Here is a 48405-nt window from a genome sequence, read left to right as displayed (position 1 = left end):
GGAACGCAAGAGTTTGTTGACAACTACAAAAGCGCACTTGCCGAGTTACAAGGGCTTATACTTCCTAAATCAAAAACTGGTAAGCTAGTCGAAGGTTCATTCGCATGGCTCCTTAAACAGTATTTTAATAGCTCCAATTGGCATAACCTTGCTAAAGCCACAAAGAAACAAAGAGAATACACTCTTATGAAAGTGTGCGATACTATAGGTCACATTTCATACCAAGCAATCGAAAAGAAACATATCATAGCCGGTGTTGAACGGCGCAAAGAAACACCAGCAATGGCTAGAGACTTTCTACAATCCCTAAATGGGCTTTTTAAATGGGCAATTGAACACGGACTTTTGGAAAGCAACCCTACTTTAGGTATCACAAGACCTCCTCTTAAAAATAAAGAGGGCTTTCCCGTTTGGACAGAAGAAGATGTTGAAAAATATTACCAACGCTGGTCACATGGTACCCATGAACGTGTTTGGATTGATGTTCTTTTATATACGGGTCTGCGTCGTGGTGATGCGGTCCGCATTGGCTGGAAAGACGTCAAAGATAATATCATTCACATCAAAACAGAAAAGAGCCAATTTAAAACAGATGTCTTTCTACCTATTTTACCGGAATTAGCCAAAACGCTTGAAGTTGGTCCTATTGGAGAAGAAACATTCATTTGTGGTAAACGCGGGAAAAAAATACCCAAAAAAAGCTTCGGAATTACATTTTATAATGCTTGTACCCAAGCAGGTATCAAAAAATCAGCGCATGGCTTAAGAAAATTAGCAGCAACACGCGCAGCTAACTCTGGTGCAACAGTATCACAATTGAAAGCACTCTTTGGCTGGACAAATGACAGTATGGCATCTCTTTATACCAAGAGCGCAGATCGCAAAAAACTCTCCCTTGAATCGATACAAAAGCTCCAAAAAAGTTAGGGATAGAGATAAAAAAACATAATAGAATCAATAAGCACCTAATCCCTTACTACAAATATAACTTTTTGATTTAATTATTATTTGTTACCGTTGCTAGAAATAACAATACATCAAGGGGTATAATTTGTTAATAGGCTTGGTGTTATGTCAAAATATCAGCGATGAGATTGCTTTTTGGTTGTTTTAGAAATGAAATAATGAGCTCAAATATTGATGAATGAAACGGAAAGTTTAAATTGAAAATATTAATTCCAGATGACTATCAAAAAGCCACCCTAACATTACAGTCTATTACAAAATTAATGAAATCGCATGAAGTGCTGGTTATAAATAATTTAGCTAAAGAATGTAATTTAGAAGATAAGCTCAAAGAGATAGATATTCTTATCTTAATTAGAGAGCGGACTATAGTTGATAGAAATCTTCTCCTGAAACTGCCAAATTTAAAATTAATCTGCCAAACAGGCCCTATAGGTTCACATATTGATATAGAAGCTTGTAGAGACTTAGGAATTGAAATATTAGACGGTGGTGGAGATCCAACTTCTGCTGCTGAATTTGCCTGGCTCTTAATTATGTCTGCGCGTAGAAAACTCTATAAATCTGTGTCTGATATGAAAAAAGGACGCTGGCAAACAACATTTGGCAACCAAATGAAAGGGGCTACTCTTGGAATATTCGGGTTTGGGCGTATTGGCAAAATGGTTGCTCAATATGCTCAAGCTTTTGGCATGTCCATTTTAGTTTATGGGAGCGAGCGTTCAACGCAAGAAGCAAAAAATTTAGGTTATCATTTTACGCATTCAAAAGATGAATTTTTTACACGTCCTGACATTATATCCGTACATTTACGTTTAAGCGATAAAACAAGAGAAATCATAAAATTAGATGATCTATTGAGCATGAAACCACATGCTATTTTTGTTAACACAGCGCGTTCAGCTTTGGTTGAAAAAGGGGCGATAGAAAAAATACTAAGTTTGGAAAATTCAACTTACTTTGCACTGGATGTTTATGACAGCGAGCCAGTATATGGGAGAAAATTATTGCAATCAGATAGAGTTCTTTGCACGCCACATCTGGGCTATGTGACTGAAGAAAGCTTTGAGAATTATATTGAAAAAGCTTGCCAAAATATAGCTTCTTTTATGAAGAGCGCTTAATGCCGGCTGAGCCAATGTTTGTAAAATTTATCTTATATCGCTAGCGTATCAAATTTGCACGACACATAATAGCTTATTTCCTTAAATTAAGCATATTCCTTAGTTTTCATATTAATACCAATAGTATGAACAGATTTTTATGTAATCAGCATAAAATACACAATTTATTATTGCAATCATTAAAAAAGGCTACTTCATTGGAATACACTTTAATTGGAGGGGGGCGGAGTGAGCAATAATAAATTTATAGGAAAAAATTATTATAGATGGATTATATTGCTTGTTGCCACGATCGCTCAAGCATCAGCCTGCTTCTTTGTTCAAGGGATTGGTCCTTTAGCTGAATTTTTTAAGAAGGATTTCTCGCTTAGTGACTCTCAAATAGGTTTGCTGTCTTCAGCAGCGCAATTCCTACCTATTATTGGCTTACTTGTAGCTGACGAATTACTAGACAAGTTTAACGAGCGCTATATTGTTGGAGTTGGCGCGGTCGGCGTTTCTGTCGTTCTTTTGTTGGGAGCAATCGCAGATAACTATATTTCCCTTTTGGTTTGTTTGCTAATTATAGGGGAATTTTATAGTTCTGCTCAACCCGGTGGCGCTAAATCTGTTTCTTCATGGTTTCCACAATCGCAGCGCGGATTTGCAATGGGAATAAGGCAGGCGGGGTTAACATTAGGTTGTAGGGGCATTAGCTGGAATAGTTCTTCCTGCTAGTGTGCTTGTCTATGGCATACAAGGTGCGTTTTGGTCGGTGCCATAGTTTCTTTTTTAGGGGGATGTATATTTATTATTTTTTATCACTCACCAGCAAAAGTTATCGCTATCGTTCCAAAAAGCAAGGCAAGAATTTCGTTCTATGCAAATGTAAGATCTCGTCTTGCACTGTTGGCTGCGCCTCATATGAAGAATATTATTTTTCCAAGCGTTTCACTTGTGATCGTTCAATATGTTTTAACCATTTTTATAACGATCTATTTTTATAGAATCTATCACCTGTCTCTAGATAAAAGTGCTTATTTATTTTTTGTTTCACAGGCTTCTGGTGCCTTAGGAAGAATTATTTTAGCAGCGTAGTGTGATCATTGTAAAAAAGGACAATTTTTTCCTGTCTTGTTTTGCATGATTGCAGTCGTTTTTGGATTTTTAATATTAATTTTGGGCATAAGTGGATCCATAATTTATTTAACTGTTTTATCTGCTTGGTTAGTTTTTTGGGAATGGAATGGTATGGCCCTTGGGCTGCTTATATTGTAGACTCTTAAGCCGAAAGAAAGCGTTGTGTTTTCTCTGGGTTTAGCAATATCTGTAAATCAAATCGCAATTATTACTACTCCACCATTATTTGGATTAATCCAAGATTTTACAGGCACTTATTTTCTAACATGGCTGATTTTAATTATTGTTTTTTCACTTTTTTAATAAAAAAGTAGGGAAATATAATTGGGGGAAATTATAATGATAAATGGAAAATACTTTTTAGTTGAGCAATAAAGAGACAAACTTTGAGAGGCTTTAGACCATGTTATTTATGATCCATACGGTGGTATTGAATATTCGGTTGAGTTAAAAAAATAGCATTTTCGCTGCTACCACATAGAATATTGACAATTCTTATGAACCAAAAAGTGTCTATTACCCCTAGACCATATTTAATCTTTGAAAACCTTCCTGTTGATAGACAAATTAATATGTCACCTAATCCTTACAATTTAGATGCGTCTTGTAAAAGTGGCTATATTAGCGAAAATTTAATTATGATGTTTTCTTTATTGATCGGAGAGCCTTATTCAATTAAGTTTGAAGGCGAACATATAGTAAATAACCTAGTTCCTTTAGAAGATAATAAAAAAGATTATACAGGATTAGGATCTGAAGTTGAGTTAGATTTTCATATGAAAATGCTGTACTAAAATTTATAACGGATTTAAATTTATCTCCTAAAGGGGATACTTTTATCTGGTGTTCGCAATGGTGTTGATGGTCCGTTAACGAGAATATCTGATGCACGTCTAGCTTTAAAACTTTTAAGTGAGGAGGATTTGAGGAGCTTAAGGGATAATTTATATATAATTAATATTCCCTATAGATGGAGAAAAAATGGGGTAACTTCTACAAGTAAAGTGCCCCTCGTTCAAGGGGACGGTGAATTCCCAGATATCAGCGCTGTTTTTTATCCAGGCATGTTAGAGCCACAGTCAAAAAAAGCCAAGAAAGCTTCAGATCATTTTTATGAAGCTATTAAGGCTGTATCTTTTGGAATTGATGTACAACCAGGAAGATTATTATACATTGATAACAGAATGGCCCTACACTCTAGAGATAAATTTTTTGGATCATTTGATAGTTATGAAAATCCAATGCGGTGGATTCAAAGAGTGTTTGTGTCTGCAGATTTATGGAATCATAGATATATAGAACAAATAAAAGAAAGAGTATTTAATTTTCAATGTTAATATCCTGATAATGATATGATGTTGAGTATTATTCTGGTTTATATATTGACGATACATCTCATATGTATAGGTTTCTCCCGCATAATCATACCTGATTATAAGCTATGGTGACCTATTGGTTTTCTATGGCTGCATTTGATTTTTGTTATTTTTTTCCTTCCTTTCAAGCCGCTAGGGGGATTTTCCTATCAAGCCCCTGAAAGAGCTATTTGGAGTAATTTCATAATGCAAAACCAAAACATAGTAACAAACTTTTCTATTGTTTTCATAGGCATAACGGCTTGCATGGTTGCACCCTTCAAGCACTGTGGCTTTTTTTCTTGCACGATGGAATCTTTCATATATGAGACAACATAATTAATTTATAACAGATAATTCAATGTATTATCTAAAAAATGCAACGAAATAGCTATTAATGTGAACATATGAATTAAAAAACAAACATCGTGTACAAATAAATTCAAACATAATTGTGCACACGACTTATAACATTTTTTAGATGAACAAATAATAATACACCCCATGTCTTTAAACAAAGAATGAAAATCATAAAATGAGCTCTAAGGATAATAGGAACTCTCCACAAAGAAGAGACAGAGATGAAGACTCCAAAGACTTCATCATCACCATCCTTCACCATTTTGTTAACATATTCATTTTATACAAGAATCTTTCCCTCGGAAGAAATAGCATTTGCAATAGCTTCTTCGCTTGCCTCATCGGGTAATAACATCTCATTATGAGCACATCCCGATGGGATCATAGGAAAACAGTTTTCTAAATGATAAACACGACAATCAAAAAGAACAGGCTTATCACAGTCAATCATCTGCTGAATTTTATCATCAAGTTCATCGGGTTTTGAACAATGAATTCCGACGGCTCCATAAGCTTGTGCCAATTTCACAAAGTCAGGCATAGATTCCGTATAAGAATGAGAAAGACGATTACCATGCAGCAATTGCTGCCACTGGCGGACCATTCCCATATACTGATTATTTAAAATAAAAATTTTCACCGGTGCGTCATGCTGAATAGCTGTTGCAAGCTCTTGAATATTCATCTGAATGGAGGCATCACCAGAAATACACACAACAAGCGCATCAGGATGCGCTATTTGAACACCTATAGCAGCAGGTAAACCATACCCCATCGTTCCAAGACCACCAGAAGTCATCCAATGTTTTGGTTCATCAAAATGATAATACTGCGCTGCCCACATCTGATGCTGCCCGACATCCGTTGTAATATAAGCATTCGCATCTTTGGTAAAAGCATACAGCCGTTCAAGAGCATATTGCGGCATAATGACATCTTTTTTCTCCGCATATGCCAATGAATTACGAGCTTTCCAACGGTTAATTTGCGTCCACCACGCCTCACGGACTTCACTGTTAAACGCTGGTTGCTGTATCTTTAAGAGTTGCGTCATATCTCCTAAAACACAAGCCACATCACCAATAATTGGAACTTCTGCTTTTACAATTTTATTGATAGAAGAAGGGTCAATATCAATATGAATAATACGCGCATGAGGTGCAAATGCATCAAGGCGCCCGGTGATACGATCATCAAATCGTGCTCCAACAGCTAACATGACATCACAATCATGCATGGCCATATTAGCCTCATAGGTTCCATGCATTCCAAGCATTCCAAGCCAATTTTTACCGGAAGCAGGATAAGCACCAAGTCCCATTAAAGTTGAAGTAATCGGAAAATCCCCCAATTGAACCAAATTACGTAAAAGCTGTATAGCTTTCATCCCCGATGAAATAACACCACCACCAGAATAAATAATAGGGCGTTTTGCCTCAACTAAAAGAGAAACGGCAGATTCAATAGCCTTAGTATTCCCTTTCAACGATGGAAAAGAATGTAAAGACTCCTGAACTTGAGGTGCTCTATAAAATCCTGAAGCAAATTGAACATCCTTAGGAATATCAATCAAAACCGGCCCAGGACGACCTGATTGAGCAAGAAAAAAAGCTTCATGAATAATAGCCGCAAGATCATTGACATTTTTAACCAGCCAATTACGCTTCGTACAAGGCTTTGTAATTCCAACTGTATCAGCCTCTTGAAAAGCATTTGTTCCAATCACCGTTGTTGACACCTGCCCAGAAAAACAAATAAGAGGTATCGAATCCATAAGAGCATCTTGCAAAGGTGTAACAGCATTCGTTGCCCCTGGACCAGAAGTCACAAGCATAACCCCTACCTTCCCTGTGCTGCGTGCATAGCCTTCAGCTGCATGCCCTGCGGCTTGTTCATGGCGCACCAAAATATGCTGGAGTGTATCTTGGTGATAAAGAACATCAAAAATAGGCAAAACAGCCCCACCAGGATAACCAAAAATATGTTCAACGCCTTGATCTATAAGAGCTTGAACCACTATTTCAGCGCCAGACATTATTTTTCCATCTGCACTCTCTTGCTTTCTTGGATCATTTCTCATTTTTCCCACTCACCTACTTTATAGGACAATAAAAAAGCCCCTAACGGAGCCCATAAAAAAAGCCCCCAAAGGAGCCCATTACACAACACATACTGTATGATTACCCCCATTATTCCAACGTATAAAATATATAAAAAATTCCTTGTAGAGAGATTTCTAATTCCATTGATACCATTCGTCAATAAAAAATTATATTTTCTAAAAAATTTCTTTTTCACGAATTATCTTTTATCTTTCGATAAGTTTCTTTGCAAAGCTCTAACTCTTTTATCAAAAAGTAAGCATCCATTCTTCATCAAATTGATTACGAAACCATGTCATTTGTCTTTTTGCATATCTCCTCGTTTGTATTTTTACCGCTTCAAGAGCATTCTCAAAGCTTCTATATCCATCCAAATAAGCCATAAATTCAGGTATACCAATAGCCTTCATTGCTGGTAAAGAAGGGGAAAGTTTAAGTTTTTTCATAGCCACCACTTCTTCTAAAGCTCCTCTTTCAATCATAGAATCCAAGCGTTTATGAATACGTTCATAAAGCAGAGAACGTGGTGGCATGAGAAGAATTTTTTCAGTCAAATTCGGCGCAATGAGAGGTGTTGTTTTTTGTTTCTGCCACCAACTGAGCGTCTTACCGGTTGCATCATAAACTTCCAAAGCACGGACAATACGCTGTCTATCGTGCGAAGAAATTTTTTCAGCAACAACAGCATCAATCTGCAACAACTGGCGATAAAGACTTTCAGGTCCCTCTTTATCAAGCAGCAAACGCCACTTCTGCCGCACAACATCTGGAACATGAGGGATTTCCGAAATCCCCTCTAAAAGAGCACGAAAATAAAGTCCTGTCCCACCAACAAAAATAACTGATCTTAAAGAAAAAGTAGTCAATAGCTTCTCGACATCACACAACCATTGCCCTACTGAATAATTCAAAATAGGACTCACATGACCATAAAGATAATGGGGAACAATCGCGGTATCAGCCTCCCCCGGCCGTGCCGTTAAAATATTTAAAACATTATAAACCTGCATTGAATCAGTATTAATAATGAGAGCATTTTTTTCTTGAGCCATTTGCAAGGCAAGTTCTGACTTCCCACTTGCCGTTGGCCCTGCTATTAATGTAACTGTTCTCTGTGTCATGAATAGCAATTTCTCCCAATCAATAACTTATTGCAACATGCAGACACCCCCAAAGCCTTCCTGTATTTTCTCTCCATTATCATAGAGTAAATACTTCAAACAAAAATACGAACACAAATTCCCCTTAAGACAAAGCCCCTTATGAAACTTATAAAAAAGAAAAAATGGACTTAATAACAACACCAAAGGAATTTCCAAGCATTTTTTGCTATCATAATTCAATAACAAACCACAGCTATAATAATTCTGTCCGTTAAGGCCATTAAAAATATACTCTTTGTCATCATTTATGAAAATAATACTAAGTTTAATCTATACAATCAAATAGCTTTATTTTTTCCTATAAAAATAGCATGCTACGCCGGTTTATAATAAGAGCCTCATAAAGTATCATATCAATACCATTTACGTGCGCATCACAAGCAGAGATAAAAATGGACTTAAGAAAGGTGTACCAATATCTCTTATGCAGCATTTCAAAGTCTAGGCTGTTACAATATTGAGAACTGAAAAATACTATGATGACACCAATTTATACTTTGATATTCAGCATAAAGATATAATGATTTCCAATGGATTTTATATTGCACACCCCATGCTCTCTATCGTGAAATGAGCTTGAGAAATATTGGACATCACATGGCTGACTTGCAAAATATCCCACACACTAAGGCTGATAAAAAACAAAAAATAATTTTTTAAGGATCAATCCATTAGGAGCGTTACGAACCGTAACTCTCCATCTGGACGCGCTACAATAAATAGAGCATTTTTGCGTCCAGCTTCACGTAATTTATGAATACGTTTTTTAGCCTCATCAATTGTTGTGATAGAACTCTGATTGATATCAACAATCACTTCACCAACGCGAATACGCTTTTTATCCGCGGCACTATTTTGTGCAACAGATGTCACCACTAGTCCTCGAAGTTTATCTGAAATTGAATAACGATGACGCAAATCCTCTGTCAGTTCAGATAACGTCATTCCCATAAATTGCATTGTCACGTTTTTCGACAGATCTTGATTTTTTTTATCATCAACTTCTTCTGTATCTTCATTTGGATCTGTTTCAATCAAACGTCCAAGCTTAACTTTTACTGTTGCTTCTTGCCCATTGCGTAAAATAGTAACGTCCACCACTTTTCCTTCTGAACTTTCTGCAACTAAACGCGGCAAATCACGTGCATGCTTAATTTTGGAATTACCAAAGGAAAGAATAACATCTCCAGTTTGTAACTGGCTATTATCTACATTATTTTCTTCCGTCTGTTCTATTTTACCAGCCACCAATGCTCCCACAGCATTGTCCAATTTTAAACTTTTTGCAATATCCTCTGTTACCGGCTGAATACGAATAGCCAACCAACCACGCCTTATTTCTCCAAAATCACGCAATTGATTAATAACAGAAAGAGCCATATCCGATGGAATAGCAAATCCAATACCGATAGATCCTCCCGAAGGTGAAACAATTGCTGTATTAATGCCAATGACTTCACCATTTCTATCAAATAACGGCCCACCAGAATTTCCCCGATTAATTGCTGCATCTGTTTGAATAAAATTATCATAGGGACCAGCATTAAGATCACGATTACGTGCAGAAATAATACCAACCGTCACACTTCCACCAAAACCATAAGGATTACCAATAGCCATAACCCAGTCACCAATACGTGCTTTTTCTGAGTCACCAAAACGCACAGCTTTTAATTTTTTACTTCCTGCATCGACTTGAAGCAACGCCAAATCAGTTTTGCTATCCTTTCCAAGAAGCTTTGCCTTTAGTTTTGTACCATCCGTAAAATTAACTTCAATATCATCAGCATCTACAATAACATGATAATTTGTAACAATAATCCCTTTTTGCGCATCAATCACAAAACCAGAGCCTAAAGAACGCACCTTTTGAAATTGACTATCTTTTTGACCATCCTTGGGTGTAAAAAAATCACTGAAATATTCCTCCAGCAATGAATCTTTTGGGATAACGGGTACCGAGGTGTTTGCATCCTGTTCTGTTCCTTCAACAGTCTGCGCCGTGGAAATATTCACAACTGTTTCCAAAAGCTCAGAAGCTAAATCAGGAATAGAAAGCAATGCCTTGCTTGTCTCGGCTCCCCAAGACAAACTCACTGATCCTGATAGAAACAAAGTCACACAAAAAACAACTCTTGTGATAAAAAACTTTAAAAACGTATTTTTACTCACGACACTTCTATCCATGACATGCCTTTAATCAAAGATGCAAAGAGCCCCACTAAATTTATCTACGTAAAACCAGCACGGCTCGATACTCTCTACCACTTTTACCATAAAAGAAAATGGTCACAGATCATTCTTTTCATGCAAAATCTCGTATCTGCAATCCATTATTTTATCTATTCTCTCCCGATTTTGGATCAGTTTTACTGAGGCCAGTATTCATTGTCGGTAAGAATGCTTTATTTGCCTGCGGCGGATTACGAAAATAGAAAAAGAAATCCTCATTTGGAGAAATCACCATCGGTGTTTTCTCTAAATTCTTGTATTGTTCCATTGCCAACCAAAAATCGTAAAAAGACGGATTAGCCTCCCTCGCATTCAATAAAAGACGAATACTTTCAGCTTGACCTTCACCACGGGTAATTTCAGCATCACGCTTTGCAGCTGCTACAATTTCTTCATATTCACGATTAGCTTCTGCCACAATACGATCTCGCTCCTGCTGACCACGAGCCCGGATATTTTCCGCAGCAGCTTCACGTTCAGCTGCCATTTGCCGATAGACATCTTCTGAAACAGCATCAGTCAAATCGGTTTTACGAATACGCACATCAACAATGGTAATACCCAACGAGCCTGCATCTACAGAAAATTGCTTCTGTACTTCAGCCATCATCGCGCCTCGTTCATCCGATAAGGCTGCTTTAAATTCTCGCTTACCATAAACAGCACGCAAAGCGTCAATAAACCGTGGTGCAAGGTTTTCACGTGCCGCAATTTGTGGACGCCCAGAAGCAATGCGCTGTAAAAACAACTTAGGATCTGTAATACGGTAAATAAAGAACGCATCCACCTCATAATACGCACCACCACGAACCTGTACAGATTGTGTAGGAACATCGTAACGCAATAACCGATTATCAACAATGATCATCTTATCGATAAAGGGCGCCTTGAAATAGATTCCAGGATTAGATTCTACCTGAACAATTTGTCCAAAACGCTTAATTGCTACTTGTTGACGAGGATAGACGATAAATACGGACATCCACAAAATCATCAAAACAAACACTATAGCACTAAAAACAAACAAAAAGCGAGATTGCTGCATAATTAATCTCCTCCAGAAATACGAGAATCTAAGAGTAACGCAGGACGCGCTGCTGTTGCCTTTACTTTTTCCGATGACTTGCTACGCAACAATTCATTCAAAGGTAAATAAGGCACCGCTGGAGAATTTGCCTGATCAAGAACCAGCTTATTTGGTGAAGAAAGAATCCGCCCCATCGTCTCCATATAGAGACGGTAGCGAGCAGCTTCTGGTGAAATCGCAGCCTCTCGAGCTATCGCCTGAAAACGTTCAGCACGCCCTGTTGCCTCTTCAACCATTTGTGCCTTTTCACCTTTTGCGATTTCCCGTGTGCGTGAAGCTTCACCATTTGCTAAACCAATTTTCGTAAAACGCACACGATTCCCCTCTTCAATCATTCTTCCACGTTCCTGCTCCGCCTGCTGAACAGAATTAAACGCAGCAGCAACCTTTGTCGGAGGAGCAGCTTCACTGATAGAAACACGGCTTATTTCGACACCAAGTTGATATTTATCCACAGTCAACTGGATAATCTTTCTAACGTCATTAGCAACTTCTTCTTTCTTGTCACGTAAAACATCATCAACCGGCCGCGAACCAATGACCTCACGCATTGCACTCTCAGCAACTTGGCGGACAGTTCCCTCTTGATCATTCACATTGAATAAAAACTGACTAGGGTATGAAATCCGATAATAAACGGAAAAATTAACATTAACGATATTTTGATCACTCGAAAGCATTAAACCATCACTTTGTTGCGCCTGACCGGGCTTCCCACCAATCGCGATTGTTTTTTCCGTTAAAGGGACTTTCATATAGGTCTCAATTGGCCAAAAATGAAAATGCAACCCATCACCAATAATGCCTTCTTTAGGGATGCCAAAGCGCAACTCTACCGCTTGTTCATTTTGCTGAACAATATAAATTGACTGGTATAGCCAAAAAAACACAATAAGCAGAAGGAATAAAACAGAAAAACTGCTTCTCCCGAATTGTTTAAACTGATCCTGCCCTTTGCGCAAAATTTCATTAAGATTAGGACCATTTTCGCCACCATTACCGCCACCAGAACCAAAGAGATTCTTAGCTGGTGTTTTTTTGTCACCACTGTTTTTATCGCCACTCCACGGGCCACCACCATTTTGATTTGTCCAGGGCATTATCACCTCTTTAACTGATTACCACTACTCGAACACCAACCATTTGCTTGATCTTATAGGGTGTCTCTTACCTCATTACAATACAACTGATAAACCCTTCCACTTCATATTACAAAAAATTATTTCCGCTCATAAACAACAAAACGTGTCGGATGACTATCTTTATCCCCTTTTGGAATATCTTGTGTTTGCACAATAGTCCACTTTTCTTTATCAAAAACAGGAAAAAAACTATCACCTTCTATAGAAGCTAAAACTTCTGTAAGGAATATTTTATCAGCCATATGCAACCCTTGTTGAAAAATTTCACCCCCACCAATAATAAAAATTTCCTCTACATCATTTTGAGAAGCAACATTTGTTGCAAGAGAACAAGCTTGCGATAAAGAGTGAGCAACATCAGCCCCTTCAGCACAAAAGGTACAATCACGCGTAATGACGATATTTGTACGCCCTGGTAAAGGTCTCCCAATAGAATCCCAAGTTTTTCTTCCCATAATAATGGGCTTACGCAACGTCAAAGCTTTAAAGCGTTGCAAATCCGTCGATAAATGCCACGGCATGGCACCTTCACGACCGATAACACCATTTTCTGCAACAGCAGCAATTAAACAAATGGAAATCGTCATATTGCTACCGGCGCTTTAATATGGGGTTGTGCTTCATAATTAAGCAACTCAAAATCCTCAAATTGAAAAGAAAAAAGATCTGTTACCGCTGGGTTTATGCGCATACATGGCAAAGCATTTGGTATACGAGACAATTGATATTTTGCCTGTTCAAAATGATTAGAATAAAGATGAGCATCTCCCAGAGTATGAATAAAATCGCCTACTTTAAGACCGCTTACTTGCGCAATCATCATCGTTAGCAATGCGTAGGATGCAATATTGAATGGAACACCTAAGAAAATATCCGCCGAACGCTGATAAAGTTGACAAGATAATTTCCCCTCCGCAATGTAAAATTGAAAAAGACAATGACACGGAGGCAACGCCATTTCCTCTATTAATGCAGGATTCCAAGCTGATACAATCAAGCGACGAGAATCTGGCGTTTCCTTAATCATCGTTAAAAGATTGTTAATTTGATCAATATGGCGTCCATCAGGAGCGGGCCAAGAACGCCACTGATAACCATAAACAGGACCAAGATTTCCCTTTTCATCAGCCCACTCGTCCCAAATTGACACACCATGCTCTTTCAACCAAGCGATATTTGTATCGCCTTTAAGAAACCACAAAAGTTCATAAATAATTGAACGTAAGTGTAGTTTCTTTGTTGTCAACAACGGAAATCCTGCTTGTAAATCAAAACGCATCTGATACCCAAAGATAGATCGCGTTCCAACACCCGTTCGATCTGTCCGATCAATACCCTGATTTAAAACATGAGATAAAAGAGCAAGATATGATTTCATGAGGGTATTATGTCCGATTCTTCTTATTATAGAAAATAAAAACTGTAAAATCCGTACAAACATAATTCAAATCTTTTTCCAAAAGCATCTTACACAAGAAATTATCATGATCTAACTAAATTTTTGATGCAAAAGATAAAATACTATAGACAGCTTCTAAAAAAATGACATAAATGAACAAAGATGGATGAACATCAAATAAAGGGATCGACTATGGAAAAACAAGAAGCTTTAAAACCACATGATACAAGAAAACGTATCTGGGCTATCGTGTCCAGTGCATCAGGTAATCTAGTAGAATGGTATGACTTTTATGTTTATTCCTTTACATCTATTTATTTTGCATCACAATTCTTTCCCTCAGATGGCAATGACGTTACGCAACTTTTAAAAGCGGCGGGTGTTTTTGCTATTGGTTTTCTTATGCGCCCAATCGGCGGATGGCTTTTTGGCTTCATTGCCGATCGTTACGGACGCAAACGCTCAATGCTTATCTCTGTTTTTATGATGTGTGGTGGTTCGTTCTTAATCGCCCTACTTCCTACCTATGAAACCATTGGAATGGCAGCAGGAATTCTTTTACTTTTACTCAGAATGCTTCAGGGGCTTTCTGTCGGTGGTGAATATGGTACAACAGCAACTTATATGAGCGAAATCGCCCTCAAAAATCGCCGCGGATTTTTTAGCTCTTTCCAATATACCACACTGATTGGTGGTCAACTTCTAGCCAGTCTCGTTATATTCATTTTAGCGCTTTATCTCACCGAAGATCAGCTAAAAGCGTGGGGCTGGCGTATTCCATTTGCCATTGGTGGATGCGGCGCAATTGTTGCGATTTATCTACGCCGCACACTCCATGAGACAACGACCAAAGAAAGTCGTTCTAGTGCACAAGCTGGTAGTATTAGGGGACTTCTGAGCAACCACCGAAAAGCTTTCTTTCTGGTTATTGGCTTTACAGCTGGAGGATCGCTCACATTCTACACCTATACGACTTACATGCAGAAATATCTGATCACAACCACTGGCTTTGATAAACATACAGCCACAACAATCATGACAGCTGCACTCTTTGTTTTCATGTTACTCCAACCCCTCTTTGGTGCTCTTGCAGATAAAATTGGAACAAGAACTTCACTCCTTATTTGGAGTGTCTTATCTATTATCTTTACCATTCCTGGACTTAATATGATTGGTAGTACTGATAGTACATGGATTGCTTTATCAGTCATTACTGGAATGCTCTGCATTATGAGCTTTTATACATCTATCTCTGGCATTGTAAAATCAGAAATGTTTCCCGCTTCAGTACGAGCAATAGGAGTTGGGCTCTCTTATGCTATTGCCAACGCACTGTTTGGCGGTTCTGCTGAATATGTCGCGCTTGGATTAAAAGATCTTGGATATGAATCTGTCTTCTATTTTTATATAACCGGCATGATGATTATTGCATTCATTGCTGTTCTCTTAATGCCAGATGCTCGCAAAAAAGGGTATTTACAAGGAGACGATATTCATTAACCTTTAATGTTAACAAACAAGGATTTTAACAAAAAAGCCCAGAGTACTGGGCTTTTTTTTATATTCTTTCCGATAGAAGTTTAAAGCTCACAATTTTTTATCCCTTCAAACACTTTAAAGAAGCAATGTTCCCTCCTGCACACGCCGCTTATAAAAATAAATGGCTTCATATTATTATGTAATAAATACTTCTTTAGTTGAATTTAATTCACTGAAGATAAAAAACGTTTGATTTATTTTAATATTCCCATGCCCACTCAAAATCGAAGAAAAGTGATTATCTTTCAAGAAATTTTATCAATAATAAAGATTACACTCATGATTTTGTTTAATACGTTCTTAATAGTACCCCCTCATGCAAAACAAATCCTTTCATGAAAAATAGAAAATACCATTTTATTATGAATTCGCACACTTTTTTGAGAAACATTTCTCAATGCACCCAACTCCATTTCACAACGGCACCCGTGAATGACATAACGTAAAAGCTCCGTAAAGTATAAACATGAACATTACTCTCTTTACACTTAATAAAAGTGCAAGCCGCTATCATTATACTATTGAGGAACTCTTAATATTGTACTCCCCCTTAACACTTAAGATCATTCCTAAAAAGTATTTTAACTGATACACCAACCTCGCATGAAATAGTCAATAACATCATTTTACGAAACAACATCAAGCATATAAACTAAAGAGTATCATATCTTCATAAACACTCTGCATATGCAAATAATTCACAATCAAACAAAAAATAATATTTCCTTAAGGATAGTAAAAAGCGTATGATTTACGCAATGTAACAACACCATGAGCCCAAAACACCACTGATAGCTCTAGAAAAAATCTTTATGTTTCCCTAAAAAATTATCATGATACAATGGCGTTTTTATAATGCACATCGTAAATAGCTTTAAAAAGAAGAAAAGTTATAAATCTAAAAGGGGAATACTTCATGAATAATCAAACAACTTTAGATCCACATGATACAAGGAAACGTATTTTTGCTATCATATCCAGCGCATCAGGAAATCTGGTAGAATGGTACGACTTTTATGCTTACTCCTTTGCATCGGTTTATTTTGCATCACAATTTTTTCCTGAAGATGAAGATATTGTTACACAACTGTTAAAAACGGCAGGAATCTTTTTTATTGGCTTTCTTATGCGTCCAATTGGAGCATGGCTCTTTGGATACATTGCGGATCGTTATGGACGTAAACGCTCAATGCTTATTTCTGTTTTTATGATGTGTGGTGGCTCTTTTCTCATTGCCATACTTCCCACTTATAAAACCTTGGGAATAACAGCAGCATTTCTTCTCCTTTTAGTCCGTATGTTTCAAGGGCTTTCCGTTGGCGGTGAATATGGTACAGCAGCAACGTATATGAGTGAAGTTGCGCCCAAAAATCGTCGTGGTCTCTTTGCTTCTTTTCAATATGCAACAACGATCTCAGGTCAACTTCTGGCAAGTTTTATAATATTTATTTTAGCCATTTACCTTAACGAGGATCAGTTAAAAGCATGGGGATGGCGTATTCCCTTTGTCATTGGTGGCTTTGGAGCAATCGTTGCAATTTATCTGCGTAGCTTGCTTCATGAAACAACAACCCTCAAAAGCCGCTCTGAACAACACGCTGGTAGTCTTAAAGAACTTTTTCGTAATCATAAAAAAGCTTTCTTTTTGGTTGTTGGCTTTACAGCTGGTGGATCTCTCACATTTTATACATACACCACTTATATGCAAAAATATCTGATCACAACCACTGGTTTTGATAAACAAACCGCAACAACGATAATGACTGCCGCCCTCTTTGTTTTTGTGCTACTCCAACCCCTTTTTGGTTCCCTAGCCGATAAAATTGGAGCAAGAGCTTCACTCATTAGTTGGGGGGCATTATCCATTATCTGCACCATTCCTGTACTTAAAATGATCGGTAATGCCCATAATCCATGGACAGCACTCTTAATCATTATTGGAATACTCTGTGTTATGAGTTTTTATACGTCCATTGCTGGTATCATAAAAGCAGAATTGTTCCCTGCTTCAATCCGAGCAATTGGTGTTGGATTTGCTTTTGCCATTGGCAACGCACTCTTTGGCGGTTCTGCTGAATATGTAGCGCTTGGATTAAAAAATATGGGATACGAATCTGTTTTCTTTTTTTACATCGTTGGTATGATGGTCATTGCACTCATCTCTATTCTTCTTATGCCCGATATAGATAAAGGAGGATATCTCGATAAAGACGATAGACTTCATTAAACTTATTTTCTGGATAAAAAAAGCCCAAGAAATTGGGCTTTTTTTGATCTCCTCTCCACCCTAGTAAAGAACGAAAAGCCCGCCCCGCATTCGTCTTACAAACAACTCAGTTTCTTTTAAATTGTCTATAGTTACTGCCCTCTTTATGTAATTTACTTGATAAGATTCTATGGGCAGCCCTACCCTAAATATTTATCACGATATCTAAAAAACACCTCATACGGAAAACCTTATCTGAGGCTTACCTCACCCTCCTAAATGATGATGTGTTATGATACAATAAGATAATTAAGGACACAAAATCCCCTTTTACATTACTTAAGCTTTTTGAAATATTTTCAGTTTTGGGGCTTTCTGCTCATAAAGACCATCTCTTCTATAATCTTCCGGTATGCCAATAATTGCATTCTTCTCATAAAGTTTAAAGGTATCTTGATCTACTTTTCAATGTCCTCTCCCTTTAAATGCAACGTGATAACTTTTTATTCTATAACACAAGTAAAAATCTTAAAACGAATGACAACATAACTCTAATAAATCATCTTAAAGAGTTTCCCTAAGAAATTGTTATAATACCATTGAATTTTTCTGGAAATCATAAACAATTATGTTTAGAAAATATGAACTATAAATCCAAAAGGGGAACAATTCATGAAAAATGAAACAACTTCAGCATCACAGGATGCAAGAAAACGTGTTTTTGCTATTATAGCAAGCGCATCAGGAAATCTCGTAGAATGGTATGATTTTTACGTTTACTCATTTGCATCAATTTATTTTGCATCACAATTCTTTCCCTCCGATGGTGATACGATTACGCCACTGTTAAAAACCGCAGGTGTGTTTTTTATTGGCTTTCTTATGCGCCCTATTGGAGCTTGGTTTTTAGGGTTTGTCGCCGATCGTTATGGACGTAAACGCTCGATGCTTATATCCATTTTTATGATGTGTGGTGGCTCTTTTTTCATCGCCATACTTCCCACCTATGAAACCTTAGGAGTAACATCAGCAATCCTTTTACTTTTAGCTCGGATGATGCAAGGACTTTCAGCGGGTGGTGAATATGGTACAGCAGCCACTTATATGAGCGAAGTTGCTCTCAAAAAACATCGTGGGCTTTTTGCTTCTTTCCAATCAGCCACCCTTATTACAGGTCAACTTCTTGCCAGCTTCATTATATTTATTCTAGCATCTTATCTCTCTGAAGATCAGTTAAAAGCATGGGGATGGCGCATTCCTTTTGTGATTGGTGGTTTCGGGGCAGTGATTGCGATTTATCTGCGTCGTTCTCTCCACGAAACAACCACGAAAGAAAGCCGCTCTCACAAACACTCTGGCAGTCTTAAGGAACTTCTCACCAAGCATACAAAAGCCGTTGTCGTAATTGCATGCTTTGCATCAGGAGGATCACTCACATTTTACACCTTTACGACTTATATGCAAAAATATCTGATCACAACCACCGGCTTTGATAAACATACCGCAACAACGATTATGACAGCTGTACTATTTATTTTCATCCTATTCCAACCCATAGCTGGTATCATAGCCGATAAAATTGGAACAAAAACTTTACTTATCATTTGGAGTGTACTCTCTGTCATCTTTACATTTCCTGGACTCTGGATAATCGGTAATACGCATAGTATATGGGTTGCCTTTTCCGTCATTATTGGCTTGCTCTTCATTATGAGCATGTATACATCCATCTCTGGTGTCGTCAAATCAGCAATGTTTCCCTCTTCAATACGCGCATTAGGCGTTAGCATCTCTCATGCCATTGGCAACGCCTTATTTGGTGGTTCTGCTGAATACGTTGCGCTTGGATTAAAAAAGTACGGTCATGAATCTCTCTTTTATTTTTATATAACCGTCGTGATGATCATGGCATTCATTGCTCTTCTCTTTGTCCCGAGTATGCGTAAAGGAGGCTACCTCCAAGAGGATGAAAAACATTAACCCTTTTTATCAACGAAAAAGCCCAAGAAATTGGGCTTTTTTTATCATTATCACAAATTTAATATTGTTTAAATTTTATGAAGTGCATTAAGTTGCTTAGCAACTAGATAATAAAAAGTCATACGACTTTTTCTACGCTCTCCAGACATCATCTCAGCCACTTTTGAAACAGCCATTTTAGCACTCTTCTCATCGGCTTCTAAAACATCTTGAACCCATTTTTCAACACGTTCTAACTCTTTTGGATCCGATGTAGCAACAAGCGCTGCATCCTGCTTTTTCATCACTAAAGCTAAACGACGGCTAAGTCGTTCTACTGCTGCTTCATCGGGATTTGAATCATATAGTTTAATATCTGCTAGATTATTTGTCATTTTGCATCATCTCCTCTCCAAAAATGAGCGGACTATACTTTACAGCCGCATCATATAGCTCCATAAATAATTAGAGGATTAAAAATATTAACAACCCCCCTTTTCCTAAGACTGTTCTTCATCTATATTTAGAGGGCTGGTTCACCAGCTATGGTAATAAATGGACGGTGAAATAAACCTATTGGACCCGGGGGCGGTACCCGGCGCCTCCACCAAAATATAAGAAACCAAAATTATATTTTGGTGGGGGCGAAATAGGATCGACAAGGGTGTAAAGATCGCTCTTTTACTCGGCATTGTACCACCGTTATCGGGCTAAATGAGTAGTTGCAAATGACAACTATGCGGAAGCACGTCTCGCCGCTTAAGGTGGTGTGAATGTTTCAATTTGAGCCTTAAACCGTCGCAGGTTTAAGCGGGGTTCGGAGGCACCTGGCAACAGAAGCCTTCACTTTTTTAAATGTTGTTGATTGATCTTTCAGACATTATCAGACATTATTTACCATAGAGTTTCGTATTTATTCGATTTATTGAGGTGCATCGTAGAAAAAATCTGCTAATTTAAAATATATTCTGTCACACAATATCAATACGCCCCATTCTGCTACGTGAAATAAAAGGAATAAACTTCGATGGTTAAAGATCAAATCCGTTACGATATTCTCGTTCAGGATGCGCTTCGTGGAGTTATCCGTAAAGTTTTATCGGAAGTTGCCAAAGCAGGTCTTCCGGGAAATCATCATTTTTTTATAACTTTTTTGACAAATGCCCCAGGCGTTAAAATTTCTCCTCGGCTAAAAAATCGCTATCCTGAGCAAATGACAATCGTCTTACAACATCAATTTAGAGATCTCAGTGTTTCAGAAACAGCTTTCGAAGTAACCCTCTCTTTCAGGGAAATAACCGAAAAGCTCGTGATTCCTTTTACTTCCATTCAGGTCTTTTATGATCCTGTAGCAGCATTTGAAGCAGCATTTGATCTGCCCTCAAATCTGACCTCTGGAGAAAGTGAAAATTCAGAAAATACCTCAACTACGCCTATTACCTTATCAAACAAACAAAAAAAAGAAAATACGCTTACAAAAGAACAAAATCTCAGTACAAATAAAGAACCTTCAAATAACGATGCAAAACAAAATCAAAGTGCTGATGTTGTCTCTTTAGATTCCTTTCGGAAAAAATAATTTTTCTCATGACTGAATTGATTAATCTTCGCCAATTTCGAAAACAAAAAAAACGTACAGAAAAATCTCTTTGTGCTGAGCAAAATCGTTATCGTTTTGGACGAACAAAAACTGAAAAAAATTTTGAGCAGCAAAAATCTTTAAAAATGCAAAAATTTCTTGATCAAAATCGTTTGCGAAACGACGAATAAAGGTGGAAAAATGCACGAAAATAATTCTATCGATTGGTCAAAAGTCATTCCACGAAAGATATCTGTTCGCGTTGATGGACACGCAACAAGCGTCTCTTTAGAACCACCATTTTTAGATATTCTAAAAGATATAGCCCGCAAAAAAGGACAATCTTTAGCCTTTATTATTACCGATATTGATAGCAAAAGACCACAACAAGTAAATCTTTCGGCTTCGTTACGCGTTTATGCCCTTCAAAGCGTTCTCACCCAAAGCCTTTAATGGTTGTGCTTATTTTTTTACGTTCTCTTTCTGTCTGTTCAACTGAAACTGTTGTGACTTTTTAAGAGAAGTTTTTTTAATCTAGAACTTCAATAAAAAAAAGACTACAAAAGAGAGATAATGAGTAATTTTTCTGATCATACCATACCTTTCTTTGAAGAAGATTCCCCTCCAGACCATGATAAGAAGAGCTCTGGTTTTTTCTCCCATACTCTAAAAGAACAAAAATCATATAACACAGACTATTTAGAACAACTCAATCCAGAACAGCAACAAGCTGTTATGAATACTGAGGGACCTCTTTTAGTTCTTGCAGGTGCTGGTACAGGAAAAACACGCGTTTTAACAACCCGTATTTCTCACATTTTACGCTCTGGACTTGCCTCTCCTCAGCAAATACTTGCTGTCACTTTCACCAACAAAGCAGCACGTGAAATGAAAATACGTATTGGTGAACTTATTGGAGAAGTTGTTGAAGGTATGCCTTGGCTTGGAACCTTTCATTCCACTGGAGCTAAAATTTTACGCCGTCACGCAGAGCTTGTTGATTTAAAAAGAAACTTTACAATTCTCGATAGCGATGATGTTCTTCGACTTTTAAAACAACTTATTCAAGCTGAAGGATTAGACGATAAGCGTTGGCCCGCACGAAACCTTGCCATGATGATTGATTCTTGGAAAAATCAAGGACTCTCACCAACACATATCTCAAAAAGTGATGCTCATTCCTTTGGTAATGGCATGGGACGTGAACTTTATCACAGTTATCAAAATCGATTAAAAGATCTTAATGCTTGTGATTTTGGTGACCTTCTACTTCATTCTATCTCTATCTTCCAACATAATCCAGATATCCTTCGCGAATATCATTCTCAATTTCGTTATATTCTCGTCGATGAATATCAAGATACAAATACAGCACAATATCTTTGGCTTCGCCTTTTGGCCCAACATCCTCAAGGTCAACATGTTAATCTTTGTTGTGTTGGCGATGATGATCAATCCATTTATGGATGGCGTGGTGCAAAAGTCGAAAACATATTACGTTTTGAAAAAGATTTTCCTTCTGCTAAAATTATTCGTCTAGAACGCAATTATCGCTCAACATCTCATATTCTCAAAACCGCCTCCCATCTCATTGCGCATAATGAAGAAAGACTGGGAAAAGTCCTTTTTTCTGCTCAAATAAAGAGCGAGGAAGAAAAGGTAAAAATTCATTCAGCATGGGATTCGGCAGAAGAAGCACGAGCAATTGGAGAAGAAATCGAACGCGCACAACAAACCGGTCATGCATTAAATCATATGGCGATATTGGTACGCGCATCATTTCAAATGCGTGAATTTGAAGATCGCTTTGTAACGCTTGGCCTTAATTATCGCGTTATTGGTGGTCCTCGTTTTTATGAGCGAATGGAAATACGTGATGCCATGGCTTATTTACGCGTTGTTGTCCAACCCACTGATGATTTAGCTTTTGAGCGTGTTATTAATACACCCAAACGCGGCATAGGAGATGCAACCCTGCGCATTCTTTATGAGAGTGCACGTGCACGTGCTGTTCCTCTCTTTTCTGCTGCCGCAGACATCATTGAAACAGATGAATTAAAGCCTAAGGCACGCAGTGCGTTACGAAGCCTCATTGAAAACTTCCGCCGCTGGCAAAATATGCTTCAAGACACTCCTCATAGAGAACTTGCCGAGATCGTCCTTGATGATTCTGGTTATACAACCATGTGGTTAGAAGATCGCTCACCAGAGGCTCCTACAAGACTAGAAAATCTTAAAGAAATGATTCGTTCCATGGAACAATTTGAAAATCTTCAAAGTTTTTTGGAACATGTTGCACTCGTTATGGAAACGGAAAATAATGAAAATATGGATGCAGTCAACATCATGACACTTCATTCAGCCAAAGGACTTGAATTTGAAACAGTTTTTCTTCCAGGTTGGGAAGAAGGACTCTTTCCCCACCAGCGCTCATTAGATGAAGGTGGACGTTCAGGATTAGAAGAAGAACGGCGTCTTGCTTACGTAGGTCTAACAAGAGCAAAAAAACATTTGCATATATGGTTTGTATCGAATCGAAGAATTCATGGACTTTGGCAACCTGCTCTTCCCTCCCGTTTTCTAGATGAATTACCAGCAGAACATATAGAAGTTGTAGAAATGGAAACATCCTATGGTGGTTATGGAAAATCTTCCTTTCAATATCACGATTCTTTTTATAATGACTATGCAACACCAAGACAAAAGCGTGCACAAAAAAACAAGAATATTGAAGGGAAAGTTATCTCTCAATCAATCTCTCATGTACCATCAGATTTTTCTGTCAATGATCGGATTTTTCACATAAAATTTGGTTATGGTCATATTACAGCAATAGACGATCATAAATTGACAATAATGTTCGAAAAAGCCGGAGAAAAGCGTGTACTAGACAATTTTGTAAACAAAGCTTAATTACAAGCAAACCATGATCCGTTTTTCCAAGAGATCATTTTGTTTTATTCTGACTATCATTTCCATTTACGAACAAAGGCTTCAATGGGCAGATTTTGCATATCAGGCAATGCGTCGTGAATTTTATCAAGTGGCCAATCCCACCAAGCCATATTTAAAAGGCATTCTATCACATGATTGGGAAAACGCATCCGCAATCGCTTAGCAGGCACCCCAACGACAATCGTATAAGGCATAACATCTTTCGTTATAACAGCGTTCGCGCCAATGATAGCGCCATGACCAATTGTCACTCCAGGCATAATAACCGCACCATGTCCAATCCACACATCATGCCCAATAATAACACGTTTTGCACAACGCCTTTCACGAAAACCACTATCTAATGCCATATAACGAAAATATTCGTTTGGACGATAGGTTATTTTATGCGTTGAAACGCGCTCCATAGGATGCTCCAACGCATTCATCCGTACATGAGATGCAATAGAACAAAAACGGCCAATATCGCTATAAATAGCCTCACTATTACGCTCTAAATAAGAAAAATCTCCAACGGTTACATCCCGTAAAATCACCCGCTCATTAATTTCCACATAGCGCCCTAATTTACAACCATGCAGCCGCGCTGTCGTATGGATACGAGGTTCACTTTCATGAAATCGAAGATCTTTCTCAATATTCATACATCTTTCACCAATGTTTTATCAATAGATATGGAAAGACATACCAATCAAGCCAATAAAATCAACCATGAAACAAACATTGCAAAACAAACCTGCCGATGTTACAATTTCTCGATCTATCTAAGAGAGTCAAACTATGAAAAATGTAATACGCATCTTGGGGCTGACAATCATATTTCTTGCAGGTGTTTTTATTTATGATACGCTGACAAATAAGCCTTTAGGTGATAACTTTACTCTCACTGATTCTAATGGAAAAAATATTACTGAGGCTGATGTTCGAAGCAAGCCTTCAATAATTTTTTTCGGCTTCACTATGTGTCCTGAAAGCTGCCCTACCACACTGATGAATCTTGATCGATGGCTTACAGCCCTTGGGCCTGAAGCTGATAAATTAGGTATATGGTTTGTGACTGTTGATCCTGAACGTGACACACCAAAAGTACTCCATGATTATCTCAGTAATTTTAACAATAAAATTGTTGGCATTAGTGGAGATCCTGATAAAGTTCATAAAATGGTCAATTCTTTCAACATCGTTGCTGAAAAAGTCCCTGAAACAGATGGAAACTATACATATAACCATACAGCAGCAATTTTTTTACTCAAAAAAGGTGGAAAATTAGCTGGCGTTATTCGTTATGACACGAAAGAAAGCGATAGCGAATTAAAAGATGAAATCGCCATTGAACGGTTAAAAAAACTCATCTTAAACTAAAAAAAGCCGATCAAAAGAAAGAACAGCATGTCGCAACAAATTCGCCTCTATTATACTGCTTCTAAAAATGAAGCAGAACGGTTCTATACCCTTATAGAAACAGCCTTTGACGAAGAAGGTTATCCTCTTGCTCTTACAGAGATAGATGAACAAAATGCTGTATATGAGCTTTCTCTATATGTCGATCAAGACAATCAAGAGAACGCATTAAAACATTTTGCAAGCGTTCTCTCTATAGATTTTGATAAAATTAATATGGAAGTTTTACCCAACATTGATTGGGTACAAAAAAGCCTAGAAGGACTAAAACCTGTGCAAGCTGGTCCTTTTTTCCTTCATGGAAGTCACAACCGAAACGCCATTCCAGCAAATGTTCTCCCTATTGAAATTGAAGCTAATCAAGCTTTTGGCACCGGACATCATGGAACAACAGCCGGTTGTTTAGAAATGATTGCCAAAGTCATGAAACACGAAAATCCAAAAAATGCCCTTGATCTTGGTACTGGGAGCGGTGTACTAGCCATTGGCATAGCAATGCTCAAACCCATTACTGTGCTTGCGTCCGATATTGACCCAATTGCTGTTCAAGTTGCACAACACAATATCGAATTCAATGGTGTCAAGGAATATATTACAGCTATTACAGCAACAGATTTTTCCCATGATGCAATTGCATCACGAACCCCTTTTGATCTCATCGTTGCCAATATCCTTGCTAATCCGCTTATTGAACTTGCGCAAGAAGTGGTAACGGCACTTCAAAAAGGGGGATCACTTATACTCTCTGGAATTCTTGAAGAACAACATGCCCATGTTTTGGAGACTTATATAAAACAAGGACTGAAGCATATCGAAACATACCACCGGCAAGGATGGGTTACGATACACCTGAAATAAAATAAAAGAAAAGGACGTCGTTATGTATCAATCTTTTGAGGCGACAACAAATCCTGCTTATGCAGCAGAACGCATTTCTTGCCTTCGTAAAGAACTCGATCACCTTGGACTCGATGGTTTTCTTGTTCCGCGGTGCGATGAACACCAAGGAGAGTATGTCCCTCCTCATGCTCAACGCCTTAGCTGGTTAACCGGCTTTACTGGATCAGCTGGGATTGCACTGATTTTAAAAAACAAAGCCATCATATTTACAGATGGGCGATATAAGCTCCAAGTTCGCCAACAAACTGATCCTGATATTTTTAATTATGAAGATCTCATAACTTGTCCTCCCTCACAATGGCTTGAAAAAAATGGTCAAAAACTTTCTATTGGCTTTGATCCATGGCTCCACACGATTGCTGCCACCGATGCATTGAGAAACGCATTAGAAATGAAAGCAGGTGGAAAACTTGTAGAAGTTCAACATAATCCCATTGATTTGCTCTGGCATAATCAACCAAAGTTACCGCAATCTGCCTTATCAATTCACCCTCTCAAATATGCTGGGTGCGATACAGATGAAAAACTCGCTTTGATTTACAAAGATATACAGCAAACTCATGCAAATGCTTTTATTTTTACAGACCCCTCTTCCATTGCATGGACATTCAATATACGGGGCAATGATGTTTCCAACACGCCTTTTTCCCTTTGTTTTGCTCTCATTCCACTTAACGAAACACCAGCCTTATTCATTGACAACAAAAAACTTGGTGTAGAACAGAAACAATATCTGGAACGTTATGCAAAATTATATGAACCAGAACAGCTTATTCCCAAGATCAAAGAGTATGTTCAAAAAGGGACAGTGTTTGCCTTAGATCCACAGCTAACATGCGAAAAATTACGAACTGTTATTGAAGAAAAAAATAGCTCTTTTATCACACTTACCGATCCTGCTGCTCTACCACGTGCCATTAAAAATGACACAGAACTCAATGGCGCACGCAAAGCGCATCTACGCGATGGTGTTGCCCTAACCCGTTTTTTTTCTTGGTTAGATAAACAAATACCAGGGTCAATAAGTGAAATTTCTGCTGCTCAAAAATTAGAAGAATTTCGCATAAATACAGCAAAAGAAATGGGAGAAAAACTTGAAGATCTTTCTTTTGATACAATCTCCGCAACAGGAGAAAATGGTGCCATTATTCATTATCGTGTAACAACGCAAACAAATAAACAACTCAAAGCCGGTGAACTTTACCTCGTTGATTCAGGTGGACAATATCGTGATGGCACGACTGATGTCACACGTACAGTAGCAATTGGGAATATTGGAGAAGAAGAAAAACGCTGTTTCACTCTTGTTCTCAAGGGCATGATTACTCTTTCAACTGCTTGCTTTCCCAAAAGAACCCGTGGACAAGACCTTGATGCTCTTGCACGCATTGCATTGTGGAAAGCTGGTTTTGATTATGCCCATGGCACCGGTCATGGTGTTGGATCTTATCTTTCTGTCCATGAAGGACCGCAAAATATTTCTCGCAAAGGGTGCCAAGAACTCATCTCCGGTATGATTCTTTCAAACGAGCCAGGCTATTACCGCGAAGGCGCTTTTGGTATCCGTCTTGAAAATTTGATGATTGTGAAACCAGCACAAAAAATTGATGGTGGAGATATAGAAATGCTCTCGTTCGAAACACTCACACATTGCCCCATTGATCGACGGTTAATCCTTCCAGAGCTTTTGACACAAGAAGAACGACAATGGCTCAATGATTACCATGCGCGCGTTTATCAGATGAATGCACCTTACTTAAATGAAGAAGATAAAAAATGGGCAAAAGAAGCAACAATGCCCCTTTAAATGAAGCAACCTATAACTTTTACCCTTTCTACAAAACACAGGATTTTCTCTTTTTAAGGGAAAAATATGTATCTGCGTCAGGAAATATGAAAAATATTTCTACAAGATACTTCAAGTTTTTTGCTGGTATGGTAAACGCTAACCTAGGTGAAGCAAGATGAGATACACCTATACGTGGTAATACTTATCTTGGCGATCTCCATCTAGACACTCTCATATCCCTAGTTTCTTTATATGGAAACTTTCGTTATATTTTGTAACCCTCCGCATCGTATTTCTAAAACACCTATTATAACCAGCTTATTACGCTGTTTGGATTCAAAAATTCTGCATATTTATTCGAATAAATTTTACCTTTTTGTTTGCTTCACAATGATAATTTATATTATTTTAATTCTTGAATCATTTACAATAGCTGTAATTCATTATAATATATATTGCTACAATGAAATAGAATCTGCCATGAAATAAAATTAAGTATTTAGAATTAAAAGAAGGAGCATGATGATAACATCAGCGTTAAGGTTTTTTATTTATTTGCATAGTTAACAATACAATATTATTTTCTAGACTATTACTTACTGTTGAAAAAACGTTATCCACAATATAGATAGTTTCCAACTGCACAGTATAAAAACAACATATATGGAGGCATGTGTTTTTACCTGAATGTGTTATTCAGCTAAAAATTAACAACAATAACAGAGGATATAAAAACTAGATAACACAAAAACAGTCACGTAAATAAAGAAGATTCAAACTCTCTACAGAGTTTTACAAATGCTCTGAAAAATACACAATAAAACGTGTGTCTTATAGCTTATTAGTTAACAAAATCTTAAGCACAGATCTTAGTAATCTATATCCTTTCCTTATCCAGTATTTTAGAAATAAAGTGATTATCCTAATGCGTGTAATTTTATTTTGTTCCGTAATATTATTATTTGGATACTATATTGGACCTTCTGTATTGAATGAAATTACTAAATTTAAGCGAGTTCCTATTGCTGTATTTTCTGAAAATCAAGTCATTACTCCAAATCAGTACGATAAATTATATGAAGAATACGTAAAGACACAATATCCTGATAATATATACGAAGAACGCCTAGAAATTGCGAAAAAATATCTAGATAATAAGAGTTATGGTGTATATCATGTTCTAAGCCCTGGTATGATAGTGCTAATTCCTGAAAATATAAATCTTATCCATGCGAAAGTTGTTTGGTGTGCATGCCTTGTGGACTTATTACAGGGAGAGTATACTAAAAAATTTCCAGCATTATCCCTACCTACCTACATACATAAGCTACGTTCTCAATATAATTGGAAAGAAAGCGATTTCATTTGGGCAAAAAATTTGGTCATGAACTCGACAGATCCAATGTTTGGATATGCACGAATGGTATTTAATTCTGAAATATTCTCAGTCCAAATACTAGCTCTAATAAATGAAATTTCCTATGCTGAGAAATTTGAGAGAGATGAAGGAAGTCAGGAAAAAAATTATGCTGCTAGACGCATTAGCGAATATCCGAAATTTTGTAATGAAATTGGACAAGTGTACCATCTAATAATGCCTGATAAGTATAGGTACCAGTAATCTTTTATAAATTCAACATAATAAACAACTCGCATTTATATCCCTTATTCATTTATAGCGGAATGTTTATTATATTTTGTAATCTTCCGCGTTACATTTCTATTACGTCATTATAATCGATTTATTACGGCATTTTGGATTAAACTCTACATATTTGTTCAAAAATTTTACCTTTCTTCACAGTAATAGTTTATACCTTTTACTAATAATAACCTTGCATATTCTTCATCATAATAGTTTAAGTTTAATATTTAAGCTCAGCGTTAATCATTTTTAATAACTTAATAAATATCAAAATATATTGGCATTCTATGTTTGCAAAAAATAGCCCCTTTATCTCCTTTTTGATTCCAGCTCCCCCAAATGTAAGAGAGATAACCACACAAACAGCATATGCATCTTCTAGAAAACATCCTCTAAACATTATGTTTCTCAATCAGCTGTAGCCAAGCCTCTTCATCGATAACCTCAACACCTAATTCTTCAGCTTTAGCCAATTTGGAGCCCGCTCCAGGTCCTGCAACAAGAAGATCTGTTTTTTTAGAAAGTGAACCAGATGTTTTGGCCCCTAATCGCTCTGCCAATGCTTTTGCTTCATCACGTGACATATGCGCCAAAGTTCCTGTAAAAACAATAATCTTCTCCGCTATTGGTGAAGCAGCTATCATGATAGGTGCCTCATCAAGAGGTGTTACTTCTTCAAGCAAAACAGACAAAACTTCACGGTTATGCGCTTCTCTATAAAAATCAACAATTGCGCCCCCTACCTGTGGTCCAATTCCTTCAATATTGGTAAGTTCCATCCAAGCTTCATTGCCTTCTTTGTTTTCCTGCTCACATGGCATAAGTGCTTCCATAGCCGCAGTTTCAAAAGCTGTATAATTTTGATAAGCACGGGCAAGACGACGTGCATTGACCTCTCCCACATGGCGCATTCCTAATGCAAACAAAAAACGGCTCAAAGGAATTTCTCGGCGCGCATTAATGGCATCATACAGTTTCCGAACTGAAACAATACCAAAACCTTCCATATTTTCTAAACGTATCAAAGACTTTTCTTGGCGCCGTTGTAACGTAAAAATATCGGCTGGTGTATGAATACAAAGCGCCTCATCTTGAACATGGAAAAAGAATTCCACTTGTTTTTTCCCAAGTCCTTCAATATCAAAGGCATTGCGTGAAACAAAATGACGAATACGTTCAATCGCTTGTGCAGGACAAATAAACCCACCGGTGCATCGACGCACAGCTTCTCCTTCTTCGCGAACAGCATGACTCCCACACACGGGACACAGATGAGGAAACACAAAAGTAGAAGCATTTTTTGGACGCTTTGCAGTGACAATATCAACAATTTGAGGGATCACATCACCAGCGCGTTGTACAATCACGGTATCGCCTACACGGATATCACGCCCTTCACGAATGGGCTCTCCTTTATGACCAATTCCCTTAATATAATCCTCATTATGCAAACTGGCATTGGTCACCACCACCCCACCAACAGTAACAGGTGTAAGGCGTGCAACAGGCGTCAAAGCTCCCGTACGACCGACCTGAATGTCAATATCTTCCAAAAGCGCCATTGCTTTTTCTGCTGGAAATTTATGCGCTATTGCCCAACGCGGCGAACGAGCAACAAACCCCAAACGCTTTTGGAGCATCAAATCATTAACCTTATAAACAATACCATCAATATCATAGCTTAAAGAATGACGGCATTCTTCGATATCGTGATAATAGCAAATAATGTCTTCTACTGTCTTAAAGACTTTTGTTAATGGATTGATAACAAAGCCATACTCTTTTAGCTTTTTCATCATCTCCATTTGACTTTCTGCCAATATTTCACTCACCTCACCACAAGCATAAGCAAAAAATTGAAGTTTTCTGCTAGCGGTTATCCGTGAATCAAGCTGACGGAGAGAACCAGCCGCCGCATTTCGAGGATTGGCAAAGGTTAACTTGCCCTTCTCTTGTTGGCTGATATTTAGTGCTTGGAAATCCTCCCGCCCCATATAAACTTCACCACGCACCTCAATGATATCAGGAAAATCACCTTGCAAAACTTGTGGAATATCAGCAATTGTTCGGGCATTTGCCGTCACATTTTCACCGACAGTTCCATCCCCACGCGTTGCCGCACGCACAAGCTGCCCCTTTTCGTAGCGCAAAGACAAAGATAAACCATCAATTTTTGGCTCCGCTGTTATTTCCAACACTTGTGTTTCTGGAAGCCGTAAAAAACGACGAATACGCTCAACAAATTCAGTAACATCTTCAGAGCTAAACGCATTATCAAGTGAAAGCATAGGCTGTGCATGAACAGATTTTTCAAATTTTTCAGAAATTGGTGCTCCAATTTTATGTGAAGGAGAATCAATACGTATAAGTTCTGGAAAAAGAGCTTCAATTTCTGCATTACGACGACGTAAAGCATCATATTCTGCATCAGAAATTTCAGGCTGATCATCACGATTATAAAGCACATCATGACGTGCAATCTCTTTTGCCAACCACTCTAATTCACGTTCTGCTTCAACAGCTGTGAGATTTTTATCTGCATCTTTGTTCATAAAATCTATTCCAAATTACAAGCGCTGTCACAAGGGCCTCCCACGCCTCCTCATCAAGTGAATCTCAATAAATACAAGCTTTCCAATATTTTTATCGCTGACTAATTACCTTTATGCTAGAAGCTTTTGAGCCGCTGCACGCGCTTCTTCAGTAATCTGTTCTCCAGCCAACATACGGGCAATTTCTTCTGCACGCTCATGCTCTTCCATTTTATGAATCGCAGTAACAAAGCGTCCTTTATCATGACTCTCAATTTTTGAAATAAGAAAATGACCATGCGCTTTCGATGCAACCTGTGGAGCATGCGTAATAGCGAAAACTTGGACATGTTCTGATAAGCGTTGCAACCGTTGCCCAATAGCAGCTGCAACAGCCCCCCCAACGCCTGTATCAATTTCATCAAAAATCAGCGTCGGTGCTGATCCTCGATCAGATAAAACAACTTTTAATGCCAGCAAAAAACGGGATAATTCACCGCCAGAAGCCACACTAAGCATCGGCCCAGCACGTGTTCCAGGATTTGTCCGCACCCAATATTCAATACGATCACATCCCTCTGCACTCCGCTTTTCCATATCACTTTGCATTTCAACAATAAATTCAGCCCTCTCTAATTTCAATGCCGGCAACTCAGCCATAACACTTTCAGATAAATGCTTTGCTGTCTCCCGACGCTTTATTGTTAAGGCTTGCGCCAATGTATCATAATTTTTCTTTGCCTGCTCTGCCTCATCTTCAAAACATGTCAATATAGTCTGAGCCTCTTCAAAATCAGCGAGTTCTGCGTCCATTTTATCGCGTAACTGAATCAATTCATCCGCAGAAACTTGATATTTACGAGCAAAACCCCGAAGAGAAAAAAGACGCTCTTCTATCCGTTCCAATTCATCAGGTTCAAAATCTAATGCTCGTATTGCCGTCTCAATACCTTCTTGTGCTGTTGCAAGTGCATGCAATGCCTCATCAATAGATTTCACCACTGGTGCAATAAGTTCTTGCGCCTCAGGAATTTTCCGCTCCAAACGCCTCACCAAATTAGAAAGCACTGGGATTGGTGATTTTTGACCCGTTAAAAGATCATCCGCTTCTTTAATATCTGTCGCTATTTTTTCTAATTTAAGCATATCAGCACGACGAAGAGAAAGAGCTTCCTCTTCACCAACTTTAAAATCAAGCTTTTCAAGCTCTTCTACACACGCACGAAGATAATCAACCTCCCGTACAGCACTCTCTACTTTAAGACGCTGCCGTTGCAAACGCTCCTCAAATTCACGCCATGTGTGATAACACTGACGCAAATTTTCCACTTCATCTTCAAGACCACCAAAGGCATCTAATAATTGGCGATGTGTAGCAACATCAACAAGCGCACGATCATCATGTTGTCCATGGATTTCAACCAGCAAACGGCCAACACTCCGCATCAATGCAACACTAGACACCTGATCATTGATAAAAACACGGCTACGTCCATCACTTGATTGCACACGTCGTAAAATAATATCACCCTCATCATCAAGACCATTCTCACGAATAAGTTGACGTGCAGGATGTGAAACAGACACATCAAAAACAGCCGTGACCTGCCCGCGGTCAGCACCATGACGCACAAGCGAAGCACCACCCCGCCCCCCTAGAGCAAGTGATAAAGCATCAAGGAGAATAGACTTCCCCGCACCCGTTTCTCCAGTTAAAACCGTCAACCCCGCTGTAAAATGAATATCGAGCGTTTCGATCAAAACAATATTATGAATCGAAAGCTGTACCAACATAGAGAATCAACGTACCCTCTTCTTGTCACCACCTAAAGCATTTGAGATCCAAGAAGATTTATGCTCACGTGGTGATATTTTATTCTTCTGCAAGAGATTATAAGAAAATTTATACCACTCACTTTTGGGATAATTACGTCCTAAAATAGCTGCTGCCGTCTGTGCTTCCGCCGTTAAGCCGAGAGCAAGATTAACCTCAGTCAAGCGGAAAAGCGCTTCTTCAATTTGATTTGTATCAGAATACTCTTCAACCACGGTACGAAACCGTCTACTTGCCGCAAGATAGCGCCGCCCCTCTTCATAATAACGGCCAATCTGCATTTCTTTACCAGCCAGTTGTTCGCGACCAAAACGGATTTTATCCTTAGCATCCTTGACATACTCAGAATTAGGATAACGCTCTATAAGAAGCTGCATAGCAGCAATAGCACGTTTCGTGTCACGTTGATCACGCGTAACATCAGGAATCCGACGGAAAGAAGAAAGACCAATAATATAGTATGCATAAGCCGAGTCAGTCGACCCTGGATAAAGAGTAATATAGCGTTGAGCCATACTAATTGAATCATCATACTTTCCGAGTCGATAATTAGTAAAAGCACCCATGACCAAAGATTTACGTCCCCAGTCTGTATAAGCGTACTGTTTTTCAATCTTCAAAAACTTCTTCGATGCATCCCCAAGCCGCCCACTTTCAAGGCTAGCAAGCGCCTGATTATATAAAACATCTGGTGGCTCTATTTTCAAAACATAAGCAGATGGATCAAGGGTATTTTTCTCTTTAAAGAGGCATCCCGCTAACATACAGGTGCTTCCCAAAAGCACCACCCCCAATATCTTGCGTACAATGTTAGATTTTCTATATGTCATATTTCCAATGCACACATGAGATTTTTTCATAGTTTTTCCGGCCTCCACAGAATATCACCTTGTAGCAAAAACAATTTATTAAAGTTTTTATACCATATCACTTTAAAATCCACATAACCAATTTAGCAGTTTAGGTCAATCATCCCCTTAAAAATCAAATAAACGATAAAAAAATCTTGTCAATTTTCTTACTTTTTCTCTAAAAAGCTTTTTTCGTAATATGATTCGTCTGCCAAAACAGCCTTCACCAATTGCGCATTAATTCTATGCCCACTACAATAAGAACGAAATAATCCAATAAAAGGTGCCCCAAGCAAAGCAGTATCACCAATCGCATCAAGCATCTTGTGCCGAACACATTCATTCTCCCAATAAGGACCATCGGGATTTAAAATTTTATCATTAAGGTCGATAACAAGAGAATTTTCCAAAGAAGCGCCTCTCGCCTTTCCAGAAAGCCTTAATTCTTCCACGTCTTTGATAAAACCAAAAGTGCGCGCACGTGACAAATTATCCCTAAACCCTCGTGTGGTAAGATCAAAACTGAAATGTTGCTTACCAATAACAGAAGAAGGAAAAGAGATCGTTATATCAAAACGACGTCCATCAAATGGCAAAAGCTCTGCAACACCATGAGCTCCTTCAACCCGCACCGGCTTTTTTATAATGAAATAAGAACGCAACGCATTTTGCTGTACAATACCAACATCTTCAAAAGCTTGGCAATATAGCCACGCTGAACCATCCAAAATAGGAATCTCATTATGTGACACTTCAATAACAAGATTATCCAAATTATAAGCAGCAATTGCCGCCATCAAATGTTCAATTGTTTCAACCCTTACATCTCCATCTCCAAGTACTGTTGATAATTCAGTTTCTCCTGTTTGCGATGCATGGGCTTGAAATATTTTCTCTGTTCCGTCTAATCCACAACGCTTAAAAACAATACCACACCCAACATCCGCTGGACAAACCTTTACCACTGACAAACAGCCACTATGAACGCCAATCCCCTTAAATGTTACTGCTTTTTTAAGAGTAGACTGATATTTTGGTACTAAATTCATCATATCATTTTATTAAATTGCTTGTACATCTTTTAACAAAATTTATAAAACTATAAAAAATATTCATAGTAAATAATACAAAAAAACCGCTTATTGTAAGCGGTTTTTTTAAAACAAAGTATTTTATCCAAAAAACAGTAATATATTTTACTGTATAATTTTTGTCTGATCATTAAAGAAATAATAAAATTTCTTACTTTACCTCATTTTTCATCAATTAATTTGCCTGACGACGTAAAAATGCTGGTATTTCCAACTGATCTTCTTCACTTATAAAAGTACACTGATCTTGTGGTACCTGAGGATGCAGCTCACCAGAACGACGTGGAACATAAACAGAAGCATCTTGAGAAAGCGCCTGAGAGTTTTTATTGTAAACATGAGACTCTTTCTGCTGAGACGATCTAACAGCAGGCTCCAGCCTCGCTTCTGGCTCAGCTTCTTCACGATGTGTCAAGCTCTGTTTCAAACGCTGCCAAAGATTACGAGGACCCTGATCCGTCACAAATGTTCTTTGGCTTTGTCCATGCGCAACAGGAGGAAAATCCTTTAACTCAGGCATACGCATTGGAGCGCGCGCTTGCATTTGTTGCATTTGTTTTGGTTGCACTGGCTTTTCTTTTTGCTTCACAAGCCCTGTCATCTCATCAAGAACATGCGCTGTTGCCTCCATACTCACAGGAGCCGTCATCGCCTGCTGAGAACCACGGCTTACTTGCATACGAGGCACATTTGATCTCTGTTCCTGAACAGCATTTGAACCATACGCAACAGCATTCGTTGCACTTCGTGTTGTCATTGCTTCTGCAGGATGTGCAAAAATTTGACTTTTGGGACGGAACTGTTCTCCGGTTGATTTACCCTTCTCTATTTCAAGTGATTCTATCACTTCTACCATTGACTCAGAACGCAGAGGCGATGATTGAACATGAAAAGAACTGTGTGACGTTCCAGGATCGCTCTTGCGTATTGAAGAAGCAGGCCTTTGAATCTGAGGATGAGAGGACTGAACCACATCACTAACTTCACGATCAATACCGGTGGCAACCACAGAAACACGAATAACACCTTCCAATGACTCATCATCAATAGCGCCAAAGATCACATTCGCATCAGCATCTACTTCTTCACGAATACGATTAGCAGCTTCATCAACCTCAAAGAGAGTCATATCACGACCACCCGTAATAGAAATCAATAAACCACGCGCCCCACGCATAGAGGTATCATCCAACAATGGATTTGCAATAGCAGCTTCAGCCGCAGCCAAAGCACGCCCATCACCAGATGCCTCACCCGTTCCCATCATAGCTCGACCCATTTCGTGCATAACAGAACGAACATCAGCAAAATCAAGGTTAATCAAACCCTCTTTAATCATCAAATCCGTAATGGAAGCAACACCAGAATAAAGCACTTGGTCAGCCATAGCAAAAGCATCAGCAAACGTTGTCTTATCATTTGCAATACGGAAAAGATTTTGATTGGGAATAACAATCAATGTATCGACAGACTTTTGTAATTCTTCAATACCAGCCTCTGCCGTTTTCATACGACGTGCGCCTTCAAACTGAAACGGCTTTGTCACAACACCAACAGTCAAAATACCTTTTTCACGCGCTGCGCGAGCAACAACGGGAGCAGCCCCTGTTCCAGTTCCTCCCCCCATACCAGCAGTAATGAAAACCATATGAGAGTCTGCAAGATGATCAATAATTTCATCAATACATTCCTCCGCCGCCGCTTGTCCAACTTCAGGCAAAGCCCCAGCACCCAAACCTTCTGTCACAGCTGCCCCAAGTTGGATAACACGTTCAGCCTTTGACATAGCCAAAGCCTGTGCATCCGTATTTGCAACAACAAAGTCAACTCCCTGAAGACCAGCATTTATCATATTATTCACGGCATTCCCGCCACCACCTCCAACACCAAAAACGGTAATGCGTGGCTTCAATTCCGCGATATCTGGCCGATGCAGATTAATCGTCATTTTCTTTTCCTTCTCATAAGACACCGCAAGCCAAAGCGATGAAATTTATCCAACTAGACTTAACTAAAAACTCTCACGCAACCACTGACCAACACGCTGAAAATATCCACGCGTGCCCATCGATAAATGATCTCCTGCCGCCTGCATTGTTTTTTCTTCAAAACCCACCAATTGCGGATAAATTAACAACCCAACAGCAGATGTAAACGCCGCCCCTTTTGCAAGAGAAGGAAGCCTCGAAATACCTAAAGGCCGCCCGATACGAACATTTCTTCCTAATATAGTACGTGCCATTTCTGGCAATCCTGTTAACTGGCTTGCTCCCCCAGTCAAAATAACACGTTTACCAATGATGTGACCAAAACCAGAACGATTTAAACAATCACGGACCATTTCTAAAATTTCTTCAACACGCGCACGAATGATACGCCCAAGAACCGCGCGAGGATATTGAGTTTCACGCTGTTCACTCCCAATTTCTGCTACATTAATCATTTGCCGCTCATCAGCACTTGTTAAAAGTGCTGAACCATAAACAACTTTTAAACGTTCCGCCTCTGTTAAAGACATAGAAAATCCGCGCGCAACATCAAGAGTGACATGATGCCCCCCAACAGCAAGAGCATCTGCATGAATAAATTTCCCCTCAAAAAACACTGAAAATGTTGTTGTTCCACCACCAAAATCAATACATGCAGCCCCTAAACGCGCCTCATCATTCATCAAGACAGCAAGACCACTTGCAAAGGGAGTAGCAACCATTGCTTCAACACTCAAATGTGCACGATTAATACAAGTTTCCAAATTACGCAAAGAGGCTGTTTCTGCTGTTACCACATGCACGTCGACACCAAATGTTTCCCCTGCCATGCCAATAGGATCAAAAATTCCTTTATCTCCATCCAATACATAAGAAACTGGAACTGAGTGCATAACATGACGTTCAGCATCAAAGGCTTTACGCGAAACATCTGAAAAGGCCATACGCATATCACGCTTGGTGACTTCACGACCATTCAAATGAACCTTTCCATTAATCAAAGCACTTTGTAATCGACTTGAGGAAAAATTCACAATCACTGAATCCACCACCAAACCCGCCATTTTTTCTGCCGCATCAACAGCCAATCTTATTGATTGTTCTGCTGCAAACATATCCATGACAACACCGGATTTAATACCACGTGAACGCTGCACTCCAAAGCCTAGAATTTCCGTAGAATGTGTACGACCATGTAAATAGTGTGCATGCTTCAAAGGACGCAAACAAGCAATAAGACAAACAATCTTACTTGAACCGACATCAAGTACCGTTAAAAAACGTGTTTTACGCCCCTTCAAATGATGTGATCTGAGTAGCATCATAGGCTTCCTGCCTTTCGCGCTTTTAAAATACGTTCTTCTTCTGCTACAGTAGTATGATAACGCTCCAACGTTTCATCTGATAAAGAAACAGTAATTCGATCAGCAAGACGTAAATCAACACTGAGAATATCGCGAGATAAAAGATCTTGCATTGTACCGGACGAAAAAAGAGAAGAAAGCCTTTCAAGAGCACCATTTTCAGGCAACATAACGCGCATTCCATTATTCAAAACAAGATCCCAACGTCGATCACCTACCCGCACAAAAGCACGAATACGATCATATACTTCCGGATAGACTGACAGCGCTTGAATAAACACTTTAGCAGCATTTTGTGCACCCTGCCCAACCACAAGAGGTAAATCCCGAACAATTTCTCCTTTAAAAGGCACAATGACACGACCTGTATTATCAACAATATCCATTATGCCATCATGTTGCCAAATGGCATAGGGTTCACGCTCCACGATGGAAATGCGCATTCTATTGGGATAAATTTTCTGAACATTAGCCGATTGCACCCAAGCCTGTTTTTCCAACAGAGAACGCGCTCTTTCAACATCAAAAGTGAATATAGAAGGCGCAACATCAAGTTTTAAAATTTTAAAAATATCCTGCTTTGCCAAGCGCTTATTACCGCTTATATCGACATGAGTGACCACAAAACTACTATCCAATATGATCGTATTTACGATCACAGCCATCTGACCACTTGATGAAAGTCCATAAAAAGCCGTAACAAAGAAAAACCACACAACAGCAAAAGAGCCAAAATGGCGTGGAATATGAATATTGACAAAAACAAACTCAAACATAAACCGAAGAAAACGACGATAAAGACGTGGCAAAGCCGGCACTGAAAGCACCTCCATCGGAACATTTGTTTTATTAACATTCAACGCATACATGATGCGTCCTCCACCATCCATTGAACAATATCGCCGTAAGTACGGCCGCTCGCTTTTGCAATATCAGGAAGAAGAGACGTCGAGGTCATACCTGGTTGCGTATTAATTTCAAGCCAAACCAATTCTCCCGTTTTTTCATCAAAACGAAAATCAGAACGGCTAACACCTCGACACCCTATCGCCTGATGGGCTGCTAAAGACATTCTTTGCACACTTTGGTAAATATTTAGTGAAAGTTGTGCAGGACAAATGTGAAGAGAACCACCCGTTTTATATTTTGAGTCATAATCGTAGAATGGAAAGTGTTTATCGGGAAGAATTTCACACACATCCAGCACTTCATTCCCCAAAACAGCACAAGTCAATTCACGACCAGGAATATATTTTTCAATCATCACCTCATCGGCATACCCCCACTCAGCTCCCCCAATATTATGTGGCGGTGCAGCTTCATTTCCTTGAACAATGACAACACCAAAACTTGATCCTTCACACACAGGTTTAATTACATAAGGAGGCTCCATGGGATGCGTTCGGCCCAAAGCAAAGCGGCTCATGATACGAGAAGGAGCAACACAAACCCCAACATTTGCAACGATAATTTTTGCACGTCCCTTATCCATTGCCAAAGCAGATGCCATCACGCCAGAATGAGTATAAGGAATTTTTAAATATTCAAGAATCCCCTGAATCCGGCCATCTTCACCAAATGGACCATGCAATGCATTGAAGGCAATATCGGGCTGCAACTGTTCAAGAACAGAAGCAATATGAGCATCAACATCCACGCGGCTCACGCGATACCCCTGCACCTCTAAAACATCAGCACACGCCGCCCCTGAAGATAAACTTATAGACCGTTCAGAAGAAAAACCTCCCATTAACACAGCTATATGTTTATCTTTCATAATAAATCACCCTCTTTCGCATACTATATGTAGTCTATATAGAATACATCAGCACTACATACAGGAAAAACAAAGTTTATCCTTGCGAATCAATAACCTAGCATTTTGCATAATGAATCAGACTCAAAAGCCTGATGCAAGAGATTCTTTGTTAATTTATTGATTCTTAATAGAAATTTTTTATTATCTCTTTGAAATGACTCAATTTTTTATTTTCACTTTTTAGTGAACAATAAATCAATGAAATGGATCAAAAGGAGAAACACTTCGACCACGCTCAAATTGACCAATACGCTCTATTTCCCATTGTAAAAGGTGGGCTGAATTTGCAAAAACACGCGCACGCACTGTTTCTCCCAATGCTTCAAGATCATATCCTGTTGCTTGCCCTGTATTAATCATAAAATTACAGTGCATTTCACTCATTTGAGCGCCACCAATCCGTAAACCACGACACCCTGCTTCATCAATCACGCGCCACGCAGATCCATTCTCAGGATTTTTGAAAGTTGATCCCCCTGTCTTTTCACGAATAGGTTGCACAGTTTCTCTGTGGAGGGCAACTTCATCCATAGCAGCACGAATATCATCTTTATTGCCGATTTTTCCTTCTAATAAAGCAGCCGTAAAAATAAAATCTTTAGGAATATCACAATGGCGATAGGAATAATGCATATCTTTCACACTCAAGATATGACGTTGCCCTTTACGATCCAGCGCATAGACCTCGACAACACGCGCTGCGGTTTCAACACCATTCGCACCCGCGTTCATTTTGAGAGCTCCTCCAAGACCTCCAGGAATACCATGATAAAAATGAAAACCTGCAATCTCAGCTTCTAAAGCGGCAGCAGCTAAATGTTTATCCGCCGTACCAGCACCAACTAAAAAGCCTTTTGGAGAAACTTGCTTCACTTGCCCAAATTTTTTTGGCGAAAGACGAATCACAACACCAGGAACCCCCCCATCACGCACCAGAAGATTAGAACCAATACCGACAATTGTTACAGGAACAAATTCAGGCAAATTTTGAAGAAAGAGAGCCAAATCTTCTTCATCGACAGGCTGATAAAAAAGCTCTGCCAACCCGCCCGTGCGAAACCACGTTACCTTACGCATCTCAACATTAGGTGTAAGCTTTCCTCTCACGCCACCCAACAGTGGTTGCAATTGCGCCAATAGCGCCTCACCATCAATGTGCTGAAAATTTATCATGACCATCCAATACCGCTAACTGATGAGGCAAAGCACAAGCCCATTGTGTGATATTGCCAGCACCAAGAAAAACAACATAATCCTCTGCCTGAGCAAATTTTGAGACAAGAGACACAACATCTTCCAAACCATGTATCAAGCGCACATCACGATGACCCGCCATTTTAATATGCTCTACCAATTCTTGAGAACCAAATCCTACAATAGGCTCTTCACCAGCCGCATAAACGGGCGTAATCAACACTGTATCTGCATCATTAAAACAAGCAGCAAAATCATCAAATAAATGATACAAACGCGAATACCGATGGGGTTGTGCAATCGCAATAACACGCCCTTTTGCACTCTCACGTGCAGCACGCAAAACAGCCTTTATTTCAACAGGATGATGTCCATAATCATCAAATATTTCAATGCCACGCCAACTTCCTGTTCGCGTAAAACGCCGTTTTACTCCGCCAAATTCTGCTAAGCCCCTTTTTATAGCTTCATTTGAAATGCCAAGTTCATGCGCAATAGCAATCGCCGCCGTTGCATTGGCAACATTATGCTGCCCTGCCATGGGCAAAAGCAAATTTTTCAACTCAATCTTTCTTCCTGTTTTGCGTGAGCGAACAAGAACATCAAAATGCGTTTTTTGACCATCCATCGAAAGATTAAGAAAACGAACATCCGCTTGTGGATTTGCACCATAAGTGATCACCCAACGATCATCAATACGGCCCGCCAATGACTGAACCTCTGGATGATCAAGGCACAAAACAGCAAAACCATAAAAAGGAACATTTTCTACGAATTGCCGAAAAGCCTCACGCACAGCATCAAAACTTCCATAATGATCCAAATGCTCAGCGTCAATATTAGTAATAACAGCAATATCAGCAGGCAGCTTTAAAAATGTACCATCACTTTCATCAGCTTCAACAATCATCCAATCGCCATCTCCTGTACGAGAATTCGTACCATAAGCATTAATAATACCGCCATTAATCACCACTGGATCAAAATGACCAGCATCAAGAAGGGCTGCGACCATTGATGTGGTTGTTGTTTTACCATGTGTACCACCCACTGCAATTGCACGCCGAAATCGCATCAGCTCCGCCAGCATTTCTGCACGTCTGACAAGCGGCAAATGTCTTTCCTTTGCAGCAATATACTCAGGATTTGTTTTTTTAACGGCAGTAGAAAAAACAACAACCTCTGCATTCCCTAAGTTTTCAGCACAATGACCTATATGAACGTTAATTCCTTTTTTCCGCAAACGTTCAACATTTGCACTTTCAACTTGATCTGACCCTTGAACTTTATAGCCAAGATTATAAAAAACCTCCGCAATTCCACTCATACCGATCCCCCCGATTCCGATAAAATGGATAACGCCTATATCAAGTGGCATTTTCATTAAAAAGCTCCTCTTTTATATCTGACAACAATCGCCCTGCAATTAAGGAATCAGCCATATCAGCAAGGCGACGGGTTGCATGAGGTTGTCCAACTTTTTTTGCAGCAAGCGCTTGTTTTTCCAATAAATGGGGCGCACAACAAGCGTGCATTAAAAGAGAAGAAAGCTTTTGTGCATTTAAATCTTTTTCTGATATAATTTGCGCTCCCCCCACACGAGCAAGCAAAGCTGCATTGGCAGCCTGATCATGATCTAAAGCATGGGGATAGGGAACAAGCAGAGCAGGTCTACCAATCACCGCTATCTCACAAACGGACGAAGCCCCAGCACGCGACAAAATAAAATGAGCATGTGCCATACGTTCAGCCATATCATCAAAGAAAGGAGCAACTTCTGCTTGTACCCCCATATCACGATAGATTTTGATCAACCTTCCTGCTTCACCGCGGACTTGCTGTACAATTCGTAAACGTTTACGGTTCTTATCATCAAATAAAGCAATAGCTTCTGGAACAATATGTGAAAAAGCAGAAGCCCCTTGGCTACCTCCAAAAATCAAAAAATTAAATGGCTTTTCTCCCTCTGAAGAATGATAAGGAATTTTGGCCGCCTTCAACACAGCCTCACGGACAGGATTCCCCGTCAAAAGTATTTTATGAGCATAAGCGCCATTTGGTGACAACAAACCACCAGCGATTGCACGCACAAAAATTGCCAACATCCGATTGGCACGCCCCATAACAGCATTTTGTTCATGAATAAATGTCACACGCCTCGTTAAAGCCGCAATAAAAAGAGGAGGAAAGCTCGGATACCCCCCAAATCCTCCAACAAGAACAGGACGTAATTTATAAAACAACGCCAACGATTGCCCCATACCCCTTAGCAAAGACCAAAACGTCTTTATCAGAGCAAAAGGATGGCGTCGTGTAAATGTTGCCGATGAAACGATATGAATATGCTCTTCATCAAAACACCGAACAAAAGGGCGTGCTCTTTCATCTGTTATTAAATGAACATCATATCCACGCTGCCTTAATTCAACAGAAAGGGCTTCAGCAGGAAAAAGATGTCCACCTGTACCACCAGCCACCAAAATAATAACTTTTTTATCATTCATAAGGGGTATCCAAGACAGAAGAGGAAGAAAAAGCTGAAAGGCGCGCTTCTGGCCAACGACGTGTTAAACTAAGCAAAATGCCCATTGAAAACGCAATCGCCACCATCGAAGAACCACCATAAGAAATAAAAGGCAATGTCATACCTTTTGGAGGAATTAAGTGAAGATTAACGGCCATATTAATAGCTGATTGAAAGCCAATCATCATTGCTATGCCAGTAATACCAAGACGTATAAAGGAATCACGTGTATTCATGGCTATATACAATGAACGCATAACGATAAAGCCAAACAGCATCATAATTAATAAACAAAGAATAATACCATATTCTTCAGCAGCAACGGAAAATACAAAATCTGTATGGCTATCAGGAATGATACGTTTTACTGTGCCCTCCCCAGGACCTTGCCCAAACCAACCACCATTCAAAATAGCCTCACGTCCCACATCCACTTGAAAAGTATCTCCTTCACCTGTCAAAAAACCATTGATCCGCTCGCGCACATGATGCAGAAAAAAATAAGCTAAAATAATTCCTACAACGCCTAAAATGAGAAAGAGAAAAATAATAGTAAGAGGGACACCAGCAATAAAAAACAGCCCCCCCCATGTTGCACTTATTAAAACTGTTTGTCCAATATCAGGCTGCAAAACCAGAAGCACACAACAAATGGCATAAAGTAGAATCGCTAACGTATAACCCAGAATGCCCCTCTTGCGTATCTGTTCCGAAAAAAGCCAAGCGGACATAACCACAAAAGCTGGCTTCATAAACTCTGAAGCCTGTACAGAAAAACCAAATAGTAGAATCCACCTCCTTGCTCCCTTTAATTCTGGACCCCAAAATAAGGTTGCAACCATAAGAGCAAGCGTTACAATGAGCAAAAGAGCACATAAACGACGAATATTAGAAAGCGAAAAAAAGGAAATGGTAACCATCGTAAAAAATGCTGAAATGCTAAAAATGATATGCCACCGAACAAAATAAAAACTATCAGCAATTCCGATTTTTTTTGCAATAATAGGGCTGGCAGCAAAAGACAGCATAATGCCAATTCCCATTAAAATTAAACAAGCTGCAAAGATAGAGCGATCAATCGTCCACCACCAATTAGCAATTGGATCTCTATCTGCACGCGTCACCATGATATCCACCTTATCCATTTTATAAATTATCTCAAAGTGAGATGGTTCCCCAACCTGTTTAACAAACACTTTAAAAACTAAATTACACAAAAAAAGATTCTGGAGTCTTAACGCAAAAATATTTTTTTATAACTGATGCTTTTTTATTGTAACTGCATCACAAAAGAGACAAATGCTTCGCCTCGCATTTCATAATTTTTAAATTGGTCATAACTTGCACAAGCAGGTGACAAAAGAACCGTCACCTCTTTTGCCTGAAAACCCATTGCGTCAACAGCTGCTTCACACACCGCATTTTTCAAAGTTAAGCTCATAGAAAAGGGAAAAGCAGATCCAATAGTGCGAGCAAATTCTTCCGCCGCGCTCCCAATCAAATAGGCTTTACGAATTTTAGGAAAAAATTCTCTAAGAGACTCTATTCCTCCCTTTTTTGCCTGTCCCCCAACAATCCAAAAAATATCATTAAAGGTGGAAAGCGCAGGAGCTGTTGCATCTGCATTAGTAGCCTTGCTGTCATTGATAAACAAAACCGCCCCCATTTTACGCACCTGCTGCATACGATGATCCAACCCTTTATAACTTGCCAAATGCTTGTTCACAGAAAGATCAGTTATTTTTAAAGCCTGCAATGTTGCTAATGCCATAAGGGCATTTTGCGCATTATGACTCCCACGTAACACCGCCATAGGAGCAAGATCTGCAAGCATATGGCGCTGTCCTTGACGAACAGAAAAGAGCTTGGTCCCATCTGCATAAAAACCATTTTCAACAAAATGATCCTTGGAAACTGCCTCAATTTGCTTCCCCTCATGAAGTAACTGTTGATATAAAACCCGACAAGCTGCATCATCAACTGAAATGAAAGCCTGAGAAGCCTGAGCAATCAGATGCCTTTTGGTTTGCACATAACAGGCAAAACTCCCATGTCGATCAATATGATCAGGTGTTAAATTCAATAAAAGTCCAATGGTCGGCTGAAGAGAGGGAGTAAGATCAATTTGAAATGATGAACATTCAATCACATAGATACGTTTTTTAACAAATGGCTTAAGCGTCAATATTGCTTTTCCGATATTTCCCCCCATCTGCACATCATAGCCCATTTTTTCCAACAAATGCGCAAGTAAAGCCGTTGTGGTTGACTTGCCATTCGTCCCCGTAATCGCAATGAAAGGAACATCTTGGTCACACAAACCATAATGTTGTAAAAAATGCTGGCGCGCACGAACAAATAATTCAATATCACCGATAATTTCTATATTTTTTTTTCGTGCTTTTTCAACAATCCAATGGGGCTGAGGATAACTTAAAGGAACTCCAGGAGCTACAATCAATGCAACAAATTCTGACCAATCTTCATAACGGAGATCTCGTGTTGGAATATTGTGCCGAAAAGCCATTTGCACGCTTGAAGAACTATCATCCCACGCCACCACTTCTGCGCCACCGCACATCAATGCTTGTGCCGTTGCTAGTCCAGACTGTCCCAATCCAAACAGAGCAACTTTTTGACCTTTATAACACGTAACAGAAATCACATTCTCACCGCAATTTAAGTGTTGAAAGACCTATGAGAGCGAGAACAATCGAAATAATCCAAAAGCGTATCACGACTTGGCTTTCAGTCCAGCCTTTTTTCTCAAAATGATGATGTATCGGTGCCATAAGAAACACGCGTTTTCTTGTTAATTTGAAATAACCAACCTGAATAACGACCGAAAAAGCTTCCACAACAAAAAGCCCACCAATAAGAACCAAAACAATTTCGTGTTTCGTAGCAACCGCAACAGTCCCTAAGAGTCCTCCAAGAGCCAATGAACCAGTATCTCCCATAAAAATAGCTGCAGGTGGTGCATTAAACCATAAAAAACCAAGCCCTGCCCCAACAACAGCTCCCAATAAAACAGCCAATTCACCTGTTCCCGATACATAATGGATTTGGAGATAATCAGCAAAATTCATATTACCAGAAAGATAAGCAATCAGAGCAAAAGATAAAGCTGCAACCATCACAGGAACAATAGCAAGCCCATCGAGTCCATCCGTTAAATTAACCGCAT

41 protein-coding genes and 1 other RNA gene (1 of these 42 cut by a window edge) are annotated in these 48405 nt (G+C 39.0%); 18 read left to right on the top strand and 24 right to left on the bottom strand.

All coding sequences use genetic code 11. From position 1 onward, the window contains the following. The 6 genes from ACFINH_RS05530 to ACFINH_RS05505 form a co-directional block, all read left to right on the top strand. A partial coding sequence (locus ACFINH_RS05530; protein ID WP_375632350.1) for a tyrosine-type recombinase/integrase occupies positions 1-927 on the top strand: 927 nt, incomplete at its 5' end. A 236-nt stretch (positions 928-1163) separates the two neighbouring features. Beyond that, positions 1164-2090 carry a D-2-hydroxyacid dehydrogenase family protein gene (locus ACFINH_RS05525; protein ID WP_375632349.1) on the top strand — a complete coding sequence of 309 codons (927 nt, stop codon included), beginning with the start codon at positions 1164-1166 and terminating at the stop codon, positions 2088-2090. Positions 2091-2318: 228 nt separating this feature from the next. Then, positions 2319-2807: an MFS transporter gene (locus ACFINH_RS05520; RefSeq protein ID WP_375632348.1), complete on the top strand. Its 489-nt coding sequence runs from the start codon at positions 2319-2321 to the stop codon at positions 2805-2807. Between the two features lie 30 nt (positions 2808-2837). Beyond that, positions 2838-3167, top strand: coding sequence for a hypothetical protein (locus tag ACFINH_RS05515; RefSeq protein WP_375632347.1), 330 nt, complete (start codon positions 2838-2840; stop codon positions 3165-3167). A gap of 539 nt (positions 3168-3706) precedes the next feature. Continuing rightward, on the top strand, positions 3707-4003 hold the full coding sequence (locus tag ACFINH_RS05510) for a hypothetical protein (RefSeq protein WP_375632346.1): 297 nt from the start codon (positions 3707-3709) through the stop codon (positions 4001-4003). Positions 4004-4021: 18 nt separating this feature from the next. Further along, positions 4022-4546 carry a TauD/TfdA family dioxygenase gene (locus ACFINH_RS05505; protein ID WP_375632352.1) on the top strand — a complete coding sequence of 175 codons (525 nt, stop codon included), beginning with the start codon at positions 4022-4024 and terminating at the stop codon, positions 4544-4546. A gap of 188 nt (positions 4547-4734) precedes the next feature. Here the strand turns inward: ACFINH_RS05505 and ACFINH_RS05500 are convergent, their stop codons facing one another. From ACFINH_RS05500 to ACFINH_RS05465, 8 genes are all read right to left on the bottom strand, one after another. Beyond that, positions 4735-4872, bottom strand: coding sequence for a hypothetical protein (locus ACFINH_RS05500; RefSeq protein WP_375632345.1), 138 nt, complete (start codon positions 4870-4872; stop codon positions 4735-4737). 332 nt (positions 4873-5204) lie between these two features. Beyond that, complete coding sequence (locus ACFINH_RS05495; protein ID WP_375632344.1) at positions 5205-7004, bottom strand: acetolactate synthase 3 large subunit; 1800 nt, start codon at positions 7002-7004, stop codon at positions 5205-5207. 270 nt (positions 7005-7274) lie between these two features. Next, positions 7275-8147 carry a tRNA (adenosine(37)-N6)-dimethylallyltransferase MiaA gene (gene miaA / locus ACFINH_RS05490; protein WP_375632343.1) on the bottom strand — a complete coding sequence of 291 codons (873 nt, stop codon included), beginning with the start codon at positions 8145-8147 and terminating at the stop codon, positions 7275-7277. Positions 8148-8852: 705 nt separating this feature from the next. Next, complete coding sequence (locus ACFINH_RS05485) at positions 8853-10376, bottom strand: Do family serine endopeptidase (RefSeq protein WP_375628863.1); 1524 nt, start codon at positions 10374-10376, stop codon at positions 8853-8855. A 151-nt stretch (positions 10377-10527) separates the two neighbouring features. Further along, the gene (gene hflC / locus ACFINH_RS05480; protein ID WP_375606990.1) at positions 10528-11466 is read right to left on the bottom strand and encodes a protease modulator HflC; all 939 of its coding nucleotides are present in this window, start codon (positions 11464-11466) and stop codon (positions 10528-10530) included. Positions 11467-11468: 2 nt separating this feature from the next. Further along, positions 11469-12608: an FtsH protease activity modulator HflK gene (gene hflK, locus ACFINH_RS05475; RefSeq protein ID WP_375612019.1), complete on the bottom strand. Its 1140-nt coding sequence runs from the start codon at positions 12606-12608 to the stop codon at positions 11469-11471. A gap of 119 nt (positions 12609-12727) precedes the next feature. Next, on the bottom strand, positions 12728-13237 hold the full coding sequence (locus ACFINH_RS05470) for a dihydrofolate reductase (RefSeq protein WP_375628859.1): 510 nt from the start codon (positions 13235-13237) through the stop codon (positions 12728-12730). After that, positions 13234-14028, bottom strand: coding sequence for a thymidylate synthase (locus ACFINH_RS05465; RefSeq protein ID WP_273722957.1), 795 nt, complete (start codon positions 14026-14028; stop codon positions 13234-13236). The genes ACFINH_RS05470 and ACFINH_RS05465 overlap by 4 nt, the downstream gene beginning before the upstream one ends. Positions 14029-14241: 213 nt before the next feature. On the opposite strand from ACFINH_RS05465, the gene ACFINH_RS05460 reads away from it, so the two are divergent. The 3 genes from ACFINH_RS05460 to ACFINH_RS05450 all read left to right on the top strand — a co-directional run bounded on the left by ACFINH_RS05460 (position 14242) and on the right by ACFINH_RS05450 (position 19774). Continuing rightward, positions 14242-15549 (top strand): MFS family transporter, encoded by a 1308-nt coding sequence (locus ACFINH_RS05460; protein ID WP_375612016.1) that lies wholly within the window; start codon positions 14242-14244, stop codon positions 15547-15549. Between the two features lie 955 nt (positions 15550-16504). Beyond that, positions 16505-17815, top strand: coding sequence for an MFS family transporter (locus ACFINH_RS05455; RefSeq protein WP_375612015.1), 1311 nt, complete (start codon positions 16505-16507; stop codon positions 17813-17815). Positions 17816-18466: 651 nt separating this feature from the next. After that, positions 18467-19774 carry an MFS transporter gene (locus ACFINH_RS05450; protein ID WP_375632342.1) on the top strand — a complete coding sequence of 436 codons (1308 nt, stop codon included), beginning with the start codon at positions 18467-18469 and terminating at the stop codon, positions 19772-19774. Positions 19775-19842: 68 nt separating this feature from the next. Here ACFINH_RS05450 and ACFINH_RS05445 read toward each other — a convergent pair whose 3' ends face one another. Then, positions 19843-20148 carry a DUF2853 family protein gene (locus ACFINH_RS05445; protein ID WP_375618238.1) on the bottom strand — a complete coding sequence of 102 codons (306 nt, stop codon included), beginning with the start codon at positions 20146-20148 and terminating at the stop codon, positions 19843-19845. Between the two features lie 96 nt (positions 20149-20244). Here ACFINH_RS05445 and ssrA point away from each other — a divergent pair. The 5 genes from ssrA to ACFINH_RS05420 all read left to right on the top strand — a co-directional run bounded on the left by ssrA (position 20245) and on the right by ACFINH_RS05420 (position 24245). After that, positions 20245-20601: a transfer-messenger RNA gene (gene ssrA / locus ACFINH_RS05440) on the top strand. 179 nt (positions 20602-20780) lie between these two features. Then, the gene (locus ACFINH_RS05435; protein WP_375612012.1) at positions 20781-21332 is read left to right on the top strand and encodes an SspB family protein; all 552 of its coding nucleotides are present in this window, start codon (positions 20781-20783) and stop codon (positions 21330-21332) included. Positions 21333-21340: 8 nt separating this feature from the next. Next, entirely contained in the window at positions 21341-21523 is a 183-nt protein-coding gene (locus tag ACFINH_RS05430; RefSeq protein WP_375612011.1) for a DUF4169 family protein, read from the top strand. Between the two features lie 10 nt (positions 21524-21533). Next, entirely contained in the window at positions 21534-21785 is a 252-nt protein-coding gene (locus ACFINH_RS05425) for a ribbon-helix-helix domain-containing protein (RefSeq protein ID WP_375612010.1), read from the top strand. A gap of 120 nt (positions 21786-21905) precedes the next feature. Beyond that, positions 21906-24245, top strand: coding sequence for an ATP-dependent helicase (locus ACFINH_RS05420; protein WP_375632341.1), 2340 nt, complete (start codon positions 21906-21908; stop codon positions 24243-24245). A gap of 56 nt (positions 24246-24301) precedes the next feature. Here ACFINH_RS05420 and ACFINH_RS05415 read toward each other — a convergent pair whose 3' ends face one another. Next, the gene (locus ACFINH_RS05415; protein WP_375612008.1) at positions 24302-24931 is read right to left on the bottom strand and encodes a DapH/DapD/GlmU-related protein; all 630 of its coding nucleotides are present in this window, start codon (positions 24929-24931) and stop codon (positions 24302-24304) included. Between the two features lie 136 nt (positions 24932-25067). On the opposite strand from ACFINH_RS05415, the gene ACFINH_RS05410 reads away from it, so the two are divergent. From ACFINH_RS05410 to ACFINH_RS05395, 4 genes are all read left to right on the top strand, one after another. Beyond that, the gene (locus ACFINH_RS05410; RefSeq protein WP_375628847.1) at positions 25068-25649 is read left to right on the top strand and encodes an SCO family protein; all 582 of its coding nucleotides are present in this window, start codon (positions 25068-25070) and stop codon (positions 25647-25649) included. 27 nt (positions 25650-25676) lie between these two features. Continuing rightward, positions 25677-26546, top strand: coding sequence for a 50S ribosomal protein L11 methyltransferase (locus ACFINH_RS05405; RefSeq protein WP_375632340.1), 870 nt, complete (start codon positions 25677-25679; stop codon positions 26544-26546). A gap of 22 nt (positions 26547-26568) precedes the next feature. Beyond that, the gene (locus ACFINH_RS05400) at positions 26569-28395 is read left to right on the top strand and encodes an aminopeptidase P family protein (RefSeq protein WP_375632339.1); all 1827 of its coding nucleotides are present in this window, start codon (positions 26569-26571) and stop codon (positions 28393-28395) included. 907 nt (positions 28396-29302) lie between these two features. Beyond that, a complete protein-coding gene (locus ACFINH_RS05395; RefSeq protein ID WP_375632338.1) occupies positions 29303-29998 on the top strand; it encodes a hypothetical protein in 696 nt (231 codons plus the stop codon). Between the two features lie 416 nt (positions 29999-30414). On the opposite strand, the gene ligA is transcribed toward ACFINH_RS05395, so the two are convergent. The 14 genes from ligA to mraY all read right to left on the bottom strand — a co-directional run. Then, on the bottom strand, positions 30415-32574 hold the full coding sequence (gene ligA, locus ACFINH_RS05390) for an NAD-dependent DNA ligase LigA (RefSeq protein ID WP_375632337.1): 2160 nt from the start codon (positions 32572-32574) through the stop codon (positions 30415-30417). Between the two features lie 111 nt (positions 32575-32685). Beyond that, entirely contained in the window at positions 32686-34347 is a 1662-nt protein-coding gene (gene recN / locus ACFINH_RS05385) for a DNA repair protein RecN (protein WP_375632336.1), read from the bottom strand. Positions 34348-34353: 6 nt separating this feature from the next. Continuing rightward, positions 34354-35247 (bottom strand): outer membrane protein assembly factor BamD, encoded by an 894-nt coding sequence (locus ACFINH_RS05380; RefSeq protein ID WP_375612003.1) that lies wholly within the window; start codon positions 35245-35247, stop codon positions 34354-34356. A 158-nt stretch (positions 35248-35405) separates the two neighbouring features. Next, positions 35406-36290: a UDP-3-O-acyl-N-acetylglucosamine deacetylase gene (gene lpxC / locus ACFINH_RS05375; RefSeq protein WP_375632335.1), complete on the bottom strand. Its 885-nt coding sequence runs from the start codon at positions 36288-36290 to the stop codon at positions 35406-35408. Between the two features lie 214 nt (positions 36291-36504). Beyond that, the gene (ftsZ, locus tag ACFINH_RS05370) at positions 36505-38277 is read right to left on the bottom strand and encodes a cell division protein FtsZ (RefSeq protein ID WP_375632334.1); all 1773 of its coding nucleotides are present in this window, start codon (positions 38275-38277) and stop codon (positions 36505-36507) included. A 63-nt stretch (positions 38278-38340) separates the two neighbouring features. After that, positions 38341-39642, bottom strand: coding sequence for a cell division protein FtsA (ftsA, locus tag ACFINH_RS05365; protein WP_375632333.1), 1302 nt, complete (start codon positions 39640-39642; stop codon positions 38341-38343). Then, complete coding sequence (locus ACFINH_RS05360; RefSeq protein ID WP_375618227.1) at positions 39639-40550, bottom strand: cell division protein FtsQ/DivIB; 912 nt, start codon at positions 40548-40550, stop codon at positions 39639-39641. Before ACFINH_RS05360 ends, ftsA begins: the two co-directional genes overlap by 4 nt. Further along, positions 40538-41458 (bottom strand): D-alanine--D-alanine ligase, encoded by a 921-nt coding sequence (locus tag ACFINH_RS05355; RefSeq protein ID WP_375611998.1) that lies wholly within the window; start codon positions 41456-41458, stop codon positions 40538-40540. The genes ACFINH_RS05360 and ACFINH_RS05355 overlap by 13 nt, the downstream gene beginning before the upstream one ends. Positions 41459-41695: 237 nt before the next feature. After that, complete coding sequence (murB, locus tag ACFINH_RS05350) at positions 41696-42673, bottom strand: UDP-N-acetylmuramate dehydrogenase (RefSeq protein WP_375632332.1); 978 nt, start codon at positions 42671-42673, stop codon at positions 41696-41698. Continuing rightward, positions 42651-44078 (bottom strand): UDP-N-acetylmuramate--L-alanine ligase, encoded by a 1428-nt coding sequence (murC, locus tag ACFINH_RS05345; protein WP_375632331.1) that lies wholly within the window; start codon positions 44076-44078, stop codon positions 42651-42653. The genes murB and murC overlap by 23 nt, the downstream gene beginning before the upstream one ends. Further along, a complete protein-coding gene (murG, locus tag ACFINH_RS05340; RefSeq protein ID WP_375632330.1) occupies positions 44062-45198 on the bottom strand; it encodes an undecaprenyldiphospho-muramoylpentapeptide beta-N-acetylglucosaminyltransferase in 1137 nt (378 codons plus the stop codon). The genes murC and murG overlap by 17 nt, the downstream gene beginning before the upstream one ends. Continuing rightward, positions 45191-46345 (bottom strand): FtsW/RodA/SpoVE family cell cycle protein, encoded by a 1155-nt coding sequence (locus ACFINH_RS05335; protein WP_375621370.1) that lies wholly within the window; start codon positions 46343-46345, stop codon positions 45191-45193. Before ACFINH_RS05335 ends, murG begins: the two co-directional genes overlap by 8 nt. A 143-nt stretch (positions 46346-46488) precedes the next feature. Further along, complete coding sequence (gene murD / locus ACFINH_RS05330) at positions 46489-47883, bottom strand: UDP-N-acetylmuramoyl-L-alanine--D-glutamate ligase (protein ID WP_375632329.1); 1395 nt, start codon at positions 47881-47883, stop codon at positions 46489-46491. A 4-nt stretch (positions 47884-47887) separates the two neighbouring features. Next, positions 47888-48405 carry the end of a phospho-N-acetylmuramoyl-pentapeptide-transferase gene (gene mraY / locus ACFINH_RS05325; protein WP_375611992.1) on the bottom strand. 553 nt of this gene lie beyond the right edge of the window, so only the last 518 of its 1071 coding nucleotides appear in the window; its start codon lies beyond the right edge, outside the window; it ends in the stop codon at positions 47888-47890.

Origin of the sequence: Bartonella sp. AA74HLJMH (assembly GCF_042197045.1) — a bacterium.
GTDB lineage: Bacteria > Pseudomonadota > Alphaproteobacteria > Rhizobiales > Rhizobiaceae > Bartonella.
This window is presented reverse-complemented; position numbering and strand designations above follow the sequence as displayed.

What these genes read in the sequence shown, in the direction of transcription:
- ACFINH_RS05510 (WP_375632346.1), top strand. Translation starts at nt 3,707, where the DNA reads ATGAACCAAAAAGTGTCTATTACCCCTAGACCATATTTAATCTTTGAA.
- ACFINH_RS05495 (WP_375632344.1), bottom strand. Translation starts at nt 7,004, where the DNA reads ATGAGAAATGATCCAAGAAAGCAAGAGAGTGCAGATGGAAAAATAATG.
- miaA (WP_375632343.1), bottom strand. Translation starts at nt 8,147, where the DNA reads ATGACACAGAGAACAGTTACATTAATAGCAGGGCCAACGGCAAGTGGG.
- ACFINH_RS05485 (WP_375628863.1), bottom strand. Translation starts at nt 10,376, where the DNA reads ATGGATAGAAGTGTCGTGAGTAAAAATACGTTTTTAAAGTTTTTTATC.
- hflC (WP_375606990.1), bottom strand. Translation starts at nt 11,466, where the DNA reads ATGCAGCAATCTCGCTTTTTGTTTGTTTTTAGTGCTATAGTGTTTGTT.
- hflK (WP_375612019.1), bottom strand. Translation starts at nt 12,608, where the DNA reads ATGCCCTGGACAAATCAAAATGGTGGTGGCCCGTGGAGTGGCGATAAA.
- ACFINH_RS05470 (WP_375628859.1), bottom strand. Translation starts at nt 13,237, where the DNA reads ATGACGATTTCCATTTGTTTAATTGCTGCTGTTGCAGAAAATGGTGTT.
- ACFINH_RS05465 (WP_273722957.1), bottom strand. Translation starts at nt 14,028, where the DNA reads ATGAAATCATATCTTGCTCTTTTATCTCATGTTTTAAATCAGGGTATT.
- ACFINH_RS05460 (WP_375612016.1), top strand. Translation starts at nt 14,242, where the DNA reads ATGGAAAAACAAGAAGCTTTAAAACCACATGATACAAGAAAACGTATC.
- ACFINH_RS05455 (WP_375612015.1), top strand. Translation starts at nt 16,505, where the DNA reads ATGAATAATCAAACAACTTTAGATCCACATGATACAAGGAAACGTATT.
- ACFINH_RS05450 (WP_375632342.1), top strand. Translation starts at nt 18,467, where the DNA reads ATGAAAAATGAAACAACTTCAGCATCACAGGATGCAAGAAAACGTGTT.
- ACFINH_RS05445 (WP_375618238.1), bottom strand. Translation starts at nt 20,148, where the DNA reads ATGACAAATAATCTAGCAGATATTAAACTATATGATTCAAATCCCGAT.
- ACFINH_RS05435 (WP_375612012.1), top strand. Translation starts at nt 20,781, where the DNA reads ATGGTTAAAGATCAAATCCGTTACGATATTCTCGTTCAGGATGCGCTT.
- ACFINH_RS05430 (WP_375612011.1), top strand. Translation starts at nt 21,341, where the DNA reads ATGACTGAATTGATTAATCTTCGCCAATTTCGAAAACAAAAAAAACGT.
- ACFINH_RS05425 (WP_375612010.1), top strand. Translation starts at nt 21,534, where the DNA reads ATGCACGAAAATAATTCTATCGATTGGTCAAAAGTCATTCCACGAAAG.
- ACFINH_RS05420 (WP_375632341.1), top strand. Translation starts at nt 21,906, where the DNA reads ATGAGTAATTTTTCTGATCATACCATACCTTTCTTTGAAGAAGATTCC.
- ACFINH_RS05415 (WP_375612008.1), bottom strand. Translation starts at nt 24,931, where the DNA reads ATGAATATTGAGAAAGATCTTCGATTTCATGAAAGTGAACCTCGTATC.
- ACFINH_RS05410 (WP_375628847.1), top strand. Translation starts at nt 25,068, where the DNA reads ATGAAAAATGTAATACGCATCTTGGGGCTGACAATCATATTTCTTGCA.
- ACFINH_RS05405 (WP_375632340.1), top strand. Translation starts at nt 25,677, where the DNA reads ATGTCGCAACAAATTCGCCTCTATTATACTGCTTCTAAAAATGAAGCA.
- ACFINH_RS05400 (WP_375632339.1), top strand. Translation starts at nt 26,569, where the DNA reads ATGTATCAATCTTTTGAGGCGACAACAAATCCTGCTTATGCAGCAGAA.
- ACFINH_RS05395 (WP_375632338.1), top strand. Translation starts at nt 29,303, where the DNA reads ATGCGTGTAATTTTATTTTGTTCCGTAATATTATTATTTGGATACTAT.
- ligA (WP_375632337.1), bottom strand. Translation starts at nt 32,574, where the DNA reads ATGAACAAAGATGCAGATAAAAATCTCACAGCTGTTGAAGCAGAACGT.
- recN (WP_375632336.1), bottom strand. Translation starts at nt 34,347, where the DNA reads ATGTTGGTACAGCTTTCGATTCATAATATTGTTTTGATCGAAACGCTC.
- ACFINH_RS05380 (WP_375612003.1), bottom strand. Translation starts at nt 35,247, where the DNA reads ATGAAAAAATCTCATGTGTGCATTGGAAATATGACATATAGAAAATCT.
- lpxC (WP_375632335.1), bottom strand. Translation starts at nt 36,290, where the DNA reads ATGATGAATTTAGTACCAAAATATCAGTCTACTCTTAAAAAAGCAGTA.
- ftsZ (WP_375632334.1), bottom strand. Translation starts at nt 38,277, where the DNA reads ATGACGATTAATCTGCATCGGCCAGATATCGCGGAATTGAAGCCACGC.
- ftsA (WP_375632333.1), bottom strand. Translation starts at nt 39,642, where the DNA reads ATGATGCTACTCAGATCACATCATTTGAAGGGGCGTAAAACACGTTTT.
- ACFINH_RS05360 (WP_375618227.1), bottom strand. Translation starts at nt 40,550, where the DNA reads ATGTATGCGTTGAATGTTAATAAAACAAATGTTCCGATGGAGGTGCTT.
- ACFINH_RS05355 (WP_375611998.1), bottom strand. Translation starts at nt 41,458, where the DNA reads ATGAAAGATAAACATATAGCTGTGTTAATGGGAGGTTTTTCTTCTGAA.
- murB (WP_375632332.1), bottom strand. Translation starts at nt 42,673, where the DNA reads ATGATAAATTTTCAGCACATTGATGGTGAGGCGCTATTGGCGCAATTG.
- murC (WP_375632331.1), bottom strand. Translation starts at nt 44,078, where the DNA reads ATGAAAATGCCACTTGATATAGGCGTTATCCATTTTATCGGAATCGGG.
- murG (WP_375632330.1), bottom strand. Translation starts at nt 45,198, where the DNA reads ATGAATGATAAAAAAGTTATTATTTTGGTGGCTGGTGGTACAGGTGGA.
- ACFINH_RS05335 (WP_375621370.1), bottom strand. Translation starts at nt 46,345, where the DNA reads ATGGTGACGCGTGCAGATAGAGATCCAATTGCTAATTGGTGGTGGACG.